Here is a 57,671-nt window from a genome sequence, read left to right on the forward strand (position 1 = left end):
TCGTCCCTGCTGAAAGAGGTTTACAACCCGAAGGCCGTCATCCCCCACGCGGCGTCGCTGCGTCAGGCTTTCGCCCATTGCGCAATATTCCCCACTGCTGCCTCCCGTAGGAGTCTGGGCCGTGTCTCAGTCCCAGTGTGGCCGGTCGCCCTCTCAGGCCGGCTACCCGTCGTCGCCTTGGTAGGCCACTACCCCACCAACAAGCTGATAGGCCGCGAGTCCATCCCCAACCGAAAAAACTTTCCACCACCATCGGATGCCCGAAGTAGTCATATCCGGTATTAGACCCAGTTTCCCAGGCTTATCCCAGAGTCAGGGGCAGGTTACTCACGTGTTACTCACCCGTTCGCCGCTCGAGTACCCCGAAGGGCCTTTCCGCTCGACTTGCATGTGTTAAGCACGCCGCCAGCGTTCGTCCTGAGCCAGGATCAAACTCTCCAAACAATGTTTTCGAGTTTTTCCTGGCCAACATTCGACATGAATGTCAACCAAAGGAATCCATCCCCCCACACCCAAAGATGCAGGTAAGGACGGGGTTGTGCATCATGCACTGGCTTTTAGCACACTGTTGAGTTCTCAAGAAACGGACGCGAGCACCATCATGACCGGCCGTCTCGACCGACCCCTCTGGGGCATTGATCTCGTTTGTTCAATCCCGAGAGTCCCGACCGATCATCGACTGGGCCTCACCGTGGGATCCGATCCCCGTCTCCGGGGCAACCACTCCAGACTACCTCACCGCCTGCTCCCTGTCCAGTCAGCCTGGCGGGCCAAAATCTGGACACGTTGCGAAGCGACTGGATCGACCCGGGAGCCGGATCCATGTGGCTTTCGGAAGTGGCTGGCCCCTGGAGACCCGGCTCGCCTTGCGGCGTCCCTGTCTCTCGGGGCGAAGAGAACATTAGGCAAGACTCGGCGCATCGTCAAATCCGGGCTATCCACATAAAGGTGCAGGTCAGAGGGCTGATCACGAAAACCTGGCCCGGTTCGCGACACGACTGTTACCGCCGTCACAGACACTTTTGACCTCGCTGCCCACCCTTCCGGGACCACCGGGACGTCCACTCCCGGTGGTCGGAACGTCCCTCACCAGGGCGCATGGCACGCCATCCGTCGGGATCGCCTGGTTCCGGGGAGCACGCGGAGGCGGGATCGCTTCTCACCGCGCGCCACTGCGACAACGTACGTGTCCTGAACGGTGACGCAGCCCTCCGCCGGGTCAGAACCACCATCGGCAGCGCCCCGGCGGCGCCTCAGCAACCCGAGTGCCACCACGCGCTCCACCGCGCCCGGGCACCCAGTGCCGTAGCCGGCAAGGTTTGCCCGGACGGAGCGATGGTGCAGGGTGGTGCGTCGCGAGGCGGATGAGGAGGCCGTAGCGGAGCCCACGGCCGGCAATCCCGGGCCCCGCGGAAAGTCCGAGCGTGCGAGGGCTTTTCGTGGGTGGGGCGTCAACGCCGCGAGGTGCCGCCCTGGGCGACGCGACGGGGCAAAAATTGATGAGAGGGGCACCAGCTCGGAATGCCGGCAAGCGGGCACCCCGAGGCCTGCCCTCCTCCCAGGGCTGCCGTCAGTGCGGTTGCCCGTCGTCACGTCCGGGCTCCCAGCCCAACAGCGTGGTACGGCGCGGCTTCGCACGAGATTCCGCCACATCGCCGAACGCGGAGCGGCGATCCCGCAGGCGTCCCGGGCCGGGCCGGGGATGGGCGTGAACAAGACGACCCGGCCGGCGCCGCCGGGCGAACGAACGCACCGTGCCGCCGGACATGCCGGGCGGGTGGGTCGGCACCGTCGGGGACATCCGGGCGATCGTGCCCGCTCTCGCGTAGCGCCGCGGACGGCGGCGTGGGCGCGGCGCTCAGCGGGCTCACGTGCCGCCGTCGGAATCACAACACGACCAGGGCCCCGCCGGACGGTGCCGGGAGGCCCTGGTCTCACTTCGTATCTCGCCCGAAGGGCACGGCTCGGGCCTTCAGCCCCAGCCCTGGGCGCATCCCCTCCGGGACAGCCCTGAGCCGCGGAGCCGCAGGTCGGAAGCCCCCCTGCGAACCGTCAGGCGACCTCGACGCCTCCGACAGTGCGCTTGCCGCGACGGAGGACGAGGAACCGGCCGTGCAGCAGGTCGTCCTGGCTCGGCACGTACTCCTCGTCGGTGATCTTCACGTTGTTGAGGTACGCGCCGCCCTCCTTGACGGCACGCCGCGCGGCCGACTTGGAATCGACCAGGCCGCTCTCGGCGAGCAGGTCGACGTACGGCAACCCGAGGGCGGGAACGGTCGCCTTGGGCACCTCGGCCAGCGCCGACTCAAGGGTCCGGGCGTCGAGTTCCTCCAGCGAGCCCTGCCCGAAGAGGGCGCGGGACGCGGCGATCACCCGGGCGAGCTCGGCTTCCCCGTGGACCATGGTCGTCACGTCCTCGGCGAGTGTCCGCTGCGCGGCGCGCGCGGCAGGACGCTCGGCGACGGCCTTCTCCAGCTCGGCGATCTCCTCCTGGGACCGGAAGGTGAAGACCTTCAGGAAGCGCACCACGTCCCGGTCGTCGGCGTTCAGCCAGTACTGGTAGAACGCGTACGGCGAGGTGAGCGCCGGGTCGAGCCAGATGGCTCCCCCGGCGGTCTTGCCGAACTTGGTGCCGTCAGCCTTGGTGATCAGCTTGCCGGTGAGCCCGTGGACGTGCGCGCCCTCGACGCGGCGGATCAGGTCGACCCCGGCCGTGATGTTGCCCCACTGGTCGCTGCCGCCGAGCTGCAGCGTGCAGCCGTGCCGCCGGTACAGCTCCAGGTAGTCGTTGGACTGGAGGATCTGGTAGCTGAACTCGGTGTAGCTGAGCCCCTCACCGCCGAGGCGCGCGGCCACCGACTCGCGGGCCAGCATCCGGTTCACCGGGAAGTGCTTGCCGACGTCGCGCAGGAAGTCGATCGCGGACATCTTGCCGGTCCACTCGAGGTTGCTGACCACCGTCGCGGAGGTCGGCCCATCGTCGAACGAGAGGAACCGCTCCACCTGTCCCCGGATCCGGCTCACCCAGTCGGCGACGACGTCCGAGGAGTTCAGCGAACGCTCGGTGCTGCGGCCACTCGGGTCGCCGATGAGACCGGTGGCACCGCCGACCAGCGCGATCGGCCGATGTCCCGCCCGCTGGAATCGGGTGAGGATCAGCAGGGTGGCGAGGTTTCCCATGTGGATGGACGGCGCGGTCGGGTCGAAGCCGGCATAGACCGTGATCGGACCCTCGGCCAGTGCCTTGCGCAGCGCGTCGGCATCGGTGGTCTGCGCGATGACATCGCGCCATTCGAGCTCATCGAGGATGTCGGTCACGATCTCGGCCTTCAGTGTCGATGGATGGGTCTTCGATGGATGTACGGCTTTCGCCCCCGTACCAGCCTGCCTGATCACAAAACCCTATCGCCACTCAATAGCTGGCCGGGCCGGGCGGCGGGGCCGGACGTGCCGGTGGGTCCACGGTGGCCGGGCTTCGGGTGTGAGAAGGGACACCTCCCCACCCGGAGATCCCCCGGAGGGAGCGTCCCGGCGCGCGTTCGCCTTCCGCCCGGCGCTCCGGCGGAAGAATGGGCGCCATGGAAATCTGGATCAATCCGGCCTGTTCCAAGTGCCGCTCCGCGCTGTCGCTCCTGGACGAGGAGGGCGCCCAGTACACGGTCCGCCGCTACCTGGAGGACCCGCCGACCGCCGAGGAACTCGAGGACGTGCTCCGGCGGCTCGGCCTGGAGCCGTGGGACATCGCCCGCGTCGGGGAGACGGCGGCGGTGGAGCTCGGCATGGCGTCGTGGCCCTGCGACAAGGAGAACCGCGGCCGGTGGATCGCCGCGCTGGCCACCCACCCGATCCTGATCCAGCGGCCGATCATCACCGCGGACGACGGGACGGCTGTCGTGGGCCGGTCGCCCGAGTCGGTCCGGTCGGTCCTGCCTCCCGCTCGGCCCACGACCGGCTGAGATCCCCGCGATCCGCGGGGATCTCGGCGTACTGCCCGGCCAGAGAACCTCTCCGTCGCCGGGAGGGCCACGAGCGCGAACACGCGCCCCGCCACGTCGAGCGGCCGGACATCTCGTGGTTCGCCGGACTCTCACCTGTCGTACGGGCGGAGCCTCCGGCGGGCCGGAGGCTCAGCGCACCTCGGGTTGGGGGCCCTCGGTCCGGCCGCGACGCCGGGGCACGTGCGGCCGGTACGGCGAGACGGTGGGGTCGCCGTCGATCCAGAACCGCCAGGGCGTCTCGGCGCCGGAGGAGACACCCGTACGCGGTCCGGTGCGGATGAGCGCGGGATCGGCGGGCCTTCCGGTGAAGACGCGGATCGGCCCCCGCGCGCAGCAGTCGAGGCCGTTGTGCCGCCGTTCGAAGCCGAGGGCGACGGCCAGCCGCGCCGGCCCTCGGGCGAGGTCGCGGTCGGGGATGCTCCGGCGTCCCCCCGGGCGAACACCGCTCTCGCCCGCCCCCGGATCGTCGGGTGCCCTGCCGCCGATGGAGAGGCGGCGGGCGAGGGCGTGGTCGGCCCCGGCGATCACCTCGCCGGCCCGCATGAGCACGGCCGAGCCGCGCCCCTCCGGCAGGCAGACGAGGTTGGCGCAGAAGTGCATGCCGTACGTGAAGTACACGTACAGGTGGCCGGGTTGGCCGAACATGACCGCGTTGCGCGGGGTTCGGCCGCGGTAGGTGTGCGCGGCCGGGTCCTGGCCCGGCCCGCCGTACGCCTCCACCTCGGTGAGCCGGACGGCCACCGGGCCGTGCGCGACCACGCGACCGAGCAGGTCCGCCGCGACCTCGGGGGACGGCCGGTCGAAGAACGCCCGGTCCAGGGGCGCGCCCGCCCCCGGACCGAGAACGGCGAGGTCGGCGGGCCCCACGACGGGGCTCGCGTGACCGGTCTCACCGGAGGCGGCGGGCCCCCCGTGGGCGCCCGGACCTGCCGTCATGGTCAGCTTCCGCTCGCCCACGCCGCCTGGACGTCGGCGATCTCGCGCAGCGCGACGAGCTGGTCCCGGACGCGGTCGGGGGCGGTGCCGCCGTGGGCCTTGCGGGCGGCGAGGGCTCCGGCCACATTGAGTACGTCCCTGACGTCCGGGGTGAAGTGCGGCGAGACCTTGGCCAGCTCGTCGTCGGTGAGGTCGCCGAGGTCCTTGTCGTTGACCTGGCACCAGACGACCAGGTGGCCGACCGCCTCGTGCGCGTCGCGGAACGGGACGCCCTTGCGGACGAGCAACTCGGCCAGATCCGTCGCGAGGGCGAAGCCGTCGGGGGCGCTCGCCTCGAGCTTGGCCGTGTTGACCCGCATGGTGGACACCAGGCCGGACACGGCGGGCAGCACCAGGAGCAGCGTGTCGACGGCGTCGAACACCGGCTCCTTGTCCTCCTGCAGGTCGCGGTTGTAGGTGAGCGGCAGGCCCTTGAGCGTCGTCAGCATCGTCATCAGCGCCCCGATGAGGCGGCCGCTCTTGCCCCTGGCCAGCTCGGCGACGTCCGGGTTCTTCTTCTGCGGCATGATCGACGAGCCGGTGGAGTAGGCGTCGTCCATCTCGATCCAGCGGAACTCCTGGGAGGCCCACAGGACGATCTCCTCGCCCAGCCGGGACAGGTGGACGCCGACCATCGCCGCGCAGAACAGGAACTCGGCGGCGAAGTCGCGGTCGGCGACCGCGTCCATCGAGTTGGGCGCGGCGGAGTCGAAGCCGAGCTCGGTCGCGACGGCCTGCGGGTCGAGCGGCAGGGAGGAGCCGGCGAGGGCGCCGGAGCCGAGCGGGGAGATCGCGGCGCGGCGGTCCCAGTCCCGCAGCCGGTCGATGTCCCGCGTCAGCGGGTGGACGTGGGCGAGCAACTGGTGGCCGAACGACACCGGCTGGGCGTGCTGCAGGTGGGTCATGCCGGGGGCGGCCGTGGAGGCGTGCGCCTCGGCCTGGCTCATCAGCGCGGTCTCCAGCTCGACCAGGCGCGAGACGATCGTGCGGACGTGGTCGCGCAGATACAGCCGCAGGTCGGTGGCCACCTGATCATTACGGCTGCGGCCGGCCCGCAGCTTCCCGCCGAGCGTGCCGAGCCGTTCGAGCAGGCCGCGCTCCAGCGCGGTGTGCACGTCCTCGTCGGCGACCGTCGGCCGGAACTCGCCGGCCTTGCAGGCCCGCTCGAGGTCGTCGAGCGCGCCGATCATCCGCCCGAGCTCCTCCTCCGTCAGCAAGCCGGCGCGGTGCAGCACCCTCGCGTGCGCGCGCGAGGCCAGCAGATCGTACGGCGCGAGCCGCCAGTCGAACTGCACGCTCACCGACAGGCGGGTGAGCGCGTCCGCCGGCCCTCCCTCGAACCTGCCGCCCCACAGCCGCATCGGCTTGTTGTCCGCCACCGTCGTTCTCCCTCCGAGTTTCATCCGCGACCTTAACCGACATGAACCCCGGCTCCGACCGGAGCCGGGGCGCACGTCACACCTTCTAGCTCTGGCGGGCGTCGCGGCCGGCCGCGATCTTGCTGGGCAGCGACCAGAGCTGGACGAAGCCCTTGGCCAGCGACTGGTCGAACGCGTCGCCCGTGTCGTAGGTGGCCAGTGAGAAGTCGTACAGCGAGGCGTCCGAGCGCCGGCCGGTGACGACGGCGCGGCCGCCGTGCATGACGAGCCTGATGTCGCCGGAGACGTGCTGCTGGGCATCGGCGATGAACGCGTCGAGGGCGTTCTTCAGCGGCGAGAACCACAGGCCGTCGTAGACCAGCTCGCCCCACCGCTGGTCGACGGAGCGCTTGAACCGGGCGAGGTCACGCTCGACGGTGACGTTCTCCAGCTCCATGTGCGCGGTGATCAGCGCGATCGCGCCGGGGGCCTCGTAGACCTCGCGCGACTTGATGCCGACGAGCCGGTCCTCGACCATGTCCAGGCGGCCGACGCCCTGCGCGCCCGCGCGCCGGTTCAGCTCGGCGATGATCTCGAACGGCGAGAGGGCGCGGCCGTCGAGGGCCACCGGCACACCCTGGACGAAGGTGATGACGACCTCGTCGGCCTCGCGCGGCACGGTCGGGTCGGAGGTGTAGTCGTACACGTCCTCGATGGGCGCGTTCCAGATGTCCTCGAGGAAGCCGGTCTCGACGGCGCGGCCCCACAGGTTCTGGTCGATGGAGTACGGCGACTTCTTGGTGACGTCGATCGGCAGGCCCTTCTCCTCGGCGAAGGCGATGGCCTTGTCGCGGGTCCAGGCGTAGTCGCGGGCCGGGGCGATGACCTTGAGGTCCGGGTTCAACGCGGCGAGGCCGGCCTCGAAGCGCACCTGGTCGTTGCCCTTGCCGGTGCAGCCGTGCGAGACATGGGTGCCGCCGAACTCCTCTGCCGCCGCCGCGAGGTGCTTGACGATCAGGGGCCGGGACAGGGCGCTGACCAGCGGGTAGCGGTCCATGTACAACGCGTTCGCCTGGAGTGCGGGGACGCAGAAGTCCCGGGCGAACTCCTCGCGGGCGTCGACGACGACGGCCTCGACCGCGCCGCAGTCGATCGCGCGCTTCCGGATGGCCTCCATGTCCTCGCCGCCCTGGCCGACGTCCACCGCGACGGCGATGACCTCCGCGCCGGTCTTCTCGGCGAGGAACGGGATGGCCACGGAGGTGTCGAGGCCGCCGGAGTAGGCGAGTACGACCCTGTCACTCATGATCATTCTCCAATTACGTGGTCACGTTTATGTTTTCACAGGTCACACTGCCTGTCGGCGCTTCCGCTTCCGGATCGGCGGCGCGAGTGCCACTCCGCTCCGTTGCCTCCCGATCACTGAATGTGGTCACTCTCGGGTGCCGTGCACCGGTGTGTCGTGTGATCGCCGCTCGACTCGAACCGGCGGCTTCAGCCTCGGCGGTCCGCCAGTTTGAGCAGGGCGGCCGCCAGTTCCTCTCCCCCCAGCGGGTCACGGCTGATCACCAGGATGGTGTCGTCGCCCGCGACCGTGCCGAGGATGGACTCCCAGTCGGCGTGGTCGATGGCCGAGGCCAGGAACTGCGCGGCTCCCGGTGGGGTGCGCAGAATGACCAGATTCGCCGATGCCTCCGCCGAGACCAGGAGCTCCTCGGCGATGCCGCGGAGCCGGGCGTAGGGGTTCTCCCCCGTGCCGGTCCGGTAGAGCGGGATCCGGCCGCCTCCCTCTCCCGGAACCGCGTATACCAAAGTGCCGTCGTCGGTCCGCAGCTTGAGCGCGCCCAGCTCGTCCAGGTCGCGGGAGAGCGTCCCCTGGGTCACCTCGACGCCGCTCTCGGCGAGCAGCCGGGCCAGCTCGGGCTGCGAGCGGATCTTGTTCCGGGTGAGCAGGTCGACGATCCGGGCGTGCCGTGCCGCCTTGGTCAGCGGGATCGTCACAGCGCCTCCCCGCGTCGCGCCCCCGGCCCCGCCGTACCGGCTTCCGGGGCGCCGGCACCGGACGCCTGCCCGCTGCGGACGGCCAGCCAGTGCAGCAGCGCCTTCTGCGCGTGGAGCCGGTTCTCGGCCTGGTCCCAGACCACGCTCCGCGGACCGTCGAGCACCTCGCCGGTGATCTCCAGTCCCCGGTACGCGGGCAGGCAGTGCAGCACGATCGCGTCCGGGCTCGCCTGGGCGAGCAGGTCCGCGTCGAGCCGGTACGGCGTGAACGCCGCCACGCGCTCCTCCTTGCCGTCCTGCCCCATGGACACCCAGGTGTCCGTGGCGAGCACATGCGCCCCGGCGGCGGCCGCCGCCGGATCGCTGACCGCGGTGACGGAGCCGCCCGTGGCGGCGGCGATCTCGGCGGCCCGGTCGAGGATCACCGCGTCCGGCAGATATCCGGCCGGGGCGCCGATCCGTACATGCATCCCGGCGGTCGCGCCGCCGAGCAGGTAGGAGTGGGCCATGTTGTTGGCGCCGTCGCCCAGGTACGCCAGGGTGAGGCCCTTGAGCATGCCCTTGTGCTCGCGGATCGTCTGCAGGTCGGCGAGGATCTGGCAGGGGTGGAACTCGTCGGTGAGCGCGTTCACCACGGGGACGGACGATATCGAGGCCATCGCCTCGACGCGCTCCTGGCCGGAGGTACGCCACACGATCGCCGCCACCTGGCGTTCCAGGACCCGGGCGGTGTCCTCGATCGGCTCGCCCCGTCCCATCTGGGAGGAGCCGGCGTCGATGACCAACGGCAGGCCGCCGAGCTCGCCGACGCCGACCGCGAACGAGACGCGGGTGCGGGTGGACGGCTTGTCGAACAGCACCGCGACGGTGCGGGGGCCGGCGAAGGGCCGGTAGCCGAAGCGGTCCTTCTTCATCGCGTCGGCCAGGTCGAGCACCTGCGCCTGCTCCTCCGGCGTCAGGTCGTCGTCCCGCAGGAAGTGCCTGACCTGCTTCGGATCCGCGACGGGTCCCTGACTAGCCATTGGCGGCCTCCAGAATGCCGGGAAGCGCGTCCACGAAGGACCGCACCTCGGACGATGTGACGACGAGCGGGGGCGCGAGCCGTACGGCGTCGGGCTGAAGCGCGTTGACCAGGAACCCGGCCTCCTGGGCCGCCTCCTGGACCCGCGCGGAGCGGTCGGCGGTGAGCACGAGAGCCAGCCAGAGGCCGCGGCCGCGCACGCCCTTGAGCAGCGGGTGGCCGATCGCTTCGATGCCGTCGCGGAGCTCCCGGGCGACGGCCTGGACGTGTGCCAGCAGGTCCTCGCGCTCGATCGTGTCCAGCACGGCCAGCGCCGCCGCGCACGAGACCGGGTTGCCGCCGAACGTCGAGCCGTGGTCGCCCTTCTCGAAGATCGTCCCGGCCGGGCCGATCCCGACGCAGGCGCCGATCGGCATGCCGCCGCCGAGGCCCTTGGCCAGGGTCAGCACGTCGGGCAGCACGCCGTCCGCCTGGTGGGCGAACCAGTGGCCGGTGCGGCCGATCGCCGACTGGATCTCGTCGGCCACCAGGAGCGCCCCGGTGGCGGAGCAGATCTCCCTGGCCGCCCGGAGGTACCCCTCGGGCGGCGGCACGACGCCGGCCTCGCCCTGGGTCGGCTCCAGAAAGACCGCGGCGCACTCGTCGGTCACCGCGCTCTTGAGCGCGTCGGCGTCGCCGTACGGGACGAACCGGACGTCGATCGGGAACGGGCCGAACTGGTCGCGGATCGCGGGCTTGCCGGTCAGCGACAGGGCGCCGAGCGTGCGGCCGTGGAAGCCCATCTCGGCGGCGACGAAGTAGCTCCTGCCGTTCGCCTTGCCGTACTTGATGGCGAGCTTGAGCGCGGCCTCGTTGGCCTCGGTGCCGGAGTTGGCCAGGAAGACCCGTGCGGGCGCGCCGAGCAGGCCGCCCAGGCGCTCGGCCAGCAGCACCTCGGGCTCGTGCAGGAACAGGTTCGAGGTGTGCGCCAATGTCGCCACCTGCCGGGACACCGCCTCGACCAGCGCCGGGTGGCCGTGGCCCAGCGAGCTGACCGCGATGCCGCCGATGAGGTCCAGGTAGCGCCGGCCGTCGAGGTCCCAGACGGCGGTGCCCTCGCCGCGTGCGAGCGCGATCGGCGGCACGCCGTAGTTGGGCATGAACGCCGCCTCGAAGCGCTTCCTGAGCGCCTCTCCGGCCGGGTTCCGGCTCGGCTTCGTCTCCTCGCTCACGCGTCCTCCTTGATCGGAACGGCGACCGGCCCGGGCTCGGCCGGGACGGATGCGGAGTCGGGCAGGACCATCGTGCCGATGCCCTCGTCCGTGAAGATCTCCAGCAACAAGGAGTGTGGCACCCGGCCGTCGAGCACGTGCGCCCGCGTGACGCCGCCGCGTACCGCGGTCAGGCACGCCTCCATCTTGGGGACCATGCCGCTGGACAGCGAGGGCAGCAGCTCGGCCAGCTCGGTCGCGGCGATCCTGCTGACGACCTCGTCGCTGTTCGGCCAGTCGGCGTAGAGGCCCTCGACGTCGGTGAGCACGACCAGCTTGGACGCGCCCAGCGCGACCGCCAGCGCGGCGGCGGCGGTGTCTGCGTTGACGTTGTAGATGGTGCCGTCCTCGCCCCGCGCGATCGACGACACGACCGGGATCCGGTTGTCGTTCAGCAGTGCCTCGACGGCTCCCACCTCGACGCCGACGATCTCGCCGACCTGGCCGATGTCCACGGCGACGCCGTCCACGACGACCTGCTTGCGCTCGGCGGTGAACAGGTGGGCGTCCTCGCCGGACATGCCGATCGCGAAGGGCCCGTGCCGGTTGATCAGGCCGACCACGTCGCGGTTGACCTGGCCGACGAGGACCATGCGCACCACCTGCATGGCCTCGGGCGTGGTCACCCGCAGGCCGGAGACGAAGCGGCTCTCGATGCCCTGCAGGTCGAGCTGCCGCTGGATCTGCGGGCCACCGCCGTGCACGATCACCGGGCGGAGCCCGGCGTACCTGAGGAAGACCACGTCGGCGGCGAACTTCTCGCGCAGGTGCTCCTCGGTCATCGCGTTACCGCCGTACTTGATGACGACGGTCGCGCCGTGGAAGCGCGCCATCCAGGGCAGCGCCTCGATCAGCGTGTGCGCCTTGTCCAGCGCGCCGTTCCTGCGGGGCGTCATGACGAGTACGCCGAGTTCTCGTGGACGTACGCCGCGGTGAGGTCCGTGGTGTGAATCGTCGCGGAGTGCGGACCGGCCGACAGGTCGATCGTGATCGTCACATCGCGGGGGCGCAGGTCCACCTTGGAACGGTCGTCGCCCACGGCGCCGCCGCGGCAGATCCAGACGCCGTTGATGGCCACGTTGAGCCGGTCCGCCTCGAAGACCGCGTCGGTCGTGCCGACCGCGGACAGCACCCGGCCCCAGTTGGGGTCCTCGCCGTGGATCGCGCACTTGAGCAGGTTGTTCCTGGCCACCGCGCGGCCGACCGTGACGGCGTCCTCGACGCCGGCCGCGCCCACGACCTCGATGGTGATCGCCTTGGACGCGCCCTCGGCGTCGACCAGGAGCTGGCGGGTGAGGTCGGCGCAGACGTTGGTGACGACCTTCTCGAACTCGGCGAGGTCGGGCCGCACGCCGGCGGCGCCGCTCGCCAGCAGCAGCACGGTGTCGTTGGTGGACATGCAGCCGTCGGCGTCCAGGCGGTCGAAGGTGACGCCCGTCGCCTTGCGCAGAACCGCGTCCAGCTCCTCGGAGGAGAGGTCGGCGTCGGTGGTGATGACGCAGAGCATGGTGGCCAGCGACGGGGCGAGCATGCCCGCGCCCTTGGCCATGCCGCCGACCATGTAGCCGCCCTCTCCCCTGCGGAAGGCGATCTTGCTGACCGTGTCGGTGGTCCTGATCGCGTCGGCGGCGGCCAGGCCGCCGTCCCTGGAGAGCTGGGACACCGCGGTCTCGACCCCGCCGAGCAGCGCGTCCATCGGCAGCCGCTCGCCGATCAGGCCGGTGGAGCAGACCGCGATCTCGCCCGCCGAGTCCGCGAGCGCGGCGGCGACCTTCTCGGCCGTGGCGTGGGTGTCCTGGAAGCCGAGCGGCCCGGTGCAGGCGTTGGCGCCACCGGAGTTGAGGACCACCGCCTTGACCCGGCCGCCGGAGAGCACCTGCGCCGACCACAGCACCGGAGCGGCCTTGACGCGGTTGGCGGTGAAGACGCCCGCCGCCGCGTGGGACGGCCCGTCGTTGACGACGAGCGCGAGGTCGCGCGCGCCGCTCGCCTTGATGCCCGCCGCGATGCCCGCCGCCCGGAACCCGAGTGGAGCCGTGACGCTCATACTTCCTCCTCGCCTCGCGGCCCCGGGCCGCTGTCACCTGTCACGTGCCGTTCTTGCGTTCGCCCGCTGCTGCGGTGCGCCGCGTACTCCGCCGCGGTCACGGGGCCAGCCCGTTCACGGGAAGGCCGAGCTCCTCGGGCAGGCCGAGGGCCAGGTTGACGCTCTGGATCGCGCCGCCGGCCGTGCCCTTGGTCAGGTTGTCGACGGCGGCGACGGCGACGACCCTGCCGGAGCGCTCGTCGAGGGCCACCTGCAGGACGGCGGTGTTGGCCCCGGCCGTCATGGCGGTCGCGGGCCACGTCCCCTCCGGCAGCAGGCGGAGGAAGGGCTCGTCCTTGACCGCCGTCTCGTACGCCTCCCGGAGCGCGGCGGCGGTGAGGCCGGACACGGCCGGGGCCGTGCAGGTGGCGAGGATGCCCCGGCTCATCGGCGCGAGCGTCGGGGTGAAAGAGACCCGGACCGGCGCTCCCGCGACCTTCGCCAGGTTCTGCTCCATCTCGGGGGTGTGCCGGTGGACGCCGCCGACGCCGTACGCGCTGACCGAGCCCATGACCTCGCTGCCGAGGAGGTGGGTCTTGGGGGCGCGGCCGGCGCCCGAGGTGCCGCTGGCGGCGACCACGACCACGTCGGGTTCGACCAGGCCGGCGGCGAAGGCCGGGAACAGCGCGAGCGTCACCGAGGTCGGGTAGCAGCCGGGCACCGCGATGCGGCGGGCCCCACGCAGCACCTCGCGCTGTCCGGGAAGCTCGGGCAGCCCGTACGGCCAGGTGCCCGCGTGGGCGCCGCCGTAGAAGTGGGCCCAGTCCTGCGCGCTCTCCAGCCGGAAGTCGGCGCCGCAGTCCACCACGACGGTGTCCTCGCCCAGCTCGGCGGCGACGGCGCCGGACTGCCCGTGGGGCAGCGCGAGGAAGACGACGTCGTGACCGGCCAGGGTCTCGGCGGTGGTCTCCTGGACGAGCCGGTCGGCGAGGGCGGGCAGGTGCGGCTGGTGCTCGCCGAGGCGCGAGCCGGCGCTGGAGCCGGCGGTCAGCGCGCCGACCTCGAAGGACGGATGCCCGAGCAGCAGCCGGAGCAGCTCGCCCCCCGCGTAACCCGTCGCTCCCGCGATCGCCGCCCTCATCGATCCCCCTGCATGTTCATGCGAACGAGCACATCTTCTTACTCTGAAGAGTATGCATATCTCAGCATGATCATGCAAGCGAGCACGACCCCGTCCGCACCTGCCACGACCTTGGAAATCGGCACCCTGGTGTCCGTACCTACCGGTCGGTATCGTGATTTTTCCGGTTACCATCGCGGCTTGGAGCGCAGTCCATGGCTATGACGCACGACCAGGTACAGGCCCAGCTCACCGCGCCCGGCCAGCTCTTCGAGATGGAAGAGGCGAAGGTCGGGGGGACGACGATCCGCGCATGGAAGCATGCTCCCCGGACCTTCCGGGACCTGCTGCAGAACAGCCGTTTCCAAGGCGAGAAGGTCTTCCTGATCTACGAGGACGAGCGGATCACCTACGAGGAGCACTTCCGCCGCGCGGCGACCCTGGCACGGCGTCTCGTGGAGGACTACGGCGTCCGCAGGGGCGACCGGGTGGCCCTCGCGATGCGGAACTATCCCGAATGGGTGGTCGCGTTCTCCGCGATCCTGGCCGCCGGGGCGGTCGCCGTGCCGCTGAACGCGTGGTGGACCGGCCAGGAGCTCGCGTACGGCCTGGCCGACTCGGGGGCGAGACTGCTGATCGCCGACGCCGAGCGCGCCGCGCGCGCCGCGGAGGCGGGCGGGCCCGAAATACCGGTGATCATCGCGCGCGGGCCGGGAGCGAATCTCGCCGAGGTGATGGGCGAGGTGCGGGCCGACGTGACCCTGCCCCCCGTCGACCTCGGCCCCGACGACCTGGCCACGATCTTCTACACCTCGGGGACCACCGGCCGCCCGAAGGGCGCGCTCGGCACCCACCGCAACCTCGGCCAGGCCCCGATGACCGTGGCGTACGCGATGATGCGCGCGACGCTACTCGCCGGGAAGGACCCGGCGGAGACGACCTCGGCCGAACGGGTCACGCTCCTCGCGGTGCCGCTGTTCCACGTGACCGGCTGCTTCGCGGTGCTGATCCCGACGATCTTCAGCGGGGGCGGGCTCGCCCTCATGTACAAGTGGGACGCCGAACGCGCGCTGCGGACCATCGAGCGCGTGCGGGTCACCGGCCTCGCCGGTGTGCCGACCAACGCCTGGCAGCTCCTCTCCCACCCCGCGCTGGAGCGCTACGACATCTCGTCCCTGGGCTCCATCTCCTACGGCGGCGCGCCGGCCCCACCCAAGCTGCGGGAGCGCATCACCGAGCTGCTGCCGGGCCGCGCACCCGCCAACGGGTACGGCATGACCGAGACGACGGGGCTGGCCATCTACAACTGCGGCACGGACTACGCGGCGCGGCCGGACAGCATCGGCCTCCCGCTCGCCGTGAACGACGTCAAGATCTGCGACCCGGCCGGGGCGGAGCTGCTTCCGGGCGAGGTCGGCGAGCTGTGCATCCGCGGGCCGATCGTGATCAGCGGCTACTGGAACCAGCCGGAGGCCACCGCGCAGACCTTCGTGGACGGCTGGCTGCACACCGGCGACCTCGCCCGGGTGGACGAGGAGGGCTTCGTCTATATCGTCGACCGGGCCAAGGACATGGTCATCAGGGGCGGCGAGAACGTCTACTGCGCCGAGGTCGAGGCCGCGCTGTTCGATCACCCCGGCGTCGACGACGTGGCGGTGATCGGCGTCCCGCACGAGGAGCTGGGTGAGGAGGTCGGCGCGGTGGTGCGGCGCGCGCCGGGCTCGGACGTCTCCGCGGACGAGCTGCGGACCTTCGTGCGCGAACGCCTCGCCGGGTTCAAGGTGCCGGCGACGGTCTGGTTCCTGGAGGAGGAGCTGCCCCGCAACCCCGGCGGCAAGATCCTCAAGACCGCGCTGCGCCGCCGCGTCCTCGGCTCCTGACCCGGGATCCCGGCGCGCCTCGGTAGCGCGCCGGGTTACCTGGCGGGTAATCGACGGGGCACATCGCGCCATGGGAACTTTCCTGTGTCAACGAAGACACGCGAACTGAGGAGTCCCCGTGAGCGACTTTTCCACCCTTGTCGACCGCTACATCGCCACCTGGAACGAGACCGACTCCGCCGCCCGCGTCGCGGCCGTGGCCGAGCTGTGGGCCGAGGACGGCGGCTACACCGACCCGATGGCGGCCGTGCGCGGCCACGACGCCATCGCCGCCGTGATCGCCGGAGCCCAGGGAATGTTCCCCGGCTTCGTGTTCAGCCGCGGCGAGGTGCTCGACGGCCACCACGACATCGTGCGGTTCACCTGGCACCTGGCTCCGGAGGGGGCCGCCGAGCCGGTCGTGGTCGGCTTCGACGTCGCCGCGCTGGACGCCGACGGGCGCATCCGCGACGTGCACGGCTTCCTCGACAAGGTGCCCGCGATGTGAGCGACGGGGCGCGGTCCCCCGGCGTACGCGGGACCGCGCCCCGTCGCACCCCCGAAAATCGATTGCCCGCCGATCCGGCACTCGGCGAACATGGCCGTTCGTGTCTGAACGCTCGGATCGATCGCTGCGTGCGCTGGCCCGCCGGATGCGCGTCGACGTCACCCCGCTGCGCGAGTCCCGCGACTTCCGCCTCCTGCTCGGCTCCAGCCTGATCACCCTGCTCGGCGCCCTCTTCACGATGGTGGCCGTGCCGTACCAGGTGAAACAGCTCACCGGGTCACCGCTCGCGGTCGGGCTGGTGAGCATGGCCGAGTTCGTGCCGATGGTGGTCTGCGGGCTGTGGGGCGGCGCGATCGCCGACGCGCTCGACCGGCGCAAGATCGTGATCTACTCCGAGCTGGGGCTCTGCGTCGCGACCGGCATCCTGCTGGTCAACGCCCTGCTGCCCCATCCGCAGGTCTGGCTCCTCTACGTCGCGGGCGCCCTGTCCGCCGGGTTCAGCAGCGTACGCGGCCCGAGCGAGCAGGCGATGATCAACCGGGTGGTCAAGCTCGACCAGATGACCGCCGCGTACGCGTTGCAGGGCCTCGTCCGCAACAGCGCGGTCATCGTCGGCCCCGCCGTCGGCGGGCTGGTCGTCATCGCGCTCGGCCCCGCCGTGTCGTACGGCATCGACGTGGCCTCGTTCCTGGTCTCGCTGGCGCTGCTGGTGCGGGTGCGTCCCGTGCCGCGCCCCCAGGACGCCTCCCCCGCCTCGCTGCGGTCACTGGCCGAGGGCGTCCGCTACGCCGTCCGGCGCCCCGACCTGATGGGCACCTATCTCGTCGACATCGCCGCGATGGCGTTCGCCAGCTCGACCGCGCTGTTCCCGTTCCTCGCCGACGACCTGGGGACGCCGCAGGCGCTCGGCCTGCTGTACGCCGCCGGAGGGGTCGGCTCGGTGGTCGCCTCGCTGACCTCCGGCTGGACCGCCCACGTGCACCGGCACGGGATGGCCGTGATCGTGTCGGCCGCGCTGTGGGGCGTCTCGGTGGCGATCGCGGCGATCATGCCGAACGTGTGGCTGGTCTTCCTGTTCCTCGCCGTCGCGGGCGGCGCGGACATGGTGAGCGGCCTCTTCCGCGGCACGATCTGGAACCAGACCATCCCCGACGAGTACCGCGGCCGCCTCGCGGGGATCGAGCTGCTCTCCTACTCGACCGGCCCGATGCTCGGCGACGTGCGCGCCGGGGCGCTGGCCGGCTGGGGCGGCGCCCGCTTCTCGCTGGGGTTCGGCGGCCTGCTGTGCGTGGGCGCGGTGGCCGCGATGGCGGCCGCGCTGCCCCGCTTCCGCCGCTACGACGCGCGCACCGACGAGCACGCCCTCGCCGAACGCGCCCGCCGCGCGGAGCAGCCCGCGGCCACCTGACACAACCCGGACGAACCCGCCCCTCAGCGAGACCGGCTGGTTACGATGTGCGCATGACGGCAGCGGTAGCGGAGACAGAGACGACGGAGACTACGGCAGCGGCGGAGGCAGAGGCACGGAGCGACGTCATGAGCGACTCATCGGAGCTGCCCGGCTGGGTTTTCCCGCCACTCAAGGGCTACACGGCCACAGACCTCGATCACATTCCGGATTTGCCTGCACACACGGAGTTGATTGACGGAAGCTTGGTCTTCGTGAGCCCTCAGTCCTCCTTCCATTCCCGTGCCGTGTCCCTTCTGGAGAGCGCTCTGCGCGGAGTCGCTCCGCGCGAGCTGCGGGTCCGGCGCGAGATGAGCCTGGTCCTCGACTCACGCCAGCGGCCGGAGCCCGACGTGAGCGTCATCCGCGCCGAGGCGGAGCAGAAGGACGAGCAGACCGCCTACCAGGCGGCCGACGCGGTCCTGGTCGTCGAGGTCGTCTCACCGGAGTCCGAGGTCCGCGACCGCAAGCGCAAGCCGGTGCTGTACGCCGAGGCGGGCATCCCGCACTTCTGGCGGGTGGAGAACCAGAAGGGCCGGCCCGCCGTCTACGTCTACGAGATCGACCCCGGGACCTCGGCCTACTTCCTCACCGGCATCCATCACGACCGGCTCAAGGTCTCGCTGCCCTTCGAGATCGACATCGACCTCACCGAGATCGACCGCTTCTGACCGATGCGCCCCCGTACGGCTCACGCGGGGGCGCGCGGCACATCACGACCGGCTATCCGCCGAGGCGCAGGACGACGATGTCCTCCCGGTCGAAGAGCAGGCGGTAGCCGTCCCGCACGTAGTCGTCGATCACGCCGCGCAGGTCCTGCCCCGCCGACGCGATGATCCACGGGGTCCTCCGGTGGCGATAGTCCCACCACAGGACCGTGTCGCGGGCGGACAGGTGGGGGCCGAAGTCGTTGCTCGCCTCCACCACCACGCCGTCGGGGATCAGCGCGAGCGCCTCCTGCCGCGCCGCCGCCCGGGCGTCCGCGGCGTAGAAGTCCGGGCGGAGCAGCTCGCCGAAGGGGCGGTGCGGCACCAGGGTGAGCGCGACGGCGCAGATCGCGACGGACCACAGCAGGCCGAGCCGTTCCGGCTCCGTGATCCGCTCCTTCCGGCGCAGCCACCGGATCAGGCGCGCCGTGCCGTCCACCCCGGCGAGGAAGAGGATCGCGACGGTGAACGCGTCGTAGTGCCAGGCGGTGGACCACCAGTTGGGCGCGTCGGACAGCATCCGCTCGGCGACGTGCGGCAGCGCCGCCAGCGCGATCGGCGACAGGAGGCAGAGGAAGAGCGTCGGCCACAGCAGCAGCGCGGTCGTGTCCAGCTTGACCTGGTCGGCGGTCAGCACGCCGAGGACGCGCAGCGGGTCGGTCACGGCCGTGCGCAGCACGTCGGGCAGGTCCGCGCCGAGCTGGGAGAAGTACCAGCGCTCGTCCGCCCGGCCGCCCGCGAGCGGGATCAGCACCTTGCGGGTGAGTTCCATCGCGGCCACGCCCCCGACGACGACGGCCGCGCCGAGACGCCGCCGCCGGGTGAGGAACAGCCAGGCGCCGACGCCGGCCACGATCAGCCCGGCGTCCTCCTTGGTCAGCAGCAGGCCGGCCAGTGCGAGGAGGCCGGGGAGCCGCCTCCCCGCGTCCAGCCGCTCGATCGCGGCGGCGGTCAGGACGGGAACGAAGGCGACCTCGTGGAACTCCACGCCGACGGTCTGCGCGATCGGCCAGGACAGCGCGTACGCGACCGCGACCAGGTAGGCGGGAGCGGTGCCGAGCCGGCGGCGGGTGAACGTCCACAGGAACGGGACAGCCAGCGCGAACAGCACGGCCTGGGCCACGATGAGCGTCGCGGGCCCGTCGTGCAGCCAGTACAGCGGCGCGAGCAGGGCCAGGATCGGCGAGAAGTGGTCGGCGAGCTGGAGGTAGTCCGTCCCCCGATCCAGCGTGACACCCAGGAGCGGCACGACGGGCGGCCGGAAGTGTGCGTAGCCGCGCACCGCCTGGTCGAAGATCGTCAGATCGTACGTGCCGGTGCGGAAGGCGCGCAGCTTGGTCAGCCCGTGGAGGGAGTACACCCCGGCGGCCACGGCGCATACAGCGGCGAGCGCGACGACGTGGCGGGGCCACCGGCCCGGCGGCGGGACGGCCGCGAGCACCCGGCGGACGGCCGGTAACGCGAGCGGCGAGCGCCTCCGGGTGGCGGCGGAGTCCACGGGACGGTCAGGGACACGGGTCCTCCAGGCCATGGCCGGAGAGTACGGGCCTGTCGCGTTCCACGACCAGCCCCACTTCTCGCGGGCCGCACACCGTCCCGGCCGGGACCCGGTGACCTGGTGCCTCCGGGGATCGGACGCGGGCCGCGCCCCGGCCCCGGGGTGAAACGTTCACCCGAGGCCGGGGCGGCCGCCGCCTAACGGCCGTACACCTCGAACTCGTAGAGCGAGTAGCCGTAGGACGTGGCCCGCGTGACGCCCTGCATGCGGACGTAGCGCGCGTTCACCGGGGCGAAGGCGACGTTGTCCACGCCGCCGTCGCCGGCCGTGGTCGTGGAGACCGTGGTCCAGGCGCTCCCGTCGGTGGACGTCTGGATCCGGTACGCCTTGCCGTACGCCGCCTCCCAGCGCAGGATCACCCGGCCCACGGTCGTGACCGCCCCGAGGTCCACCTGGACATACTGGTTGTCGCTGAACGCGCTGGACCAGCGGGTGGAGCGGTCGCCGTCGTTCGCGTTGGCGGGCGGGTAGAGGAAGCTCTCCTTGCTCGACGCGCTCGCCGTGGCCCCGGCGGCCAGGTTGGCGACGTTGTCACCGCGCCGGGCCGGGAAGGAGACCGCCTGCTGGTAGGTCGGCCGGTTCTGCCAGGAGATCAGGTCCTGCTTGATCCCGCCGAGCGGCGACTGCCGCACCGCGTCCGCGCACCACTGATCGCCGGCGGAGCAGACGTCGTCGGCCGGGTAGGTGACCGCCGCCGTCTCCACGAGCGCCGCGGACAGGCTGTCCAGCAGGACCGTACGGCACGCCTGCACGGTGGCTCCGCAGTACCGGGCCGGAAGCGTCCCCCCTACGGTGTCGCCCAGCACGTTCCTGATGTCCTTGTCGACGTAGCCCCACCAGCCGTACTGGAACGAGGAGCCCTTGTGCGTCTGGGCCTCGTTCGCCGAGTTGACGAGGGTGGAGGTGTCGCCCTGCTGCCGCCCGGACGGCGACTCGTTGATCTGCAGGGCGTCGACCAGCGACCGGTAGAGCCCGTCGCCGAGGCCGGGCTGGAACTGCGCCCGCACCAGCTTGGGCCACCAGGCATCGAAGAAGCGGATCGCGTCGGCGTGCGCGTACGTCTTGCTGCCCGGGGAGGTCTCGGCGCGGCGGGCTCCGGCGGAGGCCCAGGCGGACAGCTTGGCGACGGCCGAGGCGAGCGTCGGGTCGGTCACGTCGGCGCTGTTGATAACGCGGAGCAGGTTGGGCAGGACCTTCCAGCCGCGCAGGTCCGTGATCGCGGCGTTCGCCATGATCTTCACGGTGCCGGCCCGGTCCAGGGTGCCCGAGGCGAGCGCAGCCTTCACCGGCGCGTCCAGCAGGTCGCCGCGGTGGACGGAGCCGAAGCTGAAGTTGCCGTCGGCCGCCCCGTAGTCCTTGGCCTGCTTGTTGTTCCAGCTCACGAAGTAGTCCTGGTTGACCGCCTGCGGGTGGGTGCTCGCCGCCGCGTACGTCGCGCTGTTGGCGTCCGGGTCGTACCCGGTCCACTCGTGCGCGGCGTCCGCGACCATCGGCAGGTTAGGGTCGGAGACGGCCGGGCGCACCGGGGCGCTCCCGGACATGAAGTACGCCGCGTCGGTCGAGTTCACGTAGAACCAGTTGAACGCGAAGCCGATGTTGGCGGCGGAGTTCTGGAACGCGGCGGCCGACCCCATCTCGGCCGGGTCGTTGAACATCTGGAAGCCCATCGCCGAGTCGGGCTCGTGCCGGTAGGTCGAGCGGAGCGAGGTGAAGGCGGTCGGCGCCCCGTCCACGGTGCCGCGCCACGTCACCAGGCCGTACTTCGTGCGCTTGACCACCAGCTCGTACGACCCGGCCCCGGTGGAGTCGGCCGTGTTCGGCTTCCAGGAGTTCTTCTTGCGCAGCGTCTCCATCGCCGTGCAGGTGCCGCGGTACAGGTAATGCTCGGAGGCCGTGGTCGGCGTCCCGCCCTTCGGGTCGCACAGCGTGATCGCGTACGTGTCGGTGATGTCCTGCGTGCTCGACGTGGCGCTCCAGGCGTAGTCGGCGCCCCGGCCGAGCAGCACGTACAGGTTGAGCCCGGCGAACGCGGCGCCGCGCGCCCGGATGCCGGGGCCGTTCAGCTCCTCCAGCATGAGCAGCTGCGGGGAGAAGTAGCCGGTCTGCGGGCCGAAGACGGCGACGGGGTGGCCGGTGGCCGACTTGGCCGCCGACACGACGATCGCGTTCGACATGCCCGGCTTGGCGTTGTCGACGGTGAGGCCGTCCAGCGGGCTCTTCACGGCGGTCGTGGAGGTGGTGGCGGTCCCGGTCCTGTTCTCGACGATGTCGACCGGCGCGGTCGAGGGGTCGGGCAGCACGACGCCGGTGGCGCCGGCGGGCGCGGATCCGGAGGGGAAGCTCTGGCCGTTGTGGAGGGTGAGCACGGTCTCGGGGTCGTTCTCGCCGCGGAACGCCGCCCAGACCTGGTCGCCCGCGGCTGCGCCGTACTTGGCCCGCGCGGCGACCCGGACCAGGGCCGACTGCATCTCGTTTCCGCCGCCGCCCCCGAACAGGCCGCCGATCACGCCGGAGATCGCGACCAGGTCGGTCATCGTGAAGTCGACCGGACCGCCCTTGTTGGTGATCGCGTCGAGGTGCCCGGTCAGGACGTACTCGCCCGGGCAGTTGCGTTTGGCCATGCAGACGTCGATGTACGCGTTGATGCCGTCGATGTAGTTACGTACGTCCGAGTAGAGCTGGGCGCCCCGTGGGCCGGAGTCGCGCAGCCGGTCGATCTGGGCCTGCAGGTCCGCCTCGGTGTAGGGCGAGTTACGCCAGACGCTCTGCTCCAGCTCCCGGTTGCCCTGGGCGCCTCCGGCGAACGGGGTGAGGTCGCCCCGGCCGACGTGCCGCATCAGGTCCATGACCCACAGACGGTCCTGCCCGCCCGCGTACCCGGCGCCGAACATGGTGCCCTCGCGGGTGGTGCCGGTGATGTGCGGCACGCCGGTGGCCTTGTCGCGGACGATCGTGACGTCCGAACGGGGGCTGACCGTGCTCTCGACCTGCCCCGCGGGCACGCCGAAGGAGGCGTCGTTGAAGAACGACGCGATCTGGTCGTCGGTCAGGCCGGTGTAGCCGGAGATGAGCCCGGCGTACCTGCCGAGCTGGTCGGCGCTGTGCGCCGGGCGGGTGCCGAGGGTCTGGTTCCCGATGATGTCGACCAGCGTGGCGTTGCCGTTCTGGCCAGGGGGGAGGATGTCGGCGCACTGGCCGAGGCAGTAGTCGTCGGTGACCGCGTCGGCCGCCGACAAGGCGGACGAGGAGGAGGGTGAGGAGGAAGGCGAGGACGAGGCGGAGGCGGCCGATGTCGCCGGTAAGCCGGTGATCACGAGGGCGAGCACGGCAGTGGCCGTGAGCGCCCCTCGAAGGCGCGCGTGCATGGCGAACTTCCCTTCGCGAGAAGCCGGGGGGTGTCAGGGGTTACAGGTTTCGCGCGCGAATATGAGGGCTGCTCAGCTCTGGACGATACTCGTTGGTAACCCTCGCATCAATGGGTGATTTCGCCTCCGGACACGGCGATGCCCGCCCGGCGGGAGGCCGGACGGGCATCGGTGGGGTCGTGAACGTGCGGGTCAGACGCCGCGCAGCCGGGCCCCGGTCCGCTCGTGGGCGAGCGCCACGGCGGCGTCGCGGGCGGCCGTCGTCTCCTCGACGGTGAGCGTGCGGTCCGGCGCGCGGAACCGCAGCGTGTACGCCAGGGACGCGTGGCCTTCCTCCACCTGCTCGCCCGTGTACACGTCGAACAGCCGGACCGACTCCAGCAGCTCGCCGGCACCCTCGCGCAGCGCGGTCTCGACCTCCGCGACGGTCACCTCGGAGCGGACGACCAGCGCCACGTCCTGGGTGGCCACCGGGTACGCCGACACGGCGGGCGCCTGCGCCGGCCCCGGCGGGGTCAGCAGCGACAGCTCCAGTTCCATCGCGGCGGTGCGCGGCGGCAGGCCGCACGCCTCGACAACGCGCGGGTGCAGCTCGCCGGCGTGCCCGACGAGGACGTCCCCCACGTACAGTGCGGCGCACCGGCCCGGGTGCCACGGCTCGTGGCGGTCGGCCCGCGCCTCCAGCTCGACCCCGGCCTCGCGAGCCACGGTCCGCGCCGCCTCGATCGCGTCCGCCCAGGAGGCCTGGCGGCCCGCGCCCCACCAGCCGGACCGGTCGAACTCCCCGGCCAGCACGGTGGCGACACGGAACGGCTGCCGCGGCAGCGCGCTCTCGATCCGGGCCAGCTCCTCCGCCGTGGGCTTGCGGTCCACGGTGAGCACCGGCGCGGCCGCCGGGGCGTCCGGCTCCGGCCGGTAGACGAGGCCGGTCTCGAACAGCGCCACGTCGCCGAAGCCGCGGCCCACGTTGCGGACCAGCGTCTTCAGCAGGCCCGGCAGGAGGGTGGTCCGCATGTACGGCTCATCCTCGCTGAGCGGGTTGACCAGCCGGGTCGCCCGCCGGCGCGGGTCGTCCGCGGGAAGCTGCAGGTCGTCCAGGTCGCGGACGCCCATGAACGGGTAGCAGAGCACCTCGACGTAGCCCGCGTAGGCCAGCGCCCGGCCGACCCGGCGGCGCAGCCGCTGCTCCTCGGTCAGCCCGGCCCCGGCGGGGGCCGGGGGCAGCACCGAGGGCAGGCCCTCGTAGCCCTCCAGGCGGATGACCTCCTCCGCCAGGTCGTTCGGGTCGGTCAGGTCCGGCCGCCACGACGGCGGGGTGACCGTGAGCAGGTCGTCGCCGCGCACGGCCAGCTTCTCGTGCAGGTCACCCGAGGACACCACGCCGGTCGCCGCCACACCATGGGCGCCGCCGTCGCCGCTGGCCGCGTCCGCGCCCTCGACGACCGCGCAGCCCACCTGCTCCAGTCGGCGGACCACGGTCTCCCGCTCGTACGGCACACCCGCGACGCGTCCCGGGTAGTCGGACGGGATGACGACCCGGACCGGGGCGACGTCCACCTCGGCGTGCGTGACGCCCGGGTCGGCGGTGCCGGAGCCCAGCTCGACCAGGAGCTGGACGGCGCGCCAGGAGGCGACCAGCGGTAGCTCCCGGTCCACGCCCCGCTCGAACCGCTTGGACGCCTCGCTGACCAGGTCGTGCCGGCGGGACTCCCTGGCGATGCCCGTGGCGGAGAAGTGCGCCGCCTCGATCACGACGTCGGTCGAGGAGCCGGAGATCTCGGTGTGGAGCCCGCCCATCGTGCCGGCCATCGAGATCGGCCCGGTGTCGTCGGTGATGAGGATGTCCTCCACGTGGAGCTTCCGCGTCACGTGGTCGAGCGTCTCCAGGGTCTCCCCCGACGCGGCCCGCCGTACGACGATCTCGCCGGACAGGCGGGACCGGTCGAACGCGTGCAGCGGCTGGCCCAGCTCCAGCATCACGTAGTTCGTGACGTCCACGGCGAGTGAGACGGGGCGCATCCCGGCGCGGATGAGCCGCACCCGCATCCACAGCGGGCTCTCGGCGGCCGGGTCGAACCCGGACACCGAACGCAGCACGAACCGGTCGCAGGCCGTCGGGTCGGCGATCGACGCCGGGTAGGACGGGCCGGACGCGGCCGGCAGCTCGGCCGCGGCCGGGTCGCGGAACGGCACGCCGAACGCGGTCGCGGCCTCACGCGCCACGCCCCGGATCGACAGCGCGTACCCGCAGTCGGGCGTGATCTCCAGCTCAAGCACGTCGTCGCGCAGGCCGAGGAGTTCGACGACGTCGGCCCCGATCGGCGTGTCCTGCGGGAGCAGCAGGATGCCCGGCGAGGACTCGGCGATGCCCAGCTCGGCCTCCGAGCAGATCATGCCCTCCGACTGCCGCCCGTACGTCTTGCGGGCGCCGATCTCGAAACCGCCGGGCAGGACGGCGCCGGGCAGCGCGACCGGCACGATCGCGCCCTCGGAGAAGTTGGTCGCGCCACACACGATCTCGCGCGGCGCGGCCTCCCCCACCTCGACCAGGCAGTGCCTGATCGGCTTCTTGAAGCCGGTGAGCTCCTCGATGACGACGACCTGTCCGACGACGACGTTCTTGATCTCGTGGCCGTGGGCGGTGATCGCCTCAAGCTTGAGACCGGCGGAGGTGAGCTTGTCGGCCACCTCCTGGGCCGTGACGGCCGGGAGATCGACGTACTCCCGCAGCCATGAAAGCGGGACCTTCATCAGACCTCCATTCCGAACGGCAGGGTGAAGCGGATGTCGCCCTCGACCATGTCACGCATGTCCTCGGCGTTGTTGCGGAACATCAGGGTGCGCTCGATGCCCATCCCGAACGCGAAGCCGGAGTAGACCGACGGGTCCACGCCGCAGGCGATCAGCACCCGCGGGTTGACCATGCCGCAGCCGCCCCACTCGATCCACCCCTCCGACTTGCAAGTGCGGCACGGGGGGTTGCCCGGCGACGCCGACGCGCCGCGGCAGACGAAGCAGCGCAGGTCCATCTCGGCGGACGGCTCGGTGAACGGGAAGTAGTTGGGCCGGAAGCGGGTGGTGATGCCTTCACCGAACATCACCTCGGCGAACCGGTCGAGCGTGCCCTTCAGGTGGGCCATGGTCAGCCCCTTGTCGATCGCGAGCCCCTCGACCTGGTGGAAGACCGGCGTGTGCGTGGCGTCCAGCTCGTCGGTGCGGAAGACCTTGCCCGGGGACACGACGTAGACCGGCAGCTCACGCGACAGCAGGGCGCGGATCTGCACCGGCGACGTCTGGGTGCGCAGCACCTTGCCGGAGGCCGTGCTCTCGACGAAGAACGTGTCGTGCTCGGAGCGCGCGGGGTGGTCCGGCGCGATGTTCAGCGCGTCGAAGTTGAACCACTCGCCTTCGAGCTCGGGCCCCTCGGCCACCTCGTATCCCATCGCCACGAACGCGTCGGCGACGCGCTCCTGCAGCGTGGTCAACGGGTGGCGGGCGCCGCGCGGCCGCCGGTCCCACGGAAGGGTGACGTCGACGGTCTCCTCGACAAGGACGCGCGCGTCGCGCTCGGCCTCCAGCTCGGCCTGGCGGGCGGCGAGCGCCTGCCCGATCGCCTTGCGCGCGCCGCCGATGCGCTTGCCCGCCTCGGAGCGGGCCTGCGGCGGCAGCGCGCCGATCTCGCGGTTGGCCAGCGCGATCGGCGAGCGGTCGCCTGCGTGCGCGAGCCGTACCTGCTTCAGTTCGTCGAGGTCGCGCGCCGCCGCGATCGCGGCGAGGGCGTCGGCCTGTGCCCGCGCGACCTCGTCGGCGTGCAGCGGCGTCACCTCGACCGGGTCATAGGTGTTCGACAAGAGAGAGCTCCGTATCCAGGGCTTAAGCGTGCACGAGTCTAGTGCCGGATGGGTCAAGATACGCCCCGCCAAGATCGGTGGCGGAGGCTCCGGCGCGGCCGGCCACCCGTGCGGGGACGGGGCCGCCGGGCCCTCGGGGCGCCCACCGGGCTGAGATCGGCTCTGACTCCGGCGGCGAAGAATCGGCTTCGGGGTCAGGCGAAGTCAGGGGTCCCGGTGGGCACGGTAAATCGAAACTCGGCGCCGCCGCCGGGCGCGCGCTGCACGGTGATCGTGCCGCCGTGGGCCTCAACCAGGCCCTTGACGATGAAGAGGCCGAGGCCGGTGCCGCCCCGCCTGCGGCCGTTGCCGCGCCAGAACTGCCGGAAGACGCGCGTGACCAGCTCGGGCGCGACGCCCTCACCCTGATCACGCACAGACACAGCCACTCCCAATTCGACGGCTTCGACCACTATCGTCACCGTACCGCGCCCGTGGCGCACCCCGTTTTCCAGCAAGTTGCCGAGAATCTGGTCGATCTTGTCCTGGTCGCACCAGGTCTCGGGCAACTCGCCGCGTACGTCCAGGGAGAACCGGTCGGCGGACTCCCCCGCGGCGATCCGGCCCTCGATGAGCCGGCGGGCGCGCGCGGGGATGTCGACGACCTGGCGGTGGACCTCCAGCCGGCCCGACTCGATCCTGGACACGTCGAGCAGGTCGGTGATCAGCCGGGTGACCCGGTCGGCGTCGGCGTTGACGGTCTGCAGCATGACGAGCTTCTGCGCGTCGGTGAATCGGCCCCACTTGGCCAGCAGCGTCGCGGTGAACCCCTTGACGCTGGTCAGCGGCGACCTCAGCTCGTGCGCGACAGTGGAGACGAGGTCGGCCCGGCTGCGTTCCAGCCGGGCCCGGGCCGAGGCGTCCCGCAGCGTGACCACCACGCGGACCACGGGGCCACCGCGCTCCGGACGGCGGACCAGCCGGGCGGCGAGCAGCACCTCCTGCCGCCCCGGAAGGTGCACCGGGCGCTCGGGCTGGCGGGTCCGGGTGGGCAGGCCGCCGTGCGGGTCGAGGCACTTCCACCAGTCGCGGCCCTCCGGGTCGCGGAACGGCAGCACGTCGGTGATGTGCCGCCCCACCGCCCCGCGGCGGGCCACTCCGGTCAGCCGCTCCGCGGCCCGGTTGACGACCAGGACGACACCGTCGGAGTCGGTCACGACGAGGCCGTCGGGGAGATCGTCGGCACAGACGTCCGCACTCCCGCCCGCGACCGGTTGTCGGGCGCCCCGGGGAGTGCCCTCACCTCGCACGCGACCGCCTCCCTCGAACCTGTGAAAGCACGCCGGATGGGGAACCGTGCGCGCTCCAAGGCCGACAATAGCGGGTTTCCCGCTCTAGTCGGCCGTGTCAGACCGCGGGGGTAGATGGATCTTCCACGCGATGTAAGGTCTACCGCTGCGCCCGCGCCGAGGCGTACAGGCAGACCGCGGCGGCGGTGGCGAGGTTGAGGCTCTCGGCCCGCCCGTAGATCGGCACCCGCACCACCTCGTCGGCGAGTTCGAGCAGCGCCGGGGGCAGCCCCCACGCCTCGTTGCCGAAGAGCCACGCGGTGGGCACGCTGAGATCGACGTCGTCGAGGGTCGCCTTGCCGGTGCCGTCCGCCGCGAGGACGCGCATCCCCGCGTCCTGTACGTGCCGCACCGCGTCCTCCACCCGCGCGCCGGTGGCGACGGGGAGGTGGAACAGGCTGCCCGCGCTGGCCCGGACGCACTTGCCGTTGTACGGATCGACGGAGGCGTCGGTGAAGACGACCGCGTCGGCACCGGCGGCGTCGGCCGTGCGCAGGACGGTGCCGGCGTTACCGGGGTCACGGACGTGGGCGAGGAGGGCGACCAGCCGCGCGCCGGACGGCACCGCCTCGGATAGCGGGACGTGGACGAACCGGCAGACGCCCATCAGCCCCTGCGGGGTGACGGTCTGGGCCAGTTCGGCCATGACCTCGCCGCTGACCCGGAGCACCGGGACGCCCGCGGCGTCCGCGGCCCCGATGATGTCGGCGTGCCTGATCTCGGCCTCGGCCGTGGCGAACAGCTCCACGGTCACGCCGTCGAGCGCGAGAGCCTCGCGTACGGCCTGCGGCCCCTCGGCCAGGAAGGCCCGGTCGCGGTCCCGGAAGGCGCGCTTCGTGAGCCGCCGGGCGGCCTTCACCCGCGGGGACCTGATGTTGGTGAGCTCGGTTCCGGCCATGCCTTCCCTCGTCAAAAGGGGCCCACCGGATGCCGGTGAGCCCCTATGAATGCTGAATCGCGTCTGACTCAGGCGACCGGCGCGTTCACGTCGGCCGGAAGAGCCTTCTTCGCCGCCTCGGCCAGCGTGGCGAAGGTCTGGCTGTCGTTCACCGCGAGGTCGGCGAGGATCTTGCGGTCCACCTCGATGCCCGCGAGGCGCAGACCCTGGATGAACCGGTTGTAGGTGATGCCGTTCGCGCGGGCCGCGGCGTTGATCCGCTGGATCCACAGGCGCCGGAAGGTGCCCTTCTTGTCCTTGCGGTCCCGGTAGGCGTAGGTCATCGAGTGGAGCATCTGCTCCTTGGCCTTGCGGTACAGCCTGGACCGCTGCCCACGGTAACCGCTCGCCCGCTCGAGGACGACCCTGCGCTTCTTCTTGGCGTTGAGCGCCCGCTTCACGCGTGCCATGTTGTTCAGTCTCCCCGGGGTCGGTTACTTCGCGAGCAGCTTCTTGATCTTCTTGGCGTCGGCGTCGCTGATCACGACGTCACCCTCGAGCCGGCGCGTGCGGGTGGACGGCTTGTGCTCGAAAAGGTGCTTCCGGTTCGCACGCCGGCGCACGATCTTGCCGGAGCCGGTCAACCGGAACCGCTTCTTCGCACCGCTGTGCGTCTTCATCTTCGGCATCTCAGCCGTCTCTCCCTCATTGGTCGCGCCGAAGGCCCGGGCCGGTGACCCGAGCCGACGGCATGCCTGGCTCTGCGAGACCGTCCCGGTCTCGGCTTCTCCATGCGTGTCTGATCCCTCAGACGCGCGCGTCACTCCGCGGGCGCTGACTCCTGCTCCACGGACTCGGACTCGAACTCGGAATCGGAGTCCGACGCGCGCTGCGCCTTGGCCGCGGCCTTCTCGGCCTTGGCCTCGGCCTTCTTCTTGTGCGGGCCGATGACCATGATCATGTTTCGCCCGTCCTGCTTGGGCTGCGATTCCACGAAGCCCAGCTCGGTGACGTCCTCGGCGAGCCGCTGCAACAGCCGGAAGCCCAACTCCGGCCGGGACTGCTCGCGACCCCGGAACATGATCGTGACCTTGACCTTGTCCCCCGCCTTGAGGAAGCGCACGACGTGACCCTTCTTGGTCTCGTAGTCGTGCGGGTCGATCTTCGGCCGGAGTTTGATCTCCTTGATGATCGTGTGTGCCTGGTTACGGCGGGCCTCGCGCGCCTTCATGGCCGACTCGTACTTGAACTTGCCGTAGTCCATGAGCTTGCACACGGGCGGCCTGGCCGTCGCCGCGACCTCGACGAGGTCGAGGTCGCTCTCCTGGGCCAGCTTCAGTGCATCGCCGATCGAGACGATGCCGACCTGCTCGCCGTTCGGGCCGACGAGGCGAACCTCCGGCACGCGAATACGATCGTTGATGCGGGGCTCGGTGCTGATGGGACCTCCAAAGGACTTCCGCTTGATGCTCGACCGTGCGAGAAAACACAAAACCCCGCACGTCACGCATGCGGGGTCACTGAGCTCTCTACGGCGAGAACCCTGGTTGTGATCCTTGACCCGTCGGCCTTTCGGCCGATCAGGTGGGAGGAGGACCTCCGCTTGCGCGTCCAGCCGGCATGCCGGACCGATCAATTGCCAACACTACCACACCGTGCTTATCGCACTCGCTTCGCTCGCGCGGGCTCGGGGCGCCCTCAGTCGATGTCTTCCCTCGTCGCTCGGAGTCGCTCGTCCCTCGCTCCCCCTCGCTCCTCAGTCCAGACACCGCCGCGCCCCTCGCAGAGCCGCTCCCCACTCGCTCCTCAGTCCAGACACCGCCGCGCCCCTCGCGGAGTCGCTCGTCCCTCGCTCCCGGCTACTTGGCTGCCTCGGCCCGTCTGCGGATCTCCGCCTCACCGGCCGCGCGCATCTCCTCGACCGGCACGTCCGTACGGCCGGTCATCAGCTCGACCTGGCGGGCCGCCTGGTGCAGGAGCATCGGGAACCCGCCGACGACGACGGCGCCGCGCTCCCGCGCGACCCCCGCGAGGGTCGTCGGCCAGGGCGCGTACACCACGTCGAAGACCGCCTTCGCCCCGGCGGCTTTGTCCGCCACAGCGTCCGCGGCCCCCGCGGGGAGCGTGGAGACGAGCAGATCCACATCGGCGTCGAAGTCCGCGAAGGTCCGAACGGCGACCATGACGCCGAGCCGTTCGGCCACCTCCAGCGTCTCGGCGGCCCGGGACGGCTCACGCACGACCAGCGTCACCTCGCGCAGACCCGTCTCGCGCAGCGCCGCGATCGCGGACGCCGCCGTCGCGCCTCCGCCCAGGATCGAGGCGCTGGACGGCGCGGTCACCCCGGCCTCGGCCAGCGCCCGGACGATGCCGTACACGTCGGTGTTCTCGCCGTGACGGCGGCCGTCACGGATGACGACCGTGTTGACCGCGTTCACCTCGACCGCGAGGTCGGAGACCGTGTCGAGCAGCGGGAACACCACGCGCTTGAGCGGCATCGTCAGCGAAAGCCCGGCCCATTCCGGGCCGAGCCCGGCGACCAGCTCGGCCAGGTCGTCCTCGCCGCACTCGATCGCGTCGTACCGCCACGCCGAAAGGCCGAGCCCGGCGTACGCGGTGCGGTGCAGGATCGGCGAGAGCGAGTGGCGGATCGGGAGACCGAGGACCGCCGCCCTGCGTGCGTGCGGTCCCTCCCCGGCCTCGGCCGATCCAAAGGGCCGAGTCATCCGTGGTTCCGGTTGAACTCAGCGACGAACTGCATGAACTCCGACTCCTTGTCGGTGAACTTGGTGATGCCCTTCTTCGGATCGACGGTCACGAACCACAGCCAGTTGCCGTCGGCCGGCTTGAGAGCCGCCTCGATGGCGTGGTCGCCGGGGCTGTCGATCGGGCCGGGAGGCAGGCCGGGATACTTGTACGTGTTGTACGGCGAGGTGCTGTCCAGGTCCTTGTGGCTGGCGGCGATGCCGTACTTGTTCAGGCCGTACATGACGGTGCTGTCCATCTTGAGATTCATCGGGGGGTTCAACCCGAGGCGGTTGTAAATGACCCGGGCGACCTTGGGCATGTCGGCCTGACTGCCGGACTCGGCCTGGACGATGCTCGCGATGGTCATGATGTCGTGCGCGGTGTAACCGAGCTGCTTCGCCTGGCGCTCCAGGTCGAGCCGCTGGGCGGTCTGGTTGAAGCGGTCCACCATCTTGGTGAGGATCTGGCTCGCGCTGAGCTTGGGCGTGATCTCGTAGGTCGCGGGGAAGGCGTAGCCCTCCAGCCGTCCCTTGGCGTACCGGGGAAGGCCGATGTCCTTCTTGGCGGCCTTCTTGAACTCCTCGACCGGCTTACCGCTGGCGGTGGACAGATCGGCGAAGATCGTGCTGAGCCGCCGGCCCTCGGGGATCGTCAGCGTACCGCTGACCACGCGGTTCTTCGGGTCCAGCATGGTGACCGCGGACTCCGCCGACATGCCCTTGCGCAGCTTGTACTCACCCGGCTGGAGCGAGGAGCTCTTGCCCGCCGCGCCGATGGCGTTGACGAACGCCCGCGCGCTGGCCACGACGCCCTGCTCCTCCAGCTCCTGGGCGACGTCGGAGGCGGTCGCCCCCTCCTTGACCTCGACCACGACCTCGCCGCGGCCGGAGCCGGTGAAGTCCTTGGGCACGAGGAGGTCGCGGAACCAGTTGAAGCCGAAGTATCCCGCGCCACCGAGCACCGCGGCGACGACGAGGATGGCGAAGAAGGAGGCCGCGAATCCCTTGCGGCGCTGCCGGGTGCGCCGCCGGCGGCTGCGGCGACGCTGGCTGCGGTTCGGGCCTCGGGGACGGCGCCGGGAGGGCCCGTCGTCGTCGGAGCCCAGCAGGAAGTCCATATCGAGATCATTCATAGTGCGCTGGCCAATCTCTCGGTACGCCGCGCCCCGCGTCAAGCGAGTCTGGCAGAACCGAGGGGGTTCCGGCGTTCGATTACGCGCCTGCCCCCGCGAGGGGCGGACGTGGGCCTCGGTTGCGGGCGGACCGTCCCTCGCGGAAGGGAGCGGCCACCCGGCCACCGGGCGGGCCAGGACGGTCCTTCCGGGCGTGAATGGTCATGTCCTAGATGGTCCCTAGGTACGCGCTCAACTCTTCCCGATATTTCACAAACTCGTCCTCTTTGTCAGTGATTTTGATGATCCTATGGTGAAGATCGGTTCTGACAAACCGGTACCAATCGCCCGTTTTTGGAGCGAAGTGCACCAAGTATGGCATCGCTGCCGGAATAGTCGGCGCGCGTGAGCGGAGGAGAGGGAGAGCGGGAAACGTGCCGGTGAAGGCCTCCTCGCCCCGGGCGCGGACGGCCGACGCCTTGGGGAGCGCGGATCCAGCCGAATGGGCCGAGAAGGGGCGGTCGGCACGGAGCGTCCGGCCGGTGTTCCCGGGCTTCGCGAAAAGTTCGTCCCGGTGCGGGATCTCTGGGAGCGGGGCGGCGACGCGGCGCGGCGTCGTCCCGGCCCCGCGCGGCGTCGTCCCGGCCCCGCGCGGCACGGCCCGGCCCGGCGGACGTGACCTGGCCACCTGGACGAGGAGACGGGCGGGCGCGGCCGCCGCGGCGGGCATCAGCCGGCTCCGCCGCTCGCCTTTCCGCCCCCGGGGCCGCCCGGCGGTTCGAGGGAGCTGCCCGGCGGCCGGCCGGTGGCGCGCTCGGAGTCGAGCGCCGCCTGGAGCAACTCCACGGCCGCCGCCTGGTCGATGACCGAACGCTGGTTCTTGGCCTTCACGCCACTGGAGCGCAGCCGCTGCTGCGCGGTGACCGTCGTCAGCCGTTCGTCGAAGAGCCGGATCGGGATCGGCGTGAGCCGGTCGGCGAGGACGGCGGCGAACTCGCGCGCCGCCCCGGCCGCGTGGCTTTCCCGCCCCGACAGGGACGTGGGCAGGCCCACGACCACCTCGATCGCCTCGTGCTCGGCGACAATCGCGGCGATCCGCTCCACGTCGCCCCGGCCGCGCCGTACCGTCTCGACCGGCGTGGCGAGCAGCCCCGAAGGGTCACTGCGCGCCACGCCGACGCGTACGGATCCGACGTCCACGCCGAGTCGCACACCCTGCCTCATAGCCGGCTCTCCCCGACAGACCCGATGATCAGGTGAGGGACGAGGAGATGGCCTCCTCGACGGCGCGCAACGCGTCGACGATCGCCTCGGCGCGAGTACCGCCACCCTGAGCGACATCGTCCTTGCCGCCACCGCCACCCCCAAGCGCCTTCGCGGCGACGCCGACCAGCCGCCCGGCCTTCAGGCCACGGCCGCGTCCCGCCTCGTTCACCGTGGCGACGACGACCGGCCGGTCAGAGGGGACGCCGGCGACCACGACCACCGCGGCGCGGTCGCTCGGGAATCGACCGCGCACGTCGAGGGCGAGTTTACGCAGGTCATCGGGGGAGGTGCCAGCGGGCGCGCGGTGCGTGACGACCGAGACGCCGTCCACGTCGGCCGCCCCGGCGGCCAGCTCACCCGCGACCGCGAGCACCTGCGCCGAACGGAGCCGCTCCAGCTCCTTCTCGGCGGTGCGCAGCCGGGTGACGATGCCCTCGACCCGCTCGGGCAGCTCCTCGCGGCGGGTCTTGAGCTGCTCGCTGAGCTGCGCCACCAGGACGCTCTCGCGGGCCAGGAAGCGGAAGGCGTCCAGGCCGACCAGCGCCTCGACCCGGCGCACGCCCGCGCCGATCGACGCCTCGCCGAGGACCTTGACCAGGCCGAGCTGGCCGGAGCTCGCCACGTGGGTGCCGCCGCACAGCTCGCGGGAGTAGTCCCCGACCTCGACCACGCGCACCTCGTCGCCGTACTTCTCGCCGAAGAGCGCGAGCGCGCCCATGGCGCGGGCCTCCGACTGGGACGTGTAGAACGCGTTGACCTTGAGGTCGTTGATCAGGATCGCGTTGACCTCGTCCTCGACGTCGCGCAGGACGCTCGGGGAGACGGCGCCGGCCGCGGTGAAGTCGAAGCGGAAGCGGCCGGGCGAGTTCTCCGAGCCCGCCTGCGCCGCCGACTCGCCGAGCGCGTTGCGGAAACCGCGATGCACGAGGTGGGTCGCGGTGTGGCTGCGAGAGATCGCGCGGCGCCGCTCCAGGTCGACATCGGTCTGCGCCTGCTCGCCGACCCGGATCTCGCCGGTGCGGACCTTGCCGCGGTGCACGATCAGGCCACCGATCGGCGACTGCACGTCCGTGATCTCGACCTCGGCGCCCGCGGTGCGGATGACGCCCTGGTCGGCGAGCTGGCCGCCGCCCTCGGCGTAGAACGGCGTGCGGTCGAGGACGACCTCCAGGACGGTGCCCTCACCCGCCGCCGGGACGGAGCCGCCGTCGACGATCAGGCCGATGACGTTGGCCTCGGCCGTGGTGTGGTCGTAGCCGAGGAAGTCGACCCGGCCGGCCTTCTCCAGCATGCCGCTGAAGACGGAGATGTCGGCGTTGCCGGTCTTCTTGGCCGCGGCGTCCGCCTTCGCGCGGTCGCGCTGCTCCTTCATGAGCCGGCGGAAGCCCTCTTCGTCGACCTTGAGGCCCTGCTCGCCGGCCATCTCCAGGGTCAGGTCGATCGGGAAGCCGTAGGTGTCGTGGAGCTGGAACGCCTGGTCGCCGCCCAGGGTGACCGCGCCCTTGCGCTTGGACTCCTCCACGGCCGCGTCGAAGATCGCCGTACCGGTGCGGAGGGTGCCGAGGAACGACGTCTCCTCCGCGTCGATGACGGTGTGGATGTTGGCCGCGTCGGCCCTCAGCTCGGGGTACAGCTCGCCCATCACGTCGATCGTGGTCGCGGTGAGCTCGTGCATGTACCGCTCCTCGCCCGCGCCGAGCAGGCGGAGGTTGCGGATGCTGCGGCGCAGGATGCGGCGCAGGACGTACCCACGGCCCTCGTTGGAGGGCAGGACTCCGTCGGCGACCAGCATCACGCCGGCGCGCGTGTGGTCGGCCACGACGCGCAGCGACACGTCCGCGCGGCTGTCCCGGCCGTACTTCGTGCGGGTGAGCTCGGCCGCCCGGTCGAGGATCTTGTAGGTGGTGTCGATCTCGTAGATGTTGTCGACGCCCTGCAGGATCGCCGCCATGCGCTCCAGGCCCATGCCGGTGTCGATGTTCTTGCTCGGCAGCTCGCCCGCGATGTCGAAGTCGACCTTGTTGCGGACCGCGCTGAGCTGGAACTGCATGAAGACGTTGTTCCAGACTTCGAGGTAGCGGTTCTCGTCGGCGACCGGACCGCCCTCGCGGCCGTACTCCGGACCGCGGTCGTAGTAGATCTCCGAGCATGGACCGCCCGGGCCGGGCACGCCCATGTGCCAGTAGTTGTCGGCCAGACCTCGGCGCTGGATGCGGTCGAGCGGGACGCCGACCGTCTTGTGCCAGATGTCGGCCGCCTCGTCGTCGTCCTCGTAGACGGTGACCCAGAGACGCTCCTCGGGGAAACCGAAGCCGCCGTCGGACTCCGACCGGGTCAGCAGCTCCCAGGCGAACGGGATCGCCTGCGCCTTGAAGTAGTCACCGAAGGAGAAGTTGCCCAGCATCTGGAAGAACGTGGCGTGCCGCGTGGTCTTTCCGACCTCGTCGATGTCCGGGGTGCGGATGCACTTCTGGACGCTCACCAGCCTCGACGCCGGCGGCGTGCGCTGGCCGAGGAAGTAGGGCTTGAAGGGCACCATGCCCGCGGGCACCAGAAGCAGCGTCGGGTCCTCGGCGACGAGGCTGGCCGAGGGCACGACGGTGTGCCCGCGCTCTTCGAAGAAGCGCAGGAAGCGGCGGGCGATCTCTGCCGACTCCATTTCAGCGGCCATCCTTTACGTCGTGGTCGTGGTTTCTGTCAACACTGTCGAGCCCCATACGGGAGCGCAACTCGGTTTCCCGGTCTCGCGCGATGGCGCGGACGTCCCCGGCGAACTCCGCGAGTTCACCGGCCAGCCCCGCGGCCCGGTCGGCCGCGCGCCTGGCGACGCTGTCCGGCCGCATGGCCTGAAGCTTACGCATGACCCAGACCGCGAGGAACGCGCCAACCGTGATGTAGAAGGTCCGGCGGATCACGGGCGCCGCCCTCCGATCGCGCGCCGCTCGCGGCGGGCCAGCGCCTCGCGGACGCCGTAGCTCAGGGCGGACAGCTTGATCATCGGGCCGGCGAACAGCATGGCGGCGACACCGGTGATCTTCACCATGTTGCCGCTGACGTCCTTGACGTTCTCGGTGATCGCCTCGACCGCGACAAGCTGGCGGTTCGTCTCGTTGACCGTGTGGCCGACGTCCTCAAGGAGCGGCACCACCCGATCGCTCAGCTCGGACACCGCCTTGGAGGTCTCCGTGAGCAGGCGGGCCAGCCTGACGAGCACGACGGCCATGAAGCACACCAGGATCGCCCAGAACATCGCGACGATCAGACCGGCGACCTCTCCCGCGGTAAGCATGTGCGGATCCGTCTCCTCGGTAGGTGGCAAGGCGCGTGACGTCGCGCGAATCCGCGCCGCGCGTCTCGGGCGCGCGGATCCGGCTGGAATGGCAAGACCCTACCGCGAACGCCGGACACGCCGAGGCCCACCACGCCTTCCAGGGCCCCCTTCGGACCGCGCACGCCCCTCGTCAGGCGCCGCTCTCGCCCCTGAGAAAGGCGCGGATCTTGCCCCAGCGCTCGGCGAACCTGGCCTCCGCCCCGTGCTTGGTCGGCCGGTAGTAGCGCCGGTCCCTGAGCTCCTCGGGGGCGTAGTCCTGCCGGACCAGGCCGTGCTCGAAGTCGTGGGGGTACTGGTAGCCCTTGCCGTGGCCGAGCTTGCTCGCCCCGGGATAGTGGGCGTCGCGCAGATGGGAGGGGATCTGCCCGATCTGGCCGCGCCGTACGTCGTCGGAGGCGGCGCCGATGGCCGTCACCACCGCGTTGGACTTGGGCGCGAGCGCGCAGTGGATCACAGCCTGGGCGAGGTTGATGCGGCCCTCGGGCAGCCCGATGAACTCGACCGCCTGCGCCGCCGCCACGGCGACCTGGAGGCAGGTGGGGTCGGCCATGCCCACGTCTTCCGAGGCGAAGATCACAATCCGGCGGGCGATGAACCGGGGGTCCTCCCCCGCCTCGACCATCCGGGCCAGGTAGTGCAGGGCCGCGTCCGCGTCCGAGCCGCGCATGCTCTTGATGAACGCGCTGACCACGTCGTAGTGCTGGTCGCCCTGGCGGTCGTAGCGGACCGCCGCCTTGTCGACCGCGCGCTCCACGACCTCGACAGTGATCTGGTCGGCCAGCAGCGCCGCCGCCTCAAGGTAGGTCAGCGACCTGCGGGCGTCGCCGCCGGCGAGCCGTACGAGCTGGTCGAGCGCGTCGGGGTGCAGCGTGGCGCGCCCGTCGAGGCCGCGCGGGTCGCGCACCGCCCGCTCAAGGACGACGCGCACGTCGTCTTCTTCCAGCGACTCCAGGGTGAGCAGCAGCGACCGCGACAGCAGCGGCGAGATGACGGAGAAGAACGGGTTCTCGGTGGTGGCGCCGATGAAGGTGACCCAGCGGTTCTCGACCGCGGGGAGCAGGGCGTCCTGCTGGGCCTTGTTGAACCGGTGCACCTCGTCGACGAACAGCACGGTCTGCCGCCCGCTCATACCCAGCTCGCGGCGGGCCTGGTCGATCGCGGCGCGTACGTCCTTGACACCGGCGGAGACGGCGGAGATCTCCACGAACCTGCGCTTGGTCGCGCCCGCCACGACGTAGGCGAGCGTGGTCTTGCCGGTGCCCGGCGGACCCCACAGGAACAGGGACATGGGGGCCTCGCTCTCGACGAGGCGGCGCAGCGGCGTGCCGGGGCCGAGCAGGTGACGCTGTCCGATCACCTCGTCCAGCCCGCGCGGGCGCATCCGGACGGCCAGCGGCTCGTGGCTCCTGTGGGCCTCCTCGGCCACCGAATCGAACAGACTGTCCACAACCTCGACTCTAGCCGTTCCGGCCACGGCCCCCCGCCGGGAACCATCACGCCCCGAGCCCGCGCGAGCGAAGCGAGCGCAATCAAACGCCGACGTCAGCTGCCCCAGACCGCCGTCGCCCCGCTGTGCCCGGCGCGTACGACGTAGTAGCCCGCGACGACGGCGAGGACCACCGAGACGGCGGACAGGGCCGTGCCGGCGGCCTTCGGCCACCGCCGCGCGCCGAAGACGAGCAGCAGGGCTACCACGCCGAGCGCGCCGGTGCTCAGCAGCAGCGGGTTGGCGAAGGCCTCGTGCGCGTTGACGGCGGCCGACGGATGCCCCTCGAAGAGGTTCCTCTCGAAGGACTCGCCGCTCTCCTTCGCCACGAACACGGCGACGGGCGCGCCGATCGCCACCAGGACGAGGATCCAGTCGAGTTTCGCGCGGAACCTCGGCTGCACGGCGTAGCCGACGCTGAGGAGTCCCAGCAGCGGCGTGAGCACCACGGCGGCGTGGACGAGCATGGGGTGGACGGGCAGGCCGAACATCTCGTCGAACATGGGCGTCGCTCCTGGCTTCGCGATCGGGTCAGGGTGGCTCCTCACCCTGATGCGTACATGATCACGGCGAGGTTCTCAGAGAGATCTGAGAACAATATGAGCGCACGCGGCGCCCCGCTCACGTAAGCGCCCCCCGCGGTCAGGTGGCGGCGCGGCCCCGCGGGGGACGGCCGGCGGGGTCGGGAGGCTCGGCGGCGGGGGTCGCGTCGAGCCCCTCCAGCGCCAGCCGCACCGCCGTGTCGAGCTGCGGGTCGGCGCCCACGGCCCAGTCGGCCGGGGTGTTGAGCACCGCCACGTCCGGTGCGGCGCCCCCGTTCTCCAGCTCCCAGCCGTACCCGCGGATCCAGAGCCCGTAGCCGGGGACGGTGACGGAGGTGCCGTCGCCGAGCCGGTGCCATTCGTCGTAGCCGATGACGCCGCCCCACGTCCTCGCCCCGACCACCGGGCCGAGGCCGAGCGCCTGCGCCGCGCCGGTGATGACGTCGCCGTCCGAGCACGTCGCCTCGTCGCACACGACGACGACCGGGCCGCGCGGCGCCTCCATGGGGTAGCTCGCCGGCTCGTGGTGGCGGCTCAGGTTCCAGCCGACGATCCGCCGCGACAGCTTCTCCAGCACGAGCTGCGAGGTGAAGCCGCCGCGGTTGCCCCGCACGTCGACGACGAGGGCGTCCCGCGCCAGCTCCCGGCCGAGGTCCCGGTGGAGCTGCGCCCAGCCGGCGGCGTCCATGTCGGGCACGTGCAGGTAGCCCGCCCGGCCCCCGCTCAGCCGCCGTACCCGCTGCCTGCGCTCCGCGACCCAGGCGTGGTAGCGCAGCGTGCGGTCGTCCCACAGCGGCACCACGGCCACCCGGAACACCCGGTCGCCGGACTCGACGGTGAGCTCCACCGGGCGGCCCGCCGTGTCCACCAGCAGCGGCGCGGGCCCGGTGCGCGGGTCCACCGGCCTGCCGTCCACGGCCAGTACGGCGTCTCCCGGCCGCACGCCGGACCCGGCGAGAGGCGACCGGGCGTTCGGGTCGGAGGACTCGGCGGGCAGGACGCGCCGGACCCGCCACAGGCCGTCGGTGTCGGGCGCGAGGTCGGCGCCCAGCATGCCGACGTACCGGTACCACCCCTCCGGAGGGGCGGGCGCCACGTAGGCGTGGGAGGACGCCAGCTCGCCCAGCAGTTCCCCCAGCACGTCGGCGAAGTCGTCCGCGCCGGAGATCCGATCGAGCCACGGCCGGTACGCGGCGAGCGCGCCGGGCCAGTCGACGCCCGCGAGGTCGGCCACCCAGAACTGGTCGCGCACCAGCCGCCCGGCCTCCGCGTACGCCTGGCGCCAGCGGCTCGGCGGGTCGATCTCGACCCGGATCCGGCGCAGGTCCACCTCGACCGGCTCGCCGCCGCCGATGACCTTCATCGCCCGTCCCTCGACGTACGCGATGCGGGTGCCGTCGCCGCTGGCCGAGAAGGCGTCGGCGGGCGCGACCTCCTCGCAGGAGCGCTTGGCGAGGTCGAACCGCTCCAGGAGGGGCCGCCGCGGCGGCCCAGGCTCTCCCGTGCCGAGGGAGCCGCGCAGGGGGTGGCGCAGCCAGGCGAGGCCGTCCTTGACCGCCTGGAGGCTCGTGTAGCGCCCCTCGGGCACGGGCAGGCCGACCACCCGGCCCGCCATCCCCTCGGTGTCCACGACCAGGTCGCCGCGGCCGGCGTCCTCCGGCTCGGCCGGGCGGCCGTCCACGGAGGGCGCGAACGGCGAGGGCGTGCTCCGCGCGAGCGGCAGCAGGAAGGGCCGGGAGCCCGCCGCGAAGGCCAGGTCGAAGCTGTGCGCGTCGGAGATCGGGTCGAAGGCCCGTCTGGACAGGAACGCCAGATATCTCCCGTCGGGGGTGAACACCGGCTCGACGTCGGTGAAGCGGCCGTCGGTGACCTCGACGACGAGCGGGTCGGCGCGCGTCACCTGGTCCGCCGGGTCCGGATCGCCGGGGGTTCCCTCAGGCGCCGGGCGGGGCGTCCGGGAGCGCAGCCGGGCCATCCGGATCGCCCGCAGCGAGCCCACCCCCGGGTGCGACCAGGCCAGCCAGGCCGAGTCGGGCGAGAACCTGGCCCCGCTGGGCGGGCCGCTCTCCGACCGTGCCAGCTCGGTGACCGTCGCGTCCGTCCCGCCGCCCGTGACGTCGACGAGGAGGAGCCTGCCGTCGTGCGTGCTGACGGCGATCATGGTCCCGTCCGGCGAGCCGGACAGCTCCAGCACCCGCCCGAGGCGGCCGCGGGCGAGGCTCCTGACCGTGCCGCCGGGCTCCGTCAGCTCGATGCCGTCCTCGCCGCCCGCGTCACTCACCCAGGCGACCGGTCCGTTGCCGCGCCGGGCCGCCTCCTCCCCCTCCGGCGCGCGTACGGCGCCGAGCACGACGGGGAGCCGGGCGCGGACGCCGGGGCGGGCGTCCAGGCACCGCGCCGGGCCGTCCTCGTGGGTGAGCCACAGGATGGCGCCCGCGACCTCGACGGCGCTGGCCCGTCCCGTGGCGTCGCAGGCGAGGTCGTCGAGCAGCGGCGGCGCGGGGCGGGGCCGGCGCCCGGTCCCCGCGCCGCCCAGCGTCACGTCCAGCCGCTCCGGGCGGACGTCCAGGCCGGGCAGCAGCCACAGCTCCCCCGCCCGCGTTTAGACGATCCGCCGCCCGTCCGTGCTCGCCTGGCGGGCGTAGAAGTCCTCGTGCCAGGTGTGCCGCTTCAGGTCCGAGCCGTCGAGGGCGCACGAGTAGACGTTGCCGACGCCCTCGTGATCGGACAGGAACGCGACCCGGCCCTCGACGATCATGGGCGAGGCGATCTGGCCCTCGTGGCTCTCCAGCAGCCGCCGCCCGTTGAGCCAGAGCCGGCCCGTGCCGCCACCCCGGTAGCGCTTCCAGTGCGCGGGGTCGTGTCCCGCCGCCCCCGTGAGCAGCAGCGTGTCCCCGCCCGACACGTGCAGGTCCTCCACCGGTCCGTACGGCTGCCGCGTGGCGGGCCGCCCGTCGTCCGGGATCGCGTACGCCCAGGTCCAGAACGTGAAGGGCTGGCCGTGCGCGCTGACGGCGGCGACGGTGCGGTCGTCGAGCCAGCCCCGGGACTCGGTGTACGGGTCGCCCCAGTAAGTGAGCCGGGTGGCGGGGCCGCCTCCGATCGCGGCCAGGTGGATCTCCGGGTCGCCGTCGCGGCGGCTGGTCCAGGCGACCCTGGTGCCGTCGGGCGAGAACCTCGGATGGCTCGCCCCGGCCCGGTCGACCGTGAGCCGCCATGCTCTGCCGCCGTCGAGCGGGGCGATCCAGACGTCGTCTTCCGCGACGAACGTCAGCGATCGCCGGTGAACGTGGGGAAATCGAAGGTAAGACCCACTCGTCACCAAATAATCGTAACGGGAAGCCCTTTTACCGCAAGATCGTGATTTTTGCTACTCAAGATACCTGTGAGTCTCCTGCTTACACCTACCCGACATGAACGCCGATAAAGTGACGCATCGCAAGTGGTCAAGACAGGTAAAAAGGGAAGGCGTAACGGTGACCGACACGGACCGACAGCAGCACCCGGCTCGGCCCAGGAGCAAGGCCAAGCGCACCATCGGCGTCGGCCTCAGTGTGCTCGCGCTCGTAGGGAGCCTCGCGGCGTGCAGCGAGGCGAAGAACTCCGCGGACGGGGCTCCGTCGCCCGCCCCCTCGGACGCGCCCTCCGCCCAACCTTCGGAGCTCCCTGATCCGACACCCACGGTCAAGGAGACCGACCTTCGCAAGGTGACCTGCGAGTACCGCAAGGACGACACCGACAGCCCGGCGAAGATCGTCGGCTTCCCGCCGAAGCAGCTGTCGAAGGCGGTGATCAACGCCAAGACGATGACGATCTACACCAACCTCGGCAACATCGTCATCGACGTCGCCCCCGGTGACACGCCCTGCACGATCAACTCGTTCGCGTTCCTGGCGAGCAAGAAGTTCTTCGACAACACGGTCTGCCACCGGCTCACCACGATCGAGACCAACGGTCTCGGCCTGCTGCAGTGCGGCGACCCGCAGGCCAAGGGCGACGGCGAGAACCCGACCGACGGCACCGGCGGCCCCGGCTACCTGTTCCCCGACGAGAACCTCGGTCCGCAGTACGCCCGCGGCGTGGTGTTCATGGCCCAGGGCGGCGACGCCGCCAACTCCAACGGCAGCCAGTTCGTGATCTCCTACACGGACGAGAACGCCCAGCTCCCGCAGGCGTACACGCCGTTCGGCATCGTGCGCAAGGGCATGGAGATCGTCGACAAGGTCGCCAAGGGCGGGGTCAACACCGCCAAGGACGGCGTCGACATCACCAGCGACGACGGCGGCTCGAACGCTCCCAAGATCAAGGTCCAGATCAAGACCATCAGGATCTCCTGACCCGCGGTCGCACCGCACGACGAACGGCCCCCGGGCCCGGTTCACCACCGGGCCCGGGGGCCGTCGTCATGTGCGCGGAAGCGGCGCGGTCAGGCCTTCGGCTCCGCCTCGCCCTTGGGCTTGGCGTCCACCCCGGCCTCCTTGCGCTGATCGGTCGTGATCGGCGTGGGAGCGGCGGTCAGCGGGTCGAACCCGGAGGCGGTCTTCGGGAACGCGATCACGTCGCGGATCGACTCGCCGCCCGCGAGGAGCATGCAGACGCGGTCCCAGCCGTAGGCGATGCCGCCATGCGGCGGCGGACCGTAGTTGAACGCCTCGAGGAGGAAGCCGAACTTGCTCTCCGCCTCCTCCTTGGAGATGCCGAGCACCTCGAAGACCCGCTGCTGCATCTCGGCCCGGTGGATACGGATCGAGCCGCCGCCGATCTCCATGCCGTTGCAGACCATGTCGTACGCGTACGCCAGGGCCTCGCCGGGGTTGTCGTGGAAGGTGTCGGCGAACTCGGGCTTGGGGCCGGTGAACGGGTGGTGCACGGCCGTCCAGCCGGTCTGCCGGCCGACCTCGTCGACCACCGGCTCGAACATGGGGGCGTCCACGACCCACAGGAACGACCACTGCGACTCGTCGATCAGGTCGCAGCGGCGGCCGATCTCCAGCCGGGCCGCGCCGAGCAGCTCCCGCGAGGCGTGCGGCAGGCCGGCCGCGAAGAAGATCGCGTCCCCGGGCTGCGCGCCGGTGACCTTGGCCAGGCCGGCGATCTCGGTCTCGGACAGGTTCTTGGCCACCGGGCCGCCGAGCCCGTCCTCCTGGACCAGCACGTACGCCAGGCCCCGGGCGCCGCGCGACTTGGCCCACTCCTGCCAGGCGTCCAGCTCCTTGCGGGTCTGTCCGGCGCCGCCCGGCATGACGACCGCGCCGACGTACGGCGCCTGGAAGACGCGGAAGGAGGTGTTGGCGAAGTAGTCCGTCAGCTCGGTCAGCTCGACCCCGAAGCGCAGGTCCGGCTTGTCGGAGCCGTACCTGGACATCGCCTCGGCGTAGCTGATCCGCGGCAGCGGCGTCGGCAGCTCGTAGCCGAGGGTCTCCTTCCAGATGCGGCCGATCAGCGCCTCACCGAGCTCGATGACGTCGTCCTGGTCGACGAACGACATCTCGATGTCGATCTGAGTGAACTCCGGCTGCCGGTCCGCCCGCAGGTCCTCGTCACGGAAGCAGCGCGCGAGCTGGTAGTAGCGCTCGAGGCCGGAGACCATGAGGAGCTGCTTGAAGAGCTGCGGCGACTGCGGCAGGGCGTACCAGTTGCCCGGCTGGAGCCGTACCGGCACCAGGAAGTCGCGGGCGCCCTCCGGGGTGGAGCGGGTGAGGCTCGGGGTCTCGACGTAGACGAACCCGCGCTCCCGCATGACCTCGTTCGCCAGGTATGTCGCCTGCGAGCGAATCCGCAGCGCGTCGGCGACCTGGGCCCGGCGGATGTCGAGGTAGCGGTACTTCAGCCGCGCCTCCTCCGACACGCCGCTGCTGCCCTCGATCGGGAACGGCAGCGGCGCGGCCTCGCTCAGCACCTCCACCTCGGAGGCGACGACCTCGACGGCGCCGGTCGGCAGGTCGGGGTTCTCGTTGCCCTCCGGGCGCACGCGAACCTCGCCCGTCACCTTGACGCAGTACTCCGAGCGCAGGTCGTGGGCGTGATCCTCCTCACGGAAGACCACCTGGGCGGAGCCGGAGGCGTCCCGCAGGTCGATGAAGACGACCCCGCCGTGGTCGCGGCGGCGGGCCACCCAGCCCGCCAGCGTCACCCGCTGGCCTGCATGCTCCCTACGAAGCGTCCCTGCTTCGTGACTGCGCATCACGAGAATTTCCCCTTCAGGATGTCGACGACCTCGGCGATCGGCACCGCGGTCTGCTCGGCTGTGGTCATGTCCTTCACTTGCGCGGTCCCCGATTCCAGATCCCGGTCGCCGAGGATCAGGGCGTACCGGGCGCCGCTGCGGTCCGCCGCCTTCATCGCGCCCTTGACGCCGCGCCCGCCGAAGGCCATGTCGACCGAAAGGCCGGCCCGGCGCAGCTCCGCCACCAGGGCGAAGACCCGCCGCCGCGCCTCCTCGCCGAGAGGTACGGCGAACACGTCCACGCTGCCCTGACGCTCGGCGAGCAGTCCCTCGGCCTCCATCGCGAGGACGGTGCGGTCGACGCCGAGCGCCCAGCCGACGCTGGGCAGCGGCGGACCGCCGATCATCTCGCTCAGGCCGTCGTAGCGGCCACCGCCGCCCACGGCCGACTGGGCGCCGAGGCCGTCGTGCACGAACTCGAAGGTCGTACGGGTGTAGTAGTCGAGGCCGCGGACCAGCCGGGGGTCGTCGGTGTAGGAGATGCCCACCTCACGAAGAAGGCCACGCACCTCCTCGTGGTAGGCCTTGCACGCCCCGCACAGGTGGTCGGTGACCAGCGGCGCGTCCGCGAGCTGGGCGCGGACCTCGGGCCGCTTGTCGTCGAGAACGCGCAACGGGTTGATCTCGATCCGCTGACGGGTCGGCTCGTCCAGGTCGAGCCCGCGCAGGAACTCCTGCAGCGCGGCCCGGTACGCGGGACGGCACTCACGGCAGCCCAGCGAGTTCAGCAGCAGCCGCACGTTCCGCAGCCCGAGCCGTGTGTAGCCGTCCATGGCGAGCGTGATCAGCTCGGCGTCCAGGGCCGGGTCCTCCGCGCCCAGCGCCTCGGCCCCGACCTGGGAGAAGTGGCGGTACCTGCCCTTCTGGGCCCGCTCGTACCGGTAGTAGCTGCCGGAGTACCACAGCTTGACCGGCAGCGGGCCGCCCGGCAGGCCGTGCTCGATCACCGCGCGCACCACGGAGGCGGTGCCCTCGGGGCGCAGCGTGATCGACCGCCCGCCCTTGTCCTCGAAGGTGTACATCTCCTTGGTCACGATGTCGGTGGACTCACCGACGCCGCGGGAGAACAGCCGGGTGTCCTCGAAGGCCGGCGTCTCGATGTACCCGTAGCCCGCCGCGCGGGCCGGCGCGGACAGCGCGTCGCGTACGGCGAGCGCCCATTCGGAGCGCGGCGGCATCCAGTCGAAGGTGCCCTTCGGCGCTTGAAAGCTCATCAAAGTCCCCTGGTCGGGCCGGCGGGCGGCGCGTCCCCGCCCGGGGCCTGCTGGTCGAGCAGCCCGCGGAGGTAGGGGTTGGTCGCGCGCTCGCGGCCAATGGTCGTCTGCGGTCCATGGCCGGGCAGGACCGTCGTCTCGTCCGGCAGCGGCAGGCACACGGTGGCCAGGCTGCGCAGGATCGTCTCGTGGTCCCCGCCCGGAAGGTCGGTACGGCCGATGGAGCCGGCGAACAGCAGGTCGCCCGAGAACATGATCTCAGGAACCCGGAACGTCACCGACCCCCTGGTATGGCCGGGCGCGTGGTCGACCGTGATCTCCATGCCCGCGAGTTTCAGCACGGCGCCGTCGCTCAGCTCGCGGACGTCGTCGGGCTCGGTGAACTCCAGCCCGCCGAAAAGCATCTGCCCGGCATTCAGGGAGAGCCCCTTGCCGGGATCCGAGAGCAGCTCGCGATCCTCGGGGTGGATCCACGCGGGCACGTCCCGGGCGCCGCAGACGGGCACGACGGACCACATGTGGTCGATGTGGCCGTGGGTCAGCAGCACCGCGACCGGCTTGAGCCGGTACTCGCGCACGATCTCGTCGAGGCCCTCGACAGCGTCCTGACCTGGGTCGATGATGACGCACTCCTCGCCTGCGGCGGGCGCGACAACATAGCAGTTGGTCTGGAAGGACCCTGCGGGAAACCCGGCGACGAGCACGGAATCGGCCTCTTCGTCTCAGAAGATGTATCAAGGAATGCGCGAGCGAATGTAACCGAAGGGTACCGGTGCGGGTCGGCAGGCTGCGAACGCATACCCGTGTGCCGATACGATTCGCCCACCTCAATAGTCATTCTTGGACAGTCGGGAGGACGAAGTGGTCACCGGCAAGGACCGCCAGAAGCAGCTGGCCCGGGATCATTACCAGCGGCAGACGCAGGCGAGACTTGAGCGGCAGCGCAAGGCCCGGCGCACCGCCGTCATCGGAACGACCACCGTCGCCGTCGTGGCGGTGGGGGCGATCGTGGGGGCGATCGCCTTCCTGGGGCGCGGCGACGACGCCACCGCGAACGCCAAGCCGAGCATCGCCGCCGGCGAGGAGCCGAAGGGCTACGACCCCGCCGCCGGCACGTGCTCGTACGTGAAGGCGGCCGACGGCGGCCCGGTCAAGGACGTGGGCATGCCGCCCGAGAAGGTGAGCACCGCCCCGGCGGTCATGACGATCAAGACCAACTACGGGGACATCGTCGCCGACCTCGACGCGGTCAACGCGCCCTGCACGGTCAACTCGTTCAAGTTCCTCGCGTCGAAGGACTACTTCGACAACAGCCGGTGCCACCGGATGGGCACCAGCTTCCCGATCCTGCAGTGCGGCGACCCGCTGGCCAAGGCCGACGGCAAGAACCCCACCGACGGACAGGGCGGCCCCGGCTACCGCTTCGTGGACGAGAACCTCGCGGGCGCCAAGTACACCCGCGGCGTGCTCGCCATGGCCAACAGCGGCCCCGCGACCAACGGCAGCCAGTTCTTCATCGTGTACGGCGACACCGGGCTGAGCGCGGACTACACGCCTTTCGGTACCGTGACGAAGGGGCTGGAAATCCTGGACAAAGTGGCCAAGAGGGGCGTGATCACCGGAGCCGGTGGCGACGGCACGGGCGCACCCAAGCGGCCCGTCGAAATCAAAGACGTGACAATTACCAGCAAGAGCTGACGTAATACAACCAAGGGCACATTGGGGCCCCGGAGGCTGATTCGAGTGCGGGAGGACACCGTGACCACCGACCCGTGGGGCCGGGTAGACGACGACGGCACCGTCTACGTACGTACGGCCGAGGGTGAACGAGCCGTCGGGTCCTGGCAGGCCGGTGAACCGGAGGAGGCTCTCGCCTACTACCACCGCAAGTACGAGGAGCTGGCCGGCCAGATTCAGCTCCTCGAACAGCGGGTGAAGGGCACCGACCTGCCGCCCACGCAGGCGGAGGCGAGCATCCTGAAGCTCCGCGAGGCCGTCACCGAGGCCCACGCCGTGGGCGACCTGGCCGCGCTCCAGAGCCGCCTGGAGGCCTTGAGCGAGATCGTCGGCAAGCGTCGCGAGGAAGTGAAGGTCGCGCGTGACAAGGCGCGGACCCAGGCGCGCGACGTCAAGGAGCGGATCGTCGCCGAGGCCGAGCGGATCGCCGAGGAAGCGACCCACTGGAAGTCCGGCGGCGAGCGGCTGCGCCAGCTCGTCGAGGAGTGGAAGGCCGCCGAGCGCATCGACCGCCCCACCGAGGCGGGCCTGTGGAAGCGCCTGTCCGCCGCGCGTACGGCGTTCGCCAAGCGGCGCAAGGCGTACTTCTCCTCGCTGGACGAGCAGCGGGACGCGGTGCGCGACGAGAAGGAGCGCATCGTCGCCGAGGCGGAGGCGATCGCCGGCTCGACCGACTGGAACGCGACCGCCGCCACCTACCGGGAGCTGATGCACCGGTGGAAGGCCGCCGGCCGCGCCTCCCGTGAGGTCGAGGACGAGCTGTGGACCAGGTTCAAGGGCGCGCAGGACCTGTTCTTCCAGGCCAGGTCGGCCGTCTTCGCCGAGCGGGACGCCTCCTTCGCGGCGAACGCGGAGATCAAGGAGACGCTGCTCGCCGAGGCCGGGAAGCTGCTGCCGATCACGGACGCGAGGAGCGCCCGCGCGGTGCTGCGCGGCATCCTGGAGCGCTGGGAGGCGGCCGGACCGGTGCCGCGGGAGCAGCGCGACCGGCTGGAGGGCGGCCTGCGCAAGATCGATGACGCGGTCCGCAAGGCCGAGGAGAACGAGTGGCGCCGCACGAACCCGGAGGCCAGGGCGCGCGCCCAGGACACCGTCAACCAGCTCCGCCGGTCGATCGAGCAGCTCGAGACCCGGCTGTCCAAGGCCCGGGCGGCGGGCCGCGACAAGGACGTCAAGGAGACCGAGGAGGCGCTCACCGCGCGCCGCTCCTGGCTTGAGGAGGCCGAGCGCACGCTCGCCGAGTTCTCCTGACGCCGGGTTCATCGGGGGCGGCTCCGGCCGCCCCCGCCGCCGGACCGTCCCGTCCCCCGTCGCGATCGCGCGGCGGGGGACGACGCGTGTCAGGGGTCAGGGGTGACGCGGCCCGAAGGGCCCCGCGCGGACGGTCAGTTCGTCACGCGGTAGACATCGTAGACGCCCTGGATGTTGCGCACCGCCTTGAGCACGTGGCCGAGGTGCTTGGGATCGCCCATCTCGAAGGTGAACTTGCTCACCGCGACCCGGTCCCGGCTGGTCGCCACCGTGGCGGACAGGATGTTCACGTGCTGGTCCGACAGCGTACGCGTGACGTCCGACAGCAGCCGGGGCCGGTCCAGCGCCTCGACCTGGATCGCCACCAGGAAGACTGAGTCTCCGCTGGGGGCCCACGACACCTGCACGAGCCGGTCGGGCTGGGCGTTGAGCTGCTCCACGTTGGGGCAGTTCGTCCGGTGGACCGACACCCCGTGACCGCGGGTCACGAAGCCCACGATCTCGTCGCCGGGCACCGGGGTGCAGCACCGCGACAGCCGCACCCACACGTCCGGGTCGCCCGCCACGTTGACACCCGCGTTGGAACCACCCCTGGGACGCCCTCTGAGCTTCGTGGGGACGGCCGCCTCGGCGATGTCCTCCTGTGCCCCCTCGACGCCTCCGAGGGACTGGACGAGCTTCTGGACGACCGCCTGGGCCCCCGAGTGGCCCTCGCCGACCGCGGCGTAGAGAGCCGACACGTCCGGGTACCTGAGGTCGCGCGCCAGCGCGAGGAGCGCCTCACCGGACATCAGGCGCTGCAGCGGCAGCCCCTGCTTGCGCATCGCCCGCCCGATGGCCTCCTTGCCGGCCTCGATGGCGGTCTCCCTGCGCTCCTTGGAGAACCACTGCCGGATCTTGTTGCGGGCCCGGCCGCTCTTGACGAACTTCAGCCAGTCGCGCGAGGGGCCCGCGTCCGGCGACTTGGAGGTGAAGATCTCCACCGTGTCGCCGTTGCCGAGCCGCGACTCCAGCGGCACCAGGCGGCCGTTCACCCGGGCCCCGATGCACCGGTGCCCCACCTCGGTGTGCACGGCGTACGCGAAGTCGACCGGGGTGGCGCCCTCGGGCAGCGCGATCACCTGGCCGCGCGGCGTGAAGACGAACACCTCCGAGACCGACAGGTCGAAGCGCAGCGACTCCAGGAACTCGCCCGGGTCGGATGTCTCCTTCTGCCAGTCGAGGAGCTGGCGCAGCCAGGCCATGTCGTTGACCTGCTTCCCCTTGCCCGCCGTGCCGGGGGCGCCGTTCATCTCCTCCTTGTACTTCCAGTGGGCGGCCACGCCGTACTCCGCGCGGTGATGCATCGCGCGGGTGCGGATCTGCAGCTCGATCGTCTTGCCCTCGGGGCCCATGACCGTCGTGTGCAACGACTGGTACATGTTGAACTTGGGCATCGCGATGTAGTCCTTGAACCGCCCGGGCACCGGCCTCCACTGCGCGTGGATCGTTCCGAGGGCGGCATAGCAGTCGCGCACCGTGTCCACCAGCACGCGGATGCCCACCAGGTCGTAGATGTCGTCGAACGCCACGCCCTTGGCGATCATCTTCTGATAGATCGAGTAGTAGTGCTTCGGACGGCCCTTGACGGTCGCCCGGATCTTGGCCTCGCGCAGGTCGGCGGAGACCCTCTCGATCACGTCCTGCAGGAACAGGTCGCGGCGGGGCGCGCGCTCCGACACCATCCGGGCGATCTCGTCGTACCGCTTCGGATAGAGCATGGCGAACGCGAGGTCCTCCAGCTCCCACTTGATGGTGTTCATGCCGAGCCGGTGCGCGAGCGGCGCGAAGATCTCCAACGTCTCGCGGGACTTCTGCTGCCGCTTGTGCTCGGGCAGGTAGCGCATCGTGCGCATGTTGTGCAGCCGGTCGGCCAGCTTGATGACCAGCACGCGGATGTCGCGCGCCATGGCGACGACCATCTTCCTGACGGTCTCGGCCTGCGCCGCGTCGCCGAACTTGACCTTGTCCAGCTTGGTCACGCCGTCGACCAGGAGGGCGATGTTCTCGCCGAAGTCGGCGCGCAGCTCCTCCAGGCTGTAGGCGGTGTCCTCGACCGTGTCGTGCAGGAGCGCCGCGCAGAGCGTCTCGTCATCGGTGCCGAGCTCGGCCAGGATCGTCGCCACGGCCAGCGGGTGCGTGATGTACGGGTCGCCGCTCTTGCGCTTCTGGTCGCGGTGATGGTGGGCGGCGACGTCGTAGGCGTGCTCGAGCAGCCGGAGATCCGCTTTGGGATGGGTCGCGCGAACCGTCTTGAAGAGCGGTTCCAACACCGGATTCATAGCACCCCACTGCCCCCCGAACCGCGCCCGCCGCCGTCGCTGGGCAGGCGCGGGTCTCTCCTCCGCTGCCTCCGATGCGTCGCGCGCGGCTACCGTCTCCACGGCATCGGCGGGCCAGGACTCACTCCGGGCCCGCACGCCGTCGGGCACGACCACATCACGGGGCACACAGACTCCTCACGTCGAGTCCAGGCTCCCCAGTGTATCCGCGCCGTCTGCCCGCTTTTCGCCTGGATGCGGTCGGTTCAGACGGTCACCAGGGAACGGACCTCCAGGCCAGGCAACCGGTCGCGGCCGGAGAGGAAGGACAGCTCCATCAGGACGGACACCCCGATGACGTGGGCGCCCGCTCTCCTGACCAGCTCCACGGTCGCGTTCGCGGTGCCTCCCGTGGCGAGCACGTCATCCACGATCAGCACCCGCTCGCCCGGGACGAAGGCGTCGGAGTGCACCTCGACCGTCGCGGAGCCGTACTCCAGATCATAGTTCGCCTCGAACGTCTGTGCAGGCAGTTTGCCTTTCTTGCGCACGGGGACGAACCCCGCCCCCGCCCGGTACGCCACCGGGGCGGCCAGGATGAAGCCGCGCGCCTCGATGCCGACCACCTTGTCGAACGCCAGGCCGGCGCCCAGCTCGTCCACCACCTGGGTGAACGCGCCGTGGTCGGCCAGCAGCGGGGTGATGTCCTTGAACATGACGCCCGGCTTCGGGTAGTCGGGAACGTCTCTGATCAGGGAGACCCACTCGGTCATTTTCCGCCCACTTCATGAGGACGGCGCCCCCGCGTCCCTCCGGCGATGCCGAGCATCGCCGGAGGCGGCACAGGAGCGCCGTCGCCGTTCTTACGTGTCAACCGTACCGGTCAACGCTTCTTGCGCTTGTCGTCCTCGGTCGCCGGGACTCCGTTCTGCGACCCCGCGCTCACCGGCTGCTTGGCGGCGCGCGCCTCGGCCGCGGCCGCCTTGGCGGCGGAGGCCTCGCGCTGGGCCACCCGCTTGGCCAGGGCCTTCCACTGCGGCTCGCGCTCCTTGAGCGTGACCAGGATGGGCGTGGCCACGCACAGCGAGGAGTACGTGCCGACGACCATGCCGACGAACAGCGCCAGGGACAGGTCCTTCAGCGTGCCCGCGCCGAGCAGCGTGGTGCCGATGAACAGGATCGCCGCCACCGGCAGGATCGCGACCAGCGAGGTGTTCAGCGACCGGATCAGGGTGTGGCTGAGCGCGTTGTTCGCGGCCTGGGTGTAGGTCATCTTCGCGCTCGTGCCGAGCTTGCCCGTCACTTCCTTGATCATGTCGAAGACGACGACCGCGTCGTACAGCGAATAACCGAGGATCGTGAGGAAGCCCAGCATGGTGGCCGGGGTGACCTCGAAGCCGGACCAGGCGTAGATGCCCGCGGTGATCACGAGGTCGTGGACCAGGGCCACGATGGCGGCGAGCGCCATCCGCCACTCGAACGCGAGGCTGAGATACAGCATGATCGCGAGCATGAAGACGGCCAGGCCGATCCACGCCTTCTGGGCGACCTCACCGCCCCAGGTCGCGCCGATGACCTGGGTGCTGACCTCGTTCACGTCGATGTGGTACTTGTTCGCGACCGCCTGCTGAACCTTGGGCACCTCGTTGGTGTCCAGGCTCTCGGTCGTGACCCGCCAGTTCGCCCCGGCCTGCTGCACGATGGTCTGGTGGACACCGGTCTCGTGGATGGTGTCCCTGACCTCCTCGACGCTGGAACTCGCCGCCCGGGGGAACTCGAAGACCGAGCCGCCCCGGAACTCGACGCCGAGGTTGAGGCCGTGGACGACCATGCCCAGGATGGAGACCGCCATCAGCAGGGCCGACAGGCCGTACCAGAGCTTCCGCTTGCCGACGAAGTCGATGTCGATGTCGCCGCGGTACAGGCGGCTGATAATGCCCGGCATCACGCCTCCTGCAGGGTCTGCTCGGTGCCGGTACGGCCCATGCGTTCAGCGTCGAGCCCGGACAGCTTGTGGCCCTTGGAGAAGAACTTCAGCCGCGCGGCCAGCGACATGAGCGGCTTGGTGAAGAGGAAGACCACCACGATGTCGATGAGCGTGGTCAGTCCCATGGCGAACGCGAACCCGGCGACGCCGCCCACGGCGAGGAAGTAGAGCACCACCGCGGCGATGAACATGACCGCGTCCGCGACCAGGATCGTCCGCTTCGCCCGCCGCCAGGCGACCTCGACGGCGGCGCGGAGGGTGCGTCTGCCTTCCTTCATCTCGTCACGGATGCGTTCGAAGTAGACGATGAACGAGTCCGCGGTGATGCCGATCGAGACCACGAGGCCGATGATGTGCGGCAGCGACCACCGGAAGCCGACGTTCGAGCTGAGGACGGCCACCGACAGGTAGGTGACGAGCGTCGCCACTCCGAGGCTGGCGATGCCGATCGCGCCGAGGCCCCGGTAGTAGAGCAGCAGGTAGAGCATGACGATCAGCAGGCCGATGGCGCCGGAGACGAGGCCGCCGCGGAGCTGGTCCTGGCCGAGCGTCGAGGAGACGGAGACGACGGAGCTCTGCACGAACTTGAGCGGCAGCGCGCCGTACTTGAGCTGGTCGGCGAGCTCGGTCGCGGTCTGCTGGGTGAAGCCGCCCGAGATCTCGGTCTTGCCGCCGGGGATCCGGCCGTTCGAGGCGGGGGCGGTGATCACGAGACCGTCGAGGACGACGCCGATCTGGTTGCGCGGCGCCTGGGCGCCGAAGGCCCTGGCGGTGAGGTCGCTCCACTGCGACGCGCCCTGGCTCTTGAAGTCGAGGTTGACCACCCACTCGCCGGTGTCCTGGCGTACGCCGGCCGACGCGGTGGTGATCTGAGCGCCCTGCACGGCGGCCTTGTCGAGGATGTACCTCGCGGAGCCGTCCTGGCTGCAGGCCACGATCTGCTTGTTCGGGTCGTCCTGGGCGCCCTGGCCGCGGTTCTTCGCGGTGCAGTCGATCTTACGGAACGCTTCCAGGGCGGCCGGGTCGATGCCGGAGACGTCCTGCCCGGCGAGCGGGTCCTCCTCGCCGGCGCTGGTCGAGGGCGACGGCGACGGCGTCGCCTTGGCCCGTGTCCCGGCCGTCGACCTCTCACCGGTGGCGGTATGCGACCTCGCCCGCCTGGTCACGCTCGGCGTCGGGGTGGGCTCGGCAAGGACCTTGGAGACCGCGCGCCCAGCCGGCGTGGCGCCGGGGGACGGGGTGGCGGCCGACGAACTCGGCGTGGCCGCGGTCGTGGGAAGGGCGGCCGGCGGAGTCGTGGCCGCGGCCACCGCGAGCACCTGGCGGAAACGCATCTCCGCGGTGGTGGCGACCAGTTTGACGGCCTCGTCGCGGCCGGCGCCCGGCACCGAGATGACGATGTTGTCGCCGGACCTGGCGACCTCGGCGTCAGAGATGCCGGTGCCGTTCACGCGGTCCCGGATGATGTTGACGGCCCGGTCGAGGCTCTCCTGCGGCGGGGCCTTGCCGTCGGCGGTCACGGGCGACAGCGTCACTGTCGTGCCGCCCGCGAGGTCGAGACCGAACTTGGGGACGAACGCCTTCTGGAAGACGATCGACGCCCCCATGGCGAGGATTATCACCAGAAGGGCCAGGAGCATGCGCCCTGGCTTGATCTGGCTACTGGTCGGTGGGGCCACTGGTGGTCGACTCTCTCGTCAAGGGATCTTCAGTGAGCGTGGTCAGGACTGCTTGGTGCCCGAGTCCTTGCTGCCCCCGTCTTCGGAGGTCTCGGTCGCCTGCTCGCCCTTGTCCTTCTGAATGTCCTCATGGGCGTCGTCGCGAACGCCCTCTTCCGCCACGGGCTGGGCAGAATCCGTCTCATCAGCATCGGCGCCGTCAACGGGAGTCACAACGCGACCGATCGCGGCCTTGACCCAGCGGGTCTCCACACCCGGCGCGATCTCCAGGATGACGTCCTCGTCCTGGAGGCCCACCACGGTGCCGAACAGACCCGTCGTCGTCATGACGCGCGCGCCCGGCGTAAGCGAGCTCTGCATCTGCAGCTGCTCCTGCTGACGCTTGCGCTGGGGGCGGATCAGCAGGAAGTAGAACACCACTACCAGCAAGATCAGTGGCAGAAACGTCCCAAGCGGGTTGTTGCCCACGGGGGCCACCCTTCCATTAGGTGATGAACCGGTGTAACACCGGAGGTCCTGTTACGCGTTTTGCGCGCCGCGACCGCGTCGCCGAGAAGCGTCAGCGTAAGCGGCCGGTCAAGCCACGCAGTGTAGGCGAGCCGCTCGAAGAGCGGCAACGAACCCACGATATGGCACGCGGGAAAGTGCCCATTTCAGCGTCTTTGCAACCGATCTGTGACCATGAGCGGCTGATGCGCCCTTCGTGACCGACTTCGACACCCTGATATTTCTCTGCCATTCAAGAAATGCGCAGCTTTCGTCGACGTTCATTCACGCCTCGGCCGCGTTCCGCCGCTCCTTCCGCGGAAGCGGGGCGGCGCCTCGGTTCAGAAGGGGGCGTCCGGAGGCGGGACCAGGCCGAGATGCGTCCAGGCCGCCGTGGTCGCCACGCGGCCCCGCGGCGTGCGGGCGAGCAGGCCCTGCCGGACGAGGAACGGCTCCGCCACCACCTCCACGGTCTCGGGCTCCTCCCCCACCGCCACCGCGAGCGTGGACAACCCGACCGGGCCGCCGCCGAACTTGCGCAGCAGCGCCCCCAGCACGGCGCGGTCGAGCCGGTCCAGGCCCTCGCCGTCCACCTCATAGAGGTTGAGCGCGGCGGCGGCCACCTCGCGGGTGATCACGCCCTCGGCGCGCACCTCGGAGAAGTCGCGGACCCGGCGCAGCAGGCGGTTCGCGATGCGGGGCGTCCCGCGCGACCGGCGGGCGATCTCGTGCGCGCCCTCGCCGGGAAGCTCGACGGACAGCAGCCGCGCGGATCTGTGCAGCACCTGCTCCAGCTCGGGCACGTCGTAGAAGTCCATGTGGGCGGTGAAGCCGAAGCGGTCGCGCAGCGGTGCCGGGAGCAGTCCGGCGCGCGTGGTCGCCCCGACCAGCGTGAACGGCGCGATGTCCAGCGGGATGGACGTGGCCCCCGGCCCCTTGCCGACCACGATGTCGACCCGGAAGTCCTCCATCGCGAGGTAGAGCATCTCCTCGGCCGGGCGGGCCATGCGGTGGATCTCGTCGATGAAGAGGACCTCGCCCTCGGAGAGGGTCGAGAG

Annotated in this window: 46 protein-coding genes and 1 rRNA gene (1 of these 47 running past the window's edge); 8 read left to right on the forward strand and 39 right to left on the reverse strand. The window is 71.0% G+C overall.

Annotation, left to right across the window (positions count from 1 at the left end):
- Positions 1 to 444, reverse strand: a 16S ribosomal RNA gene (locus tag AWQ71_RS16345); the annotation flags it as partial.
- Between the two features lie 1,608 nt (positions 445 to 2,052).
- Complete coding sequence (gene tyrS, locus AWQ71_RS16350; RefSeq protein WP_067133916.1) at positions 2,053 to 3,318, reverse strand: tyrosine--tRNA ligase; 1,266 nt, start codon at positions 3,316 to 3,318, stop codon at positions 2,053 to 2,055.
- Between the two features lie 260 nt (positions 3,319 to 3,578).
- Between tyrS and AWQ71_RS16355 the strand changes: the two genes are divergently transcribed.
- Entirely contained in the window at positions 3,579 to 3,956 is a 378-nt protein-coding gene (locus AWQ71_RS16355; RefSeq protein WP_067134385.1) for an arsenate reductase family protein, read from the forward strand.
- A 171-nt stretch (positions 3,957 to 4,127) separates the two neighbouring features.
- On the opposite strand, the gene AWQ71_RS16360 is transcribed toward AWQ71_RS16355, so the two are convergent.
- The 9 genes from AWQ71_RS16360 to argC all read right to left on the reverse strand — a co-directional run bounded on the left by AWQ71_RS16360 (position 4,128) and on the right by argC (position 13,770).
- Entirely contained in the window at positions 4,128 to 4,934 is an 807-nt protein-coding gene (locus tag AWQ71_RS16360) for a DNA-3-methyladenine glycosylase (protein WP_084258981.1), read from the reverse strand.
- A 2-nt stretch (positions 4,935 to 4,936) separates the two neighbouring features.
- Positions 4,937 to 6,352 (reverse strand): argininosuccinate lyase, encoded by a 1,416-nt coding sequence (argH, locus tag AWQ71_RS16365; RefSeq protein ID WP_245658317.1) that lies wholly within the window; start codon positions 6,350 to 6,352, stop codon positions 4,937 to 4,939.
- Between the two features lie 85 nt (positions 6,353 to 6,437).
- Entirely contained in the window at positions 6,438 to 7,637 is a 1,200-nt protein-coding gene (locus AWQ71_RS16370) for an argininosuccinate synthase (RefSeq protein WP_067134389.1), read from the reverse strand.
- A gap of 188 nt (positions 7,638 to 7,825) precedes the next feature.
- Positions 7,826 to 8,332: an arginine repressor gene (locus AWQ71_RS16375; protein WP_067133922.1), complete on the reverse strand. Its 507-nt coding sequence runs from the start codon at positions 8,330 to 8,332 to the stop codon at positions 7,826 to 7,828.
- A complete protein-coding gene (gene argF / locus AWQ71_RS16380) occupies positions 8,329 to 9,354 on the reverse strand; it encodes an ornithine carbamoyltransferase (protein ID WP_067133925.1) in 1,026 nt (341 codons plus the stop codon). Before argF ends, AWQ71_RS16375 begins: the two co-directional genes overlap by 4 nt.
- Positions 9,347 to 10,492 carry an acetylornithine transaminase gene (locus AWQ71_RS16385; RefSeq protein WP_067134391.1) on the reverse strand — a complete coding sequence of 382 codons (1,146 nt, stop codon included), beginning with the start codon at positions 10,490 to 10,492 and terminating at the stop codon, positions 9,347 to 9,349. The genes argF and AWQ71_RS16385 overlap by 8 nt, the downstream gene beginning before the upstream one ends.
- A 68-nt stretch (positions 10,493 to 10,560) precedes the next feature.
- A complete protein-coding gene (gene argB, locus AWQ71_RS16390; RefSeq protein ID WP_067133928.1) occupies positions 10,561 to 11,499 on the reverse strand; it encodes an acetylglutamate kinase in 939 nt (312 codons plus the stop codon).
- Positions 11,496 to 12,650, reverse strand: coding sequence for a bifunctional glutamate N-acetyltransferase/amino-acid acetyltransferase ArgJ (argJ, locus tag AWQ71_RS16395; RefSeq protein ID WP_067133931.1), 1,155 nt, complete (start codon positions 12,648 to 12,650; stop codon positions 11,496 to 11,498). Before argJ ends, argB begins: the two co-directional genes overlap by 4 nt.
- Before the next feature lie 97 nt (positions 12,651 to 12,747).
- Positions 12,748 to 13,770, reverse strand: a complete 1,023-nt coding sequence (gene argC, locus AWQ71_RS16400) for an N-acetyl-gamma-glutamyl-phosphate reductase (protein WP_067133934.1) — start codon at positions 13,768 to 13,770, stop codon at positions 12,748 to 12,750.
- Between the two features lie 194 nt (positions 13,771 to 13,964).
- On the opposite strand from argC, the gene AWQ71_RS16405 reads away from it, so the two are divergent.
- The 4 genes from AWQ71_RS16405 to AWQ71_RS16420 all read left to right on the forward strand — a co-directional run bounded on the left by AWQ71_RS16405 (position 13,965) and on the right by AWQ71_RS16420 (position 18,234).
- On the forward strand, positions 13,965 to 15,629 hold the full coding sequence (locus AWQ71_RS16405) for a class I adenylate-forming enzyme family protein (protein ID WP_067133937.1): 1,665 nt from the start codon (positions 13,965 to 13,967) through the stop codon (positions 15,627 to 15,629).
- Between the two features lie 118 nt (positions 15,630 to 15,747).
- Positions 15,748 to 16,116, forward strand: a complete 369-nt coding sequence (locus tag AWQ71_RS16410) for a nuclear transport factor 2 family protein (protein WP_067133940.1) — start codon at positions 15,748 to 15,750, stop codon at positions 16,114 to 16,116.
- Positions 16,117 to 16,216: 100 nt separating this feature from the next.
- Positions 16,217 to 17,524 (forward strand): MFS transporter, encoded by a 1,308-nt coding sequence (locus AWQ71_RS16415; RefSeq protein ID WP_245658318.1) that lies wholly within the window; start codon positions 16,217 to 16,219, stop codon positions 17,522 to 17,524.
- Between the two features lie 128 nt (positions 17,525 to 17,652).
- Positions 17,653 to 18,234 carry a Uma2 family endonuclease gene (locus AWQ71_RS16420; protein ID WP_067133946.1) on the forward strand — a complete coding sequence of 194 codons (582 nt, stop codon included), beginning with the start codon at positions 17,653 to 17,655 and terminating at the stop codon, positions 18,232 to 18,234.
- 52 nt (positions 18,235 to 18,286) lie between these two features.
- Here the strand turns inward: AWQ71_RS16420 and AWQ71_RS16425 are convergent, their stop codons facing one another.
- The 19 genes from AWQ71_RS16425 to AWQ71_RS43850 all read right to left on the reverse strand — a co-directional run bounded on the left by AWQ71_RS16425 (position 18,287) and on the right by AWQ71_RS43850 (position 43,055).
- Positions 18,287 to 19,801, reverse strand: a complete 1,515-nt coding sequence (locus AWQ71_RS16425) for a DUF2079 domain-containing protein (protein WP_084258951.1) — start codon at positions 19,799 to 19,801, stop codon at positions 18,287 to 18,289.
- 164 nt (positions 19,802 to 19,965) lie between these two features.
- The gene (locus AWQ71_RS16430; RefSeq protein ID WP_084258952.1) at positions 19,966 to 23,193 is read right to left on the reverse strand and encodes a penicillin acylase family protein; all 3,228 of its coding nucleotides are present in this window, start codon (positions 23,191 to 23,193) and stop codon (positions 19,966 to 19,968) included.
- Positions 23,194 to 23,385: 192 nt separating this feature from the next.
- The gene (locus AWQ71_RS16435) at positions 23,386 to 25,944 is read right to left on the reverse strand and encodes a phenylalanine--tRNA ligase subunit beta (protein WP_067133949.1); all 2,559 of its coding nucleotides are present in this window, start codon (positions 25,942 to 25,944) and stop codon (positions 23,386 to 23,388) included.
- A complete protein-coding gene (gene pheS, locus AWQ71_RS16440; protein ID WP_067133953.1) occupies positions 25,944 to 27,044 on the reverse strand; it encodes a phenylalanine--tRNA ligase subunit alpha in 1,101 nt (366 codons plus the stop codon). The genes AWQ71_RS16435 and pheS overlap by 1 nt, the downstream gene beginning before the upstream one ends.
- Positions 27,045 to 27,238: 194 nt before the next feature.
- A complete protein-coding gene (locus AWQ71_RS16445) occupies positions 27,239 to 28,333 on the reverse strand; it encodes a sensor histidine kinase (protein ID WP_067133956.1) in 1,095 nt (364 codons plus the stop codon).
- A 139-nt stretch (positions 28,334 to 28,472) separates the two neighbouring features.
- On the reverse strand, positions 28,473 to 29,270 hold the full coding sequence (locus AWQ71_RS16450) for a TrmH family RNA methyltransferase (protein ID WP_067133958.1): 798 nt from the start codon (positions 29,268 to 29,270) through the stop codon (positions 28,473 to 28,475).
- A gap of 68 nt (positions 29,271 to 29,338) precedes the next feature.
- Entirely contained in the window at positions 29,339 to 29,719 is a 381-nt protein-coding gene (rplT, locus tag AWQ71_RS16455; protein ID WP_061257234.1) for a 50S ribosomal protein L20, read from the reverse strand.
- Positions 29,720 to 29,743: 24 nt separating this feature from the next.
- Entirely contained in the window at positions 29,744 to 29,938 is a 195-nt protein-coding gene (gene rpmI, locus AWQ71_RS16460) for a 50S ribosomal protein L35 (protein ID WP_067133961.1), read from the reverse strand.
- 131 nt (positions 29,939 to 30,069) lie between these two features.
- Positions 30,070 to 30,756: a translation initiation factor IF-3 gene (infC, locus tag AWQ71_RS16465; protein WP_281196195.1), complete on the reverse strand. Its 687-nt coding sequence runs from the start codon at positions 30,754 to 30,756 to the stop codon at positions 30,070 to 30,072.
- Positions 30,757 to 31,108: 352 nt separating this feature from the next.
- Complete coding sequence (locus tag AWQ71_RS16470; protein WP_067133967.1) at positions 31,109 to 31,975, reverse strand: shikimate dehydrogenase; 867 nt, start codon at positions 31,973 to 31,975, stop codon at positions 31,109 to 31,111.
- Positions 31,972 to 33,114, reverse strand: a complete 1,143-nt coding sequence (gene mltG, locus AWQ71_RS16475; protein ID WP_245658319.1) for an endolytic transglycosylase MltG — start codon at positions 33,112 to 33,114, stop codon at positions 31,972 to 31,974. The genes AWQ71_RS16470 and mltG overlap by 4 nt, the downstream gene beginning before the upstream one ends.
- 723 nt (positions 33,115 to 33,837) lie before the next feature.
- On the reverse strand, positions 33,838 to 34,332 hold the full coding sequence (gene ruvX, locus AWQ71_RS16485; RefSeq protein ID WP_067133976.1) for a Holliday junction resolvase RuvX: 495 nt from the start codon (positions 34,330 to 34,332) through the stop codon (positions 33,838 to 33,840).
- A gap of 28 nt (positions 34,333 to 34,360) precedes the next feature.
- On the reverse strand, positions 34,361 to 37,033 hold the full coding sequence (alaS, locus tag AWQ71_RS16490) for an alanine--tRNA ligase (protein WP_067133979.1): 2,673 nt from the start codon (positions 37,031 to 37,033) through the stop codon (positions 34,361 to 34,363).
- Position 37,034: 1 nt separating this feature from the next.
- On the reverse strand, positions 37,035 to 37,289 hold the full coding sequence (locus tag AWQ71_RS16495; RefSeq protein ID WP_067133982.1) for a hypothetical protein: 255 nt from the start codon (positions 37,287 to 37,289) through the stop codon (positions 37,035 to 37,037).
- Entirely contained in the window at positions 37,286 to 37,663 is a 378-nt protein-coding gene (locus AWQ71_RS16500) for a DUF948 domain-containing protein (protein ID WP_067133985.1), read from the reverse strand. Before AWQ71_RS16500 ends, AWQ71_RS16495 begins: the two co-directional genes overlap by 4 nt.
- A gap of 172 nt (positions 37,664 to 37,835) precedes the next feature.
- The gene (locus AWQ71_RS16505; protein WP_174550717.1) at positions 37,836 to 39,152 is read right to left on the reverse strand and encodes a replication-associated recombination protein A; all 1,317 of its coding nucleotides are present in this window, start codon (positions 39,150 to 39,152) and stop codon (positions 37,836 to 37,838) included.
- A gap of 95 nt (positions 39,153 to 39,247) precedes the next feature.
- Positions 39,248 to 39,694, reverse strand: a complete 447-nt coding sequence (locus AWQ71_RS16510) for a DUF2231 domain-containing protein (RefSeq protein ID WP_067133992.1) — start codon at positions 39,692 to 39,694, stop codon at positions 39,248 to 39,250.
- 139 nt (positions 39,695 to 39,833) lie between these two features.
- Complete coding sequence (locus tag AWQ71_RS16515) at positions 39,834 to 42,275, reverse strand: S41 family peptidase (protein WP_245658320.1); 2,442 nt, start codon at positions 42,273 to 42,275, stop codon at positions 39,834 to 39,836.
- A 60-nt stretch (positions 42,276 to 42,335) separates the two neighbouring features.
- Entirely contained in the window at positions 42,336 to 43,055 is a 720-nt protein-coding gene (locus AWQ71_RS43850; protein ID WP_245658321.1) for a hypothetical protein, read from the reverse strand.
- Positions 43,056 to 43,209: 154 nt separating this feature from the next.
- Here AWQ71_RS43850 and AWQ71_RS16520 point away from each other — a divergent pair, with 154 nt between their 5' ends.
- Entirely contained in the window at positions 43,210 to 44,070 is an 861-nt protein-coding gene (locus tag AWQ71_RS16520; RefSeq protein ID WP_245658322.1) for a peptidylprolyl isomerase, read from the forward strand.
- Between the two features lie 89 nt (positions 44,071 to 44,159).
- Here AWQ71_RS16520 and aspS read toward each other — a convergent pair whose 3' ends face one another.
- The 3 genes from aspS to AWQ71_RS16535 are packed head-to-tail and all read right to left on the reverse strand — an operon-like array spanning position 44,160 to position 47,877.
- A complete protein-coding gene (gene aspS / locus AWQ71_RS16525; protein WP_067133998.1) occupies positions 44,160 to 45,920 on the reverse strand; it encodes an aspartate--tRNA ligase in 1,761 nt (586 codons plus the stop codon).
- Positions 45,917 to 47,173, reverse strand: coding sequence for a histidine--tRNA ligase (hisS, locus tag AWQ71_RS16530; protein ID WP_174550718.1), 1,257 nt, complete (start codon positions 47,171 to 47,173; stop codon positions 45,917 to 45,919). The genes aspS and hisS overlap by 4 nt, the downstream gene beginning before the upstream one ends.
- Positions 47,173 to 47,877, reverse strand: coding sequence for an MBL fold metallo-hydrolase (locus tag AWQ71_RS16535; protein WP_067134004.1), 705 nt, complete (start codon positions 47,875 to 47,877; stop codon positions 47,173 to 47,175). Before AWQ71_RS16535 ends, hisS begins: the two co-directional genes overlap by 1 nt.
- A 136-nt stretch (positions 47,878 to 48,013) precedes the next feature.
- Here AWQ71_RS16535 and AWQ71_RS16540 point away from each other — a divergent pair, with 136 nt between their 5' ends.
- Positions 48,014 to 48,871 carry a peptidylprolyl isomerase gene (locus AWQ71_RS16540; protein WP_245658323.1) on the forward strand — a complete coding sequence of 286 codons (858 nt, stop codon included), beginning with the start codon at positions 48,014 to 48,016 and terminating at the stop codon, positions 48,869 to 48,871.
- Positions 48,872 to 48,931: 60 nt separating this feature from the next.
- Entirely contained in the window at positions 48,932 to 50,161 is a 1,230-nt protein-coding gene (locus tag AWQ71_RS16545; RefSeq protein WP_067134396.1) for a DUF349 domain-containing protein, read from the forward strand.
- A gap of 134 nt (positions 50,162 to 50,295) precedes the next feature.
- Here the strand turns inward: AWQ71_RS16545 and AWQ71_RS16550 are convergent, their stop codons facing one another.
- From AWQ71_RS16550 to ruvB, 6 genes are all read right to left on the reverse strand, one after another.
- Positions 50,296 to 52,482: a RelA/SpoT family protein gene (locus AWQ71_RS16550; RefSeq protein ID WP_157570391.1), complete on the reverse strand. Its 2,187-nt coding sequence runs from the start codon at positions 52,480 to 52,482 to the stop codon at positions 50,296 to 50,298.
- Between the two features lie 245 nt (positions 52,483 to 52,727).
- Positions 52,728 to 53,234, reverse strand: coding sequence for an adenine phosphoribosyltransferase (locus tag AWQ71_RS16555; protein ID WP_067134011.1), 507 nt, complete (start codon positions 53,232 to 53,234; stop codon positions 52,728 to 52,730).
- 110 nt (positions 53,235 to 53,344) lie between these two features.
- Positions 53,345 to 54,406 (reverse strand): protein translocase subunit SecF, encoded by a 1,062-nt coding sequence (gene secF, locus AWQ71_RS16560; RefSeq protein ID WP_067134013.1) that lies wholly within the window; start codon positions 54,404 to 54,406, stop codon positions 53,345 to 53,347.
- Positions 54,406 to 56,055 (reverse strand): protein translocase subunit SecD, encoded by a 1,650-nt coding sequence (gene secD / locus AWQ71_RS16565; protein ID WP_245658324.1) that lies wholly within the window; start codon positions 56,053 to 56,055, stop codon positions 54,406 to 54,408. Before secD ends, secF begins: the two co-directional genes overlap by 1 nt.
- Positions 56,056 to 56,169: 114 nt before the next feature.
- Complete coding sequence (gene yajC / locus AWQ71_RS16570) at positions 56,170 to 56,595, reverse strand: preprotein translocase subunit YajC (protein ID WP_067134397.1); 426 nt, start codon at positions 56,593 to 56,595, stop codon at positions 56,170 to 56,172.
- Between the two features lie 359 nt (positions 56,596 to 56,954).
- Positions 56,955 to 57,671, reverse strand: partial view of a Holliday junction branch migration DNA helicase RuvB gene (gene ruvB / locus AWQ71_RS16575; protein ID WP_067134019.1) — the 3' portion only. It continues 300 nt past the right edge of the window; the window shows 717 of its 1,017 coding nt (coding positions 301–1,017); the start codon falls outside the window, past its right edge — the gene reads right to left on this strand; its stop codon occupies positions 56,955 to 56,957.

The organism is Microtetraspora malaysiensis, from assembly GCF_001528665.1.
Taxonomy (GTDB): domain Bacteria; phylum Actinomycetota; class Actinomycetes; order Streptosporangiales; family Streptosporangiaceae; genus Microtetraspora_A; species Microtetraspora_A malaysiensis.

Coding starts and splice junctions, on each gene's coding strand:
- AWQ71_RS16355 (WP_067134385.1), top strand. CDS start 3,579: ATGGAAATCTGGATCAATCCGGCCTGTTCCAAGTGCCGCTCCGCGCTG.
- AWQ71_RS16360 (WP_084258981.1), bottom strand. CDS start 4,934: ATGACGGCAGGTCCGGGCGCCCACGGGGGGCCCGCCGCCTCCGGTGAG.
- AWQ71_RS16370 (WP_067134389.1), bottom strand. CDS start 7,637: ATGAGTGACAGGGTCGTACTCGCCTACTCCGGCGGCCTCGACACCTCC.
- argF (WP_067133925.1), bottom strand. CDS start 9,354: ATGGCTAGTCAGGGACCCGTCGCGGATCCGAAGCAGGTCAGGCACTTC.
- AWQ71_RS16385 (WP_067134391.1), bottom strand. CDS start 10,492: ATGCCCAACTACGGCGTGCCGCCGATCGCGCTCGCACGCGGCGAGGGC.
- argB (WP_067133928.1), bottom strand. CDS start 11,499: ATGACGCCCCGCAGGAACGGCGCGCTGGACAAGGCGCACACGCTGATC.
- argJ (WP_067133931.1), bottom strand. CDS start 12,650: ATGAGCGTCACGGCTCCACTCGGGTTCCGGGCGGCGGGCATCGCGGCG.
- argC (WP_067133934.1), bottom strand. CDS start 13,770: ATGAGGGCGGCGATCGCGGGAGCGACGGGTTACGCGGGGGGCGAGCTG.
- AWQ71_RS16405 (WP_067133937.1), top strand. CDS start 13,965: ATGGCTATGACGCACGACCAGGTACAGGCCCAGCTCACCGCGCCCGGC.
- AWQ71_RS16420 (WP_067133946.1), top strand. CDS start 17,653: ATGAGCGACTCATCGGAGCTGCCCGGCTGGGTTTTCCCGCCACTCAAG.
- AWQ71_RS16425 (WP_084258951.1), bottom strand. CDS start 19,801: ATGGCCTGGAGGACCCGTGTCCCTGACCGTCCCGTGGACTCCGCCGCC.
- AWQ71_RS16430 (WP_084258952.1), bottom strand. CDS start 23,193: ATGCACGCGCGCCTTCGAGGGGCGCTCACGGCCACTGCCGTGCTCGCC.
- AWQ71_RS16435 (WP_067133949.1), bottom strand. CDS start 25,944: ATGAAGGTCCCGCTTTCATGGCTGCGGGAGTACGTCGATCTCCCGGCC.
- AWQ71_RS16450 (WP_067133958.1), bottom strand. CDS start 29,270: ATGGCCGGAACCGAGCTCACCAACATCAGGTCCCCGCGGGTGAAGGCC.
- rplT (WP_061257234.1), bottom strand. CDS start 29,719: ATGGCACGCGTGAAGCGGGCGCTCAACGCCAAGAAGAAGCGCAGGGTC.
- rpmI (WP_067133961.1), bottom strand. CDS start 29,938: ATGCCGAAGATGAAGACGCACAGCGGTGCGAAGAAGCGGTTCCGGTTG.
- AWQ71_RS16470 (WP_067133967.1), bottom strand. CDS start 31,975: ATGACTCGGCCCTTTGGATCGGCCGAGGCCGGGGAGGGACCGCACGCA.
- mltG (WP_245658319.1), bottom strand. CDS start 33,114: ATGGACTTCCTGCTGGGCTCCGACGACGACGGGCCCTCCCGGCGCCGT.
- ruvX (WP_067133976.1), bottom strand. CDS start 34,332: ATGAGGCAGGGTGTGCGACTCGGCGTGGACGTCGGATCCGTACGCGTC.
- alaS (WP_067133979.1), bottom strand. CDS start 37,033: ATGGAGTCGGCAGAGATCGCCCGCCGCTTCCTGCGCTTCTTCGAAGAG.
- AWQ71_RS16500 (WP_067133985.1), bottom strand. CDS start 37,663: ATGCTTACCGCGGGAGAGGTCGCCGGTCTGATCGTCGCGATGTTCTGG.
- AWQ71_RS16510 (WP_067133992.1), bottom strand. CDS start 39,694: ATGTTCGACGAGATGTTCGGCCTGCCCGTCCACCCCATGCTCGTCCAC.
- hisS (WP_174550718.1), bottom strand. CDS start 47,173: ATGAGCTTTCAAGCGCCGAAGGGCACCTTCGACTGGATGCCGCCGCGC.
- AWQ71_RS16550 (WP_157570391.1), bottom strand. CDS start 52,482: ATGAATCCGGTGTTGGAACCGCTCTTCAAGACGGTTCGCGCGACCCAT.
- AWQ71_RS16555 (WP_067134011.1), bottom strand. CDS start 53,234: ATGACCGAGTGGGTCTCCCTGATCAGAGACGTTCCCGACTACCCGAAG.
- secF (WP_067134013.1), bottom strand. CDS start 54,406: ATGCCGGGCATTATCAGCCGCCTGTACCGCGGCGACATCGACATCGAC.
- secD (WP_245658324.1), bottom strand. CDS start 56,055: ATGGGGGCGTCGATCGTCTTCCAGAAGGCGTTCGTCCCCAAGTTCGGT.